We start from the raw sequence: 40,400 nt of genomic DNA on the forward strand, positions 1-40,400 counted from the left end.
TCTTTCTATTATACCTACTTTTCCTACTTTGTCAAGATCTTTTTTCCTCTTTATCGAAATTCTGAAAATATTAAGGAAAGTTCTCTCAGGAGAGCTTTACGTCCTCTAAAGACTTCTCCTCCCATGAGACGGTCTATTAACTCTTGTTTTTCCATACTCTGCTTTGATTTGTAATTCTTTAGAAGTTCGTGAAAGAGATAATAATCGTCCAGCCTGAGTCCTTTTTCTCCTAGGCGATGACTAATCTCACTCACCTCTTCATAGGGTTCTTTGTCAAAACGTCGCTTGTGGCTTTCCTGTTTACGGATGTAATCTAGAATACGATTTCTAAATTTTGTTTTAAAGCAAACATATAGTTGATGGCGCTCGCCCTCTAGTAACTCTGGGTTGCGACTCACCAGCTCATACAGACATAACATGCCTTCCTGGTCCCAGTCCTCTTTCTCCCACAGATGCAAATGATAATCTTTGCGGCACTTATGGACGATGCCCTTCGTTTCTTCGTATAGTTCCTTCAGATTCATAGACCTCTCCTTTCTGCATTTAGTTTAGCAAAATTCACGAGCCCATGGATCTATTTTCTCTATTCTATACTTCTTCCTCCCTCAACGGCACATAAAAAGAGAGGCAAGGCCTCTCTGGAGTTATAATTCTGCAATTTGGTTTAGGTTTACTTCTGCAATCGTATCATTACCAAACATAGAGATAATCATCTTCACTTTATTGTTATCAATTTCAGTAATTTTACCTGTGCAGTCTGCAAAAGCGCCATCAATGATGCGGACAGTCTGACCAACTTCAACGTCAATATCAAACTCTTGAACCGTTTGTCCCATTGAAACCAAAATATCACGGATTTCTTGTTCCAATAGCGGAGTTGGTTTTGATCTGTTACCGTGGGATCCGACGAATCCCGTTACGTTCGGTGTGTTTCGAACGACGAACCATGCTTCATCGGTCATGACCATTTCTACAAGGACATAACCTGGAAAGCGATTCTCTTCAACTTCCTTTTTCTTTCCATTTTTCTCAACTTGCACGGTTTGTGTTGGAATCTCAACGCGTAGAATATTATCCAACATGTTATACGTTTGTGCACGTTGCAATAGATTTTCTTTTACCTTATTTTCATAGCCAGAATAAGTTTGTAGAACAAACCATCCTTTGTCAAAACTATCCATGATATTTCCTTTCATAATAGAAGAAACTAGCAGAAGTTCTCCGCCTTTCTTCTAAAAAATGTTAATAAATCGAATCAAACCTGAAACAATCAACTGGTCAAAAATGTAAATGATGACCACAAAGAAGGCTGTGTATTCCATAATAGAGCGAAAATCTCTCCAGCTTTCCTTGCGAGTTGGCCACGTTGTTTCTTTAAGAAGTTTAAAAATATCCTTAATAAAACCCATCGTTCTCTCCTATCTCGTTTCTCTATGTGTCGTATATTTTCCACAATGTTTACAAAATTTATTTACTTCTAGTCGTGTTGGCTTGGGGTTCCCACTAATTTTGATTGAGTAATTCCTTGAACCACAAACTGCACAAGCTAGGCTTGCTTTTTTTAGTGCCATAACGCCTCCATCTTATCTATTATAACAAGAAACCTAGGCTTTGACAAGCCTCTTAACGAAATAGATTAAGGATTGAGTCCCATATTGTCTGGGCTTTTTCTTTTATTTTAGCTTCTGAAATCGCACGTCCTGCTTCATCTACAAGATTTTGTGCGCGACTACGAATATCTCCTATCGGGTCCTCAGACTGGTTTGTCTCATTTTCAACAACTTGCTTTTTCGTATTTTCTGGTTCAATCCCATTTTGTTTATAAGCATTCTCAACTGTAAAAGTGCTACCTGGAGTGTAAGGCAAAATGGTATTAGCCATACTTCTAAAGACGTGGGCCGCTCCATTTGAGGTCGAACCTGCTAGATAATGGTTCTCATCCGTCGTTGGGAAACCGAGCCAGTGGGTAATTACCACATCTGGAGTATAACCAATCACCCACTGGTCACTAGTATATACTGAATTAAAAGCGGCCTCAGTAGTACCTGTCTTTCCAGCCATAACATAATCTGTTGGCGACGAACTAATTCCTGTACCATTGGTAAATGTTCCTAGCATCATGCTGGTCATTTTATCGGCTACCGACTTATCAATCACTCGTTTTTGGGAATTTTTATAACTCTTGATGACCTGACCACTAGCATTTTCAATACGAGTGATAAAATGCGCTTCAGGCATCAGACCTTCATTAGCAAAGGTTGCATAGGCCTGTGCCATCTGGAGGGGATTCGTCTCTACACCTCCACCGAGAGCGACTCCAAGAACTCGATCAACATTTTCCATATTCAGGCCAAATCTCTCCCCAGCGTCAAAAGCTTTGTCAATACCTAATGCATTTACAGTCGCAACTGCCGGTAAATTGAGTGATTCCGCCAAAGCCTGATACATAGGTACTTCAGGAGAAGTCTTAATCCCTGCATAATTGTCCACTTGATAACTATCGTACTGCATCGTATGATTATCCAATTGCTTGTTTAAGGCCCATCCTGCTTCTACTGCAGGCGTATAAACCACTAAAGGTTTGATAGTTGAGCCTGGACTACGCTTAGACTGAGTGGCATAGTTGAAATTGCGGAAGCCTGGTTTGTCATCGCCAGCTACGCTACCAACAACGCTACGCACCCCACCTGTTTTAGGCTCTAAAGCAACACTACCTGATTCAGCATGTGTTCCGTCTTCTGCCTTTGGAAATAGTGAGGTATTTTCGTAAACAACCTGCATGTTGGCTTGGTAGTTTTGGTCAAGTTCTGTATAGATTCGATAGCCGTTGTTGACAATTTCCTCTTCTGTGAGATTGTACTTGGAAACGGCTTCGTTGACAACTGCATCAAAATAGGACGGGTAACGATAATCCGAAATCTTCCCTTCATACTTATCTTGCAGTTGAGAAGCCATATCTGCTCCAGCTGCTTCGGTCTCTTGATGTTTATCAATATAACCCGCTGCAACCATATTTTGCAAAACAGTATCCCTACGGTTGGTTGAAGTTTCAACAGAATTTAATGGATTATACAATTCTGGTCCCTTGAGCATCCCTGCTAGAGTCGCCGCCTGATCAAGCGTTAGTTGTGAAGCCGATACACCAAAATATTTCTTACTTGCATCTTCAACACCCCACACTCCATTTCCAAAGTAGGCGTTATTGAGGTACATAGTAAGGATTTGCTCCTTGCTGTATTTCTTTGTCAACTCTAAGGCAAGAAAAAACTCCTTGGCTTTCCGTTCAACGGTCTGGTCCTGGGAAAGATAGGCATTTTTCGCCAACTGTTGAGTGATGGTAGACCCCCCTCCATAACGACCTGCTGTAAGGATGGCTAGAAAGAAACGACCGTAGTTTATCCCATCATTTTTATAGAAGGAACGATCCTCTGTCGCGACGACAGCATTCTGCAAATCTTTACTGATATCTGTTAGTTCAATATAGGTTCCCTTTTGACCGGACAGGGCTCCTGCCTCTTTTTCTTCGCGGTCAAAAATCAGAGTTCGCGTTTTCAAGGCATTTTGCAAATCATTGACATTGGTAGACTTGGCTATCGCAAATAGGTAGGTTCCTACTAGCAAACCTGCACTTAACCCTAAAATGATGACAATCTTTGTCAGATGATAGCGACGCCAAAATTTCCGAATTGGGCCAACTTGGGACAATTTTTTTCTATCGCTCCGAGAACGACGCATGCTAGTCGAATCAGATCCCGCTGATTCATTCGTTTCTTTTTTAAAGAGAGAAAGAAACTTCTCAAATAATTTATCTAATTTCATGCGTTTATTTTATCATCTTCACCATGGGAACTCAAGAATTTAGCTACTTCCTATCCAAATAGGGCTTTTTTTGTTACAATATCTGTATGCAATTCACATTTACATTACCCGAATCCCTGCCTCAAATGACGGTCAAACAATTTCTAGAGGAACAACTCCTCATCCCTAGAAAAATTCGTCATTTTTTGAGAACCAAGAAGAACATCTTAATTAACCACGAAGAAGTTCACTGGAACGAGATGGTGAAGCCAGGGGATATTTGCCAATTGACTTTTGACGAGGAAGATTATCCCAAAAAGGAAATCCTTTGGGGAAATCCAGACCTCGTTCAAGAAGTTTATCAAGACCAACATCTTATTGTCGTCAACAAACCTGAGGGTATGAAAACTCACGGTAACCAACCAAACGAAATCGCCCTTCTCAATCATGTCTCTGCCTACGTCGGGCAAACTTGCTATGTCGTTCATCGTCTAGATATGGAAACCAGTGGGCTAGTGCTTTTTGCTAAGAACCCTTTTATCCTGCCCATCCTCAATCGCTTGTTGGAGAAAAAAGAAATCGCTCGCGAGTACTGGGCACTCGTAGAAGGACGAGTAGAGAGTAAGGAACTTGTCTTTCAAGATAAAATCGGGCGTGATCGTCATGATCGCAGAAAAAGAGTAGTTGATGCAAAAAATGGGCAATATGCTGAAACGCATGTAAGCCGATTAAAGCAATTCCCAAACAAAACAGCTCTTGTCCGTTGCAAACTAAAGACCGGTCGAACGCATCAGATTCGTGTTCACCTCTCTCATCACAAGCATCCTATCTTAGGCGACCCTCTCTATAATAGTAAATCAAAAACAAGTCGGCTTATGCTTCATGCCTTTCGCCTTTCTTTTACCCATCCACTCACCTTAGAAAAATTGAGTTTCACTGTTCTATCGGATACTTTTGAAAAAGAATTAAAAAAGAATGGATGACATTATCATCTATTCTTTTATCTATACAAAAAAGCAAGGCTTTCCGGCCTTGCTTTTTTATCGACTCAAGAATTATTTAGCGATTTTTGCAAAATATTCAAGAGTACGAACAAGTTGTGAAGTGTAAGACATTTCGTTGTCATACCATGAAACAACTTTAACCAATTGTTTACCGTCAACGTCAAGAACTTTAGTTTGAGTTGCATCAAACAATGAACCGAATGACATACCTACGATATCAGAAGATACGATTGGATCTTCAGTGTAACCGTATGATTCGTTAGAAGCTGCTTTCATAGCTGCGTTTACTTCATCAACAGTAACGTTCTTATCAAGAACTGCTACCAATTCAGTTACAGAACCTGTTGGAACAGGAACACGTTGAGCAGCTCCGTCCAATTTACCGTTCAATTCAGGGATAACCAAACCGATTGCTTTAGCAGCACCAGTTGAGTTAGGAACGATGTTAGCTGCAGCAGCACGAGCACGGCGAAGGTCACCTTTACGGTGTGGTCCATCAAGAACCATTTGGTCACCAGTGTAACCGTGGATAGTAGTCATCAAACCTTCAACGATACCGAAGTTGTCATGAAGAGCTTTAGCCATTGGAGCCAAACAGTTTGTAGTACATGAAGCACCTGAGATAACTGTTTCAGTACCATCAAGAATATCATGGTTAGTGTTAAATACAACTGTTTTAACATCTGATCCACCAGGAGCAGTGATAACAACTTTCTTAGCACCACCAGCGTGCAAGTGTTTTTCAGCAGCTGCTTTAGTAGCAAAGAAACCAGTTGCTTCAAGAACGATTTCTACACCGTCGTTAGCCCAGTCGATTTGTTCTGGATCACGTTCAGCAGAAACTTTAACGAATTTACCGTTAACTTCAAATCCGCCTTCTTTAACTTCTACAGTACCGTCGAAACGACCTTGAGTTGTATCGTATTTCAACAAGTGTGCAAGCATCACTGGATCTGTAAGGTCGTTGATGCGAGTAACTTCAACACCTTCTACGTTTTGGATACGGCGGAAAGCAAGACGACCGATACGTCCGAAACCGTTAATACCAACTTTAACTACCATTAGTGATTTCCTCCTTATGAAAATCATGAAAATTTTATTGTGAAAAGAGTAACTTGAATCACTACAAATCACCTTTCAACACACCTATTATATAACTATTTGAGTTTAATTGCAAGTATGGGCGTCGATTTTCTCTGTCAGTTTCTTTTTGATAAACTTCTTTCCCTACTCATAGCGTAAGGATTCCACTGGATCCATTTTACTAATCTTACGTGCTGGGAAGTAGGCTGAAATATAGCCAAGAAACAAAGCAAAAATAAGAGTTCCTGAAACGGAGAGAAGATTTAATTCAAAAACTTTAGAGATAGACGGATAGAAATGGTGGACAATAATATTCGCTAGGCTTCCTAGTCCTTGTGCAATGATAAAGGCTATTAGCAAGGCGATCCCTACAATCCAAAGAGCTTCGTAGATAAAGATTCCTTTCACATCTCTATTTTGATAGCCAACCGCCTTCATGATACCAATTTCCTTAGAACGTTGCATGATATTGATGTAAATAATGATCCCTATCATAACTGCTGCCACCACAATCGCTTGTGAAGAAAGCACAATCAGTAATCCCTGAATGACACGAATAAAGGTAATCACAATATCAAGAACGGCCTGTTGAGAAAGAACTGTATACTTCTTATTTTTCTGCAATTCTTCTATTACTGTTTTCGTACGAGAAGGATCTTTAAGTTCCAGAATAAAATAGGATACAGCCTTTGTAAATTCAGCTTCTTTTAAAATAGTTTCCATCTGGTTGGAAGCCATGAAACTATTGCTATCCTCTGCATCATCTTCGTCATTGATGACACGCACAATATGAGTTTGAAAACCTGCCAACTTGCTACCTTCAGCAGCATTTTCTACAATGGTTGCTGAAACTGGCTTGCCAATAACATCACTAGCTGTCAGATTTTCCCCTGTTTGTTCATTCCAATTTTTGAGCAAACTCATCGGAATCGTCAATCCCTGCTCGTTAACATCCGTATAAAGAGTGCCTGCTAACACTTTTTCTTTTTCATTGCTACTAACAGAAATACTTGTATCTTCATACAAACTCACGACTTGAGCATAAGAAGGCATAGATTGGCTAAATTCTACTTCGTGTCCGTCTATGCTAATCTTTGACATGGTCATGCCAAAAGGACTTTCTAGATATTTAATATTTTCTTTCCCAATCGTATCCACGATATAGTTCTTGTCATCTTGGTTCAAAAAACCTCTGCCAGCAACACTAGGATTCAGTGCAATCTGAACTTGGGAAGGGAGCTTCCCCCCGTTGGTATTTTCATCAATCATCGAAATTAAGGCATTTCCTAACCCAAACGAAATCAATACACCTACAAAACCAATCGAGGTCGCTACTGCAATCAGCAAGTTACGCCACTTTCTTTCCAAAAAGTTACTTAAAGAAAGTTTGAATTTGTTTTTAAAGGACAACCCTTTATTTTTTGACTTCTTCAACGACTTCACCATCCTTCATTTTGATAATCACATCTGCATATTCAGTAACCTCTGGGTTATGAGTAACAATCAGTACTGTTTTCCCAGCTTGGGCCAAATTTTTGAACACTTCTAAAACCATCTCTTGAGATTGAGAATCGAGCGATCCAGTTGGTTCATCAGCTACAATCATATCTGGTTGGTTTACCAGAGCACGCGCAATGGCTACACGTTGTTTTTGTCCACCAGAGAGCTGTTTAACATTCTTAGCCATAAAAGGCTCCATCCCTAAATTATGAAGTTGTTCTTGGGCTATTCTTGTCATTTCTTTATCCGATAAATCTTTGACATAGAGAGGCAACTTAACATTATCCAAAACAGATTGATGGGGGATGAGATTGAAGTTTTGAAAGACAAACCCAATGTTGTCTTTGCGAAATTGCGTCAATTCAACCTCTGACAATTCCTTGAGAGACTCTCCTTTAAAGTCTAAAATTCCCTCGTACTCCCTATCTAAACCGCTGATAATATTTAATAGACTGGTTTTTCCACATCCTGACGGACCATAAATCGCAGTGATTTTCCCTTCAGCAATCTGTAGGTTAATATTCCTTAGAGCCTGCTCTTTATTATTCCCATCCAAGACGTAAAATTTTGAAATATTTTTAATGGATAAAATGGACATTACAATCTCCTTTAATCACTTCTGATATCGTGTACCGATACAAACTACAATAAACAATGCTAATATAAATTAATCTAACAGAATCAGATTCAAAAAAATTCCTTCTTTTTTCGAATTTATTGTAACAAAAAAGCGACATTCCCCCAATGACAGAAATGTCACTCCTATAAACTCTTTAACGATATCTTTCTAGATCCTCCGTCCATTCATTGTCTAAACTAACGATTAACTTCTCATTTCCAAACATTCTCGCCATCATTTTTGCTTCTTCATACTTTTGTTTGGCTGTTTCATAATCCATCTGAATATAATATTTCCACTCCACCATCAAGACAATTGGTTGTTTTTGAAAATCTCGTGTTTTCTGTCCTATTTTATTTAAGGTCTCAACTGCTCTCTTAAAATAATGAAACAGCCCCATAATTTCTATACAAGCTAAAGAAGCTAACAAGGAATCTCTAAGCAAGTCCAAACAATCGAACTCTATCTTATCAACCTGAGAACTTAATTTGTCATGAAAACAAAGAATGGTTTCATGCTCAGACTTTTTTATCTCACCCTCGTTTAAACCATCCATTAACTGACAGTTGAAATACAGTCTCAATTTCAACAATTCCTCAGCCCTGTATACATCTCTGGATAGTAAGTCTTGAAAACTGTCCTCAATCACACTACTTCCATATAAGGAATTACTAGTCATTCTCACTGCATCTATAGCTTGAAGACAATCCACTAGCACTTTCTCATCACGTGGCAAATCATCATAAAAACATTCAAAAATCTCATCAAAATATTTTTCCTTTCGTTCCTGCAACTCTTTGTCTCCATAGTCAGGATGATGATGAAGAAAGTATTTTAATTCTTGATAACGCTTCGGTAATTCCTTATAGTCTGGCATCAAGACATACGATGGAATACCTAGCCTATCCGCAATATATTCCAGTGTTTTTATCGTAGGACGAAACTCTCCCTTTTCAATGCGCACCAACTGACGAACGGACAACTCTGACTCATCTCCACAAAAAACTGGACGACTAAGACCCTTCTCCTCTCTAAGGAGTCTTACCTTTTCCCCTAAATCATTCATCTCTTACATTTCTCCCTCGGCTCAACACAAAAACTTTGATAGTCAAACAAATATATACACTTATTATAACATTTTTCAAGAAAATGTACAAAAAAGAGACAGGATAACTCCTGTCTCTAGGCTGATAAACGATTATTTACGACGTCCTGGACGTTCTTTATAACCATAGTAAGCATCTGCCATGATTTCTTCCATGTCAGCTACCATTGGTAAGCGTGGGTTTGCAGGTGAACATTGATCTTCGTAAGCAAGTAAGGCAATCTCATGCAAGCTGTCTTTCCAAGTTTTTTCATCGATACCAAAGCCTTTGAAGTTCATTGTGATTCCAACTGCTTCACCAAGATCGTAAACTGCTTTGGCATAAGCTTCAACCGCTTCTTCTGGTGTTGAGCAAGGAAGACCTAGCATACGAGCGATATCTTGGAATTTTTCATCAGCTTTCCAGTAATTGTACTTAGGCCATGTTGTAGTTTTAGATGGACGAGTTCCATTATAACGGATAACATAAGGAAGTAAAATAGCATTTGTACGTCCGTGAATGGTGTGGTGAACAGCACCAATCTTATGCGCCATTGAGTGACTCATTCCAAGGAAGGCATTTGCAAAGGCCATACCAGCCATTGTAGAGGCATTATGCATCTTTTCACGGGCTTCTGGGTCAGCTGTTTTTACAGATTTTTCCAAGTATTTGAAGACTAACTTGATGGTTTGAAGAGCAATACCATCTGTATAGTCATTGGCAAAGTTAGAAGTATAAGCTTCAGTTGCGTGTGTCAAGACATCCATACCTGTGTCAGCAGCAATAAATGCTGGAACAGATTCTACCAAAGCAGGGTCAACAATTGCAATGGTTGGTGTCAAAGCGTAGTCAGTGATTGGGTATTTCCGGTTGTTTGCCTTGTCAGAGATAACTGCAAACGGTGTTACTTCTGAACCTGTACCAGATGTTGTTGGAATACCGATATATTGTGCTTTCTTACCAAGTGATGGGAATTTGAAGGCACGTTTGCGGATATCCATGAATTTTTGAACGAGGTCACCGAAGTCAACGTCTGGCTGTTCATAGAACATCCACATACCTTTAGCTGCATCCATTGGTGAACCACCACCAAGGGCAATGATAGTGTCTGGTTCAAACGAACGCATTACTTCAACACCACGACGAACTGTTGTGATATCTGGATCTGGTTCAACATCTGAGAAGACTTGAATCGTGACTTTGTTTTTACGAAGATTCAATTGGTCAATCACGCGTTGTACAAAACCGAGTTTTTCAATTGATTTATCGGTAACAATCATGACACGTTCGATACCTTCGCAAGTTTGAAGGTATTGGATTGAGTTACGTTCGAAGTAGATTTTTGAAGGAACTTTAAACCATTGCATATTATTTCTACGTTTTCCTACTTTCTTGATGTTAAGAAGGTTGATAGCGGATACGTTATCACCAACTGAGTTGTGTCCATATGAACCACATCCAAGTGTTAATGATGGAATGAAGGCGTTGTATACATCACCGATACCACCAAAGGTAGATGGAGAGTTCCAGATAATACGCATTGCCTTTATTTCCGTACCGAAACGTTTTGCAAGAGCTTCGTCTTTTGTATGGATAGCAGCTGAGTGTCCTAGACCATTAAATTCAACCATTTGACGAGCTTTTTTAAGTCCATCTTCAGTATCTTCAGCTTTCAAAACTGCAATAACAGGTGATAATTTTTCACGAGTCAATGGTTCTTTAATTCCAACTTCTGTACATTCAGCAGCCAAGATATTTGTACCTTCTGGTACTTTGAATCCTGCTTGCTCAGCAATCCATGCTGCTGGTTTACCAACAATGTTTGGGTTCAATTTTGCACCAGCGCAGTTCTTGCTGTTAGCTTTTGCACCAAAACAGAATTCTTCCAAAAGCGCTTTTTCTTTCTTGTTGACAAAGTAAGTATGGTATGATTTGAATTCTTCTACAAATTCGTCATACACTTCTTTATCAATGATAACCGCTTGTTCTGATGCACAGACCATCCCATTATCAAATGATTTAGACATAACGATGTCATGAGCAGCTTGACGAAGGTCAGCAGATTTTTCTACATAGGCAGGAACGTTTCCGGCACCTACCCCAAGAGCTGGTTTTCCACATGAGTATGCAGCTTTAACCATAGCATTCCCACCAGTTGCGAGGATAGTCGCAACACCTTCGTGGTTCATAAGTGCCCCAGTTGCTTCCATAGATGGCTCTGTAATCCATTGAACACAGTTTTCAGGTGCACCGGCTGCGATGGCTGCATCACGAACGATTTGTGCAGCATGAGCAGAAGATTCTTGAGCTGATGGGTGGAAGGCGAAAACGATTGGGTTACGTGTCTTCAAGGCAATCAATGATTTGAAAATTGCTGTTGAAGTCGGGTTTGTTGTTGGAGTGATACCACAAATAACTCCGACCGGCTCCGCAATCTTCGTCAAACCTGTAATTGGATCATCTTCGATAACTCCAGCTGTTTTAACTCCACGCATATTGTTCACTACGTGTTCACAGGCAAATAGATTTTTTGTCGCCTTATCTTCAAATACGCCACGACCAGTTTCTTCAACTGCATGTTGTGCAAGGATACCGTGCGCGTCAAGTGCTGCAACAGACGCTTTTGCTACGATGTAGTCAACTTGCTCTTGGTTCAACTTGCGCATTTCATCAAGCGCAACCAAGGCTTTTTTCACGAGACCATCGACATGCTTTTCAGCAGCAAGTTGTTTTTCCTCTGGTGTTACTGTTTTTTTATCAGCCATATTATCCTCCATAGCCTTTAAGGATGTTATCCTTTGTTAATTTTTTCACAAGTTTATTATAACTCTTTTTTTATGCTTTGTAAACAGTTTCATAAGTATTTCACAAAGAATTTTTCTAAGTTTGTGATTTTTTTCTCAATATAGCTACGCAAGAGCGTTTCGACTGGATGATTGTGAAATTATGGAGAAAATTTTTTTATTTCACAAAGTTTTTCTAGTTGATAGTTATTTATCGAATCCAAGCACAGAAAGCGTTTTCTTCCCGGCTTTGAAAAATAGCCTCCTAACTTGGAGACTACTGTTTTTGCTGGAAAACGCCTTGTTTAAAGGTTCCTTCATAAACAACTTCTTGCTCTGTCGTCAACTTCCCTTGGCCTTCAGCCTGACCATTTACAAAGTCACCTTCGTATTTCCAACCATCTTTTGATTGGAAAGTCCCTTTTCCATTAAAGGCTCCATTATTGAAATCACCTGTATATTGGTCTCCATTTTCAAAGGTCAGAGTTCCTTGGCCATTCATTTTTCCTCGTACCAGGGTACCATCATAAACAAGGGCACCGCCATCAAGTGTCAGGGCACCCTTTTTAGGTGTATTTAGTAGAAATACTGAAAGGGCACAGAGTGCAATTACGACTACTGCAATGAACTCTAGCCTAGGGCGAGTTAGGTAAACTCTATACTTTTCATAGATTTGTTTAAGCTTTTCCATTGTCACTCTCATTTTCTAATCGATCTAGCCAGCTTTGACATCCACTTGTGATGCGAGCATAGGTTTCCTCAAAATCTCCTGTATACCAAGGATCTGGAACACTTTCAGATGCAAAAGGGTAGATCTTATACTGCAATTCCTGAGGACACATTTGACGCAGATCTGAAACGTTTGAAGCATCCATACCGATAATGTAATCAAACGATTCAAAATCTTCTCTACGAATCTGGAGTGATGTTTTGTCTTTGTCATAAGGAATCTGATACTGCCGGAAAATCCCCTGCGTTCCCTTATGAATCGGATTGCCATGTTCCCAAGATGAAGTCGCACGACTCTCAACCTGGTAATCGCTCGTCATGGATTTCATTACAAACTCTGCCATGGGGCTACGGCAGATGTTTCCTAAGCACACAAATACTATTTTTCTCATCCCTTTTCCTCTTACTTCATAGAAAAACGGGAGTGACAGGTCCCGTTTTATTCTTCGATTGCTCCGCCTTCGTCAACAACTGTTCCTTCTGGTGTCACAGCTTCTTTGAGTGGCAACACTGTCTTGATAGCAGCCAATTCAAAAGTCAAATAAACGCCATCTACATCAAGTACGATTGTTCTCTTCTCAGTGTCTACTTCATCCACTGTTCCGTAAAGGCCGCCAATTGTAATAACTTCATAGCCTTTTTGAAGTTTATTTAAGCTTTCCATACGCTTTTGAGCTTGTTTCTTTTGAGAACGTTGCATAAAGAACATCAAGGCCATCATACCTACAAGCATGATTAAAAAAGTAATATTTGGATTCATTGTTTTCTCCTTTGTCTTTTACATAGGACTACTATATCAAATTTCAGCTACTTTTACAAGGTTGTACCTTGTTTTTATGGTTATAAAAAATCAGAGCTTTCACTCTGATTTCTGCAATTATTTCAAGTTTTGAACGACTTTGACTAGATTTTCTACCGTAAATCCGTACTCTGCCAATACTTTTGGTGCTGGGGCAGATGCTCCAAAGGTATCAATACCGAGAACTGCACCATCAAGACCAACATATTTGTACCAGTTTTGAGTTGCACCCATTTCGACTGCAACACGACGGCGAACTGCATTTGGAAGGATTTCTTCCTTATAAGCTGCGTCTTGTGCGTCAAAGACATCTGTAGATGGCATGCTGACTACGCGGACTTTTGCACCTTGGCTAGCCAATTCTTTGGCAGCTGCGACAGCGAGATTGACCTCAGAACCTGTTGCAATCAAGATCGTATCAAAGTCTGCTGCATTTTCATAGACAACATAGGCACCTTTCGCAACTTTGTTAAAGTCTGTTCCTTCTTCGACAGTCAAGTTTTGACGTGTCAAGACAAGGGCAGTTGGTGTTTTCTCGCTTGTCACTGCAAGGTACCAAGCCGCTTGAGTTTCACGCGCATCTGCTGGGCGGAAAACGTTTAGATTTGGCATGGCACGGAGACCTGCTAAGTGTTCAACTGGTTCGTGAGTTGGACCATCTTCACCAACTGCGATCGAATCGTGGGTAAAAACATAAGTCACAGGAAGTCCTTGCAAGGCTGACAAGCGAACAGCTGCTTTCACATAGTCAGAAAAGACGAAGAAAGTACCACCGTATACACGAAGTCCACCATGAAGGGCCATCCCGTTCAAGATCGTTCCCATTGCAAATTCACGAACACCAAACTGAATGTTACGGTTCAAGCGATTAGCATCGTCTTGAAGTCCATCCGTTTTGATGTAAGTCATGTTTGAGTGAGCGAGGTCAGCTGATCCACCTAGGAAAGTTGGCAACTTGGCAGCGACAACGTTCAAAGCATCTTGACTTGAATTACGAGTTGCTTGAGAGAAACCATTTTCTAAGGCTGGGAAGTCTGCTGGAGTCACTTTAACTGGATCACGTCCGTCGATAATAGCTTCTACTTCTGCAGCCAGTTCTGGATACGCTTCTTTATAGTCAGCAACTAGTTTTGTCCATGCTTCATAGGCTGATGCACCACGGTCTGCAACATTTTCCTTGAAATCAGCATATACTTCAGCTGGGATTTCAAATGGTTCATAGTCCCAACCGAGGGCTTGACGAGTTGCTGCAGTTTCGTCTGCACCAAGAGGAGCACCGTGTACAGCATTGGTTCCTTGTTTGTTTGGAGAACCGTATCCAATAACAGTCTTCACTTCAATCAAAGATGGCTTTCCTGAAGCTTTAGCTGTTTCGATAGCAGCATGGATTGCTTCCAAGTCTGTTCCATCTTCAACCAAGGCTGTATGCCAGCCGTAGGCATTGTAGCGATCACGAACACTTTCTGTAAAGGAATCCTTGGTCTCACCATCCAAGTTGATGTCGTTTGAATCATAAAGAACCACCAACTTGTCAAGTTTTTGCAGGCCTGCGTATGAAGCCGCCTCACTTGAGACACCTTCCATCAAGTCTCCGTCTCCGCAGATAACGTAAGTATAGTGGTCAAAGATATTGAAGCCTTCACGGTTATACTTCGCCGCAAGGAAACGTTCTGCTTGGGCAAAACCAGTGGCAGTAGAAATCCCTTGTCCTAGAGGACCGGTTGTAGCGTCAACCCCTGCAGTGTGGCCAAATTCTGGGTGACCAGGTGTTTTGGAACCCCATTGGCGGAAGCTCTTGATTTCATCCATGCTGACATCTTCAAAACCAGAAAGGTGAAGAAGGGCATAGAGAAGCATAGATCCGTGTCCTGCTGAAAGAATAAAGCGGTCGCGGTTAATCCAATTTGGTTGGGCTGGATTGATACGAAGTTGTTTTGTAAAGAGGCTATAGGCCATTGGAGCAGCCCCCATAACCACCCCTGGGTGACCTGAGTTTGCTTTGTTGATGGCGTCAATACCTAGAAAACGAATTGCATTAACAGATAGATTTGACATAGAATTTCCTTTCTCTTTGAGGTGATTAATGAACCACACATCCTATTTTACTATTATATGAAAAAATGCATAGAATAGCAATAAAACAATTTGCGTTCATCTAACCCGTTTGATTTGTCTATTCCCTCGTCACTTCATAGTACGGAAGCAAGCGAGTATAAGCGTCTTCTAGCTTCTCCAATATCGCTTCTACTGACTGATTTTCAATGAGGGAAACATCTGACTTGACCAACACTTTTCGGACTTCCTGACTTCTCACCTTCTCGCATAAAGTACGACGATTTTCTTCATTAGCCTCCATCTTATGACTTTCCCCATTTGAATAGACCAGATAATAAATTCCTTCTACCGCTGGAAGCTCTAAAACCTTGGCTTGCTTGCCTAAGGTCTGCTCGTCTTTCTTACGCTCGATGAAACTGACTTCCAAAGAAATCCCATAATCAGTAGGTGTTCCATACAAACGAAGAGCCATCATAGGTTCTGTCACTTGTCCGTCTCTCTGAAGATAGGCCCAGAAATGCGGGCGCAAGCGTTGCGCTTGGTTCATCCACTGACTAGTCTGTTGCAGTTGCCATTCTGGATGATTAGCTTGAAAGGTTTTGGCCAGTTCTGTAAAAGACTTCCGAGCCTCTTGGCCTTTTTGCCGCAAGGTCAACATCTTTTCTCTTTCATCACCAGCTTTATCAGGATTGCGGTACTGGACCCCTGCAAATGATAGGTATTCTCTAACTGCTTTCAGCATATCTGAATCTTTCCTTTCCTAGCAAAAAATCAGGATGAACCTGATTTTGCTTTGCTTATTCTGCATCTACGACAACATAGCGATTTGGCTCATCACCCTCAGAGTAACTCGTCACGCCATCCATGCGTGAAATAATACGATGGATAATCTTGCGTTCGCTATTTGACATTGGATCAGTTTGTTGGCTACGCCCTTCTTCTAAAACGCGAGTCGCCAATTTTTGAGCGTAGGTTTGCAAGACTTCTGCACGGTGTTCAACGTAATCATTGACATTGATTGTGATGTAGAAGGTTCTTGAATAGCGATTATAAAGGTAATTTTGCGCTAATAGTTGAAGAGCTTTCAAGACTTTTCCGTGGTAGCCGATAATACGACCTGGTTCGTTAGTGTCAATTTGAAGATTAATGGTACGGCGATTGTAGTCGCTCGAAATCGTCCCTTCAACATCCATATCATCTACAATGGTTTGAACGTAGCTCGCTACTTCAGCTGCCACTTGTTCGATATCATAACTTGGCTCTACTTTTAAGCCCAAGTCTTCCAACGATTGGCTTGCTGCTTCCTGCGTTTCAGTTTCTTTTTCCGGAGCAGATTCCACTTTCTCGGTAGTATTTTCTAATTCCAATTCATTTAAAATTGAAATATGGCCTGTTTCTTCCAAAATTGTGCTGGCATGCTTTTCATTTTTCAGGATTTCAGCCTTGACCTCTTCAGAGACACCTTGACCTTCTTCTTCAATCTTCTTGATGGCTTCCACTACATGCCCCAAATCAACTGTTGCTTCGCTGACGCTCTTTACTGGTTCATTCTTTTCATTGACTTCTTTTGGAACCCCTTTAATAGCCTGCTGATTGGCTTTGATCACTGTCGTTTCACTAATCGCTTCGATATCAACTTGAGCTGGCTTCTTACCAAACAAGCCTAAGAACCCTTTTTTCTCTTTCGAAACAACCTTGATGTGGGCCTTCATTCTTGGAATGTCTAATTCTTTCAATCCTTTTTGGATTGCCTCTTCAACCGTTGAACCTGTAAATAATACCATTACAAGATTCCTCCTTATTTTTTCTTTTTCTGTACTTTTTTCAAGGCTCTTCTCTTCTTACCTTCTAAATCTTTTTCTGCTTGCGCCACTGCTTCTCTTTCAGCAATAATCTTGAAAGGATTGTTCAAGAAATAGGTTTGCAAAACTTGGTAAGCATTGGATACAGCCCAGTACAAGGCAACTCCACTAGGTGCAGAGATGGCAAAGATAAAGATCAGTACCGGCATCCCATACATCATCCCTGTCGTAGCTCCACTTTTTTCAGATAAAGCTTTATTCGATAACCAGCTACTCAAGAAAGTAAAGACTGCTGCCAAAATCGGAAGGACAAAACTTGTATCTACTCCTCCCAAATTAATCCATAAAAAGTGACCTGTTTTCAAAAAGTCTACTCGACTCAAGGCTTGAAAGAGTGCCAAGAGAACCGGCATTTGTATTAAAATCGGCCAGAGAGAGGATGAATGTTTGATTCCTAACTCTTTATAAACCTTGCGCATCTCCTGGTCTAGCTTGGTTCTACTTTCCATATCACGACCCGGATATTGCTCTCGCAAAGCCTTGATGCGTGGTTGAGCCTCTTGCATTTTTCTAGAGGCAACCATCTGTGTCTGAAAGACCGGCAATAAAATCGTCCGGATCAAAATTGTGAAGAGAATAATCCCCACTCCGATACTAATGTCAAAGGACAAAAAGCGGATAATTTCAGCAAAAAAATAGACGAATTTGCTCCAAAAGTCTGTCGAGTCTGCTGTTATATCGCTAGCTGTACCATTTGTTGCACAGGCTGTCATGATAAACAAGGACAAGCCCAACAAACTAGTCAACTGTAGTTTCTTTTTCACTCCCATTTCCTTCCTGGTAAATCTTTGATAACTTTAATACGTGGAGTAGATTTTTCTCCATCTCTGCATATTCCAAGGTTTCCACCCCTTTTCGGGCAATCACGACAAAATCAACATGCTCTACTAAACTCCCTTTTACACTTTGTAGAATGTGCCGGATTCGTCTCTTAATTTGATTTCTGGTAACTGCATTTCCCAGCTTTTTGCTGACGGACAGTCCTACTCGAAAATGGTTTTGCTGGTTTTCCAATTGGTAGACAACAAATTTTCGATTGGCAAAACTTGCTCCGTCCTTGAAAATCGCCTTAAAATCTTTCTCTCTTTTTACACGAAAGCTTTTCTTCAAAACTCAACTCCATCTATTAAATTACTACTATTATACCATATTTTTTGAAAAAGCCAATAACAGCAAGGTTTTAGACATTTTCTACATAAAAAAAGCTGGAAAATCTCTTTCCCAACTTCTTTTTACAATCAAATTTTACGTGTATTTGCTTATTTTTTCAAGCGCTCAACATCGCGTGCAATCACCAATTCTTCATCTGTTGGAATAACCAAGACACGGATTTTCGCTGCGTCAGTTGAGATGTCTCCCGTTACGCCAAAGACGTTCTTTTCTGGATCTACATCACAGCCAAACCAAGAGATACCTGAAATGACATCCTCACGAACCAAAGTCGCATTTTCACCGATACCTGCTGTGAAGATAATCGCATCTGCTCCATTTAGGACTGCAAGGTATTGGCCGATATGTTTTTGGATACGATCAACATACATTTCATAAGCCAAAGTCGCATCATGGTCTCCTGCTTCCATGGCAGCAATCACATCACGCATATCGCTTGACTGACCAGAAACTCCCATAAGCCCTGATTCACGATTGAGAACGCGACTAATATCTTCTGGGGTATTGAAATCCTCTGTATATTGCATGAGATAAGGGATGATAGCAGGGTCAATATCTCCTGTACGAGTTCCCATCATCACACCGCCGAGTGGTGTGAATCCCATGGAAGTATCCACAGACTTCCCACCCTTAACAGCTGTGATAGAAGCCCCGTTACCAATATGGCAGGTAATCAATTTCAAATCTTCTAGAGGACGGCCCAAAAGTTTCGCTGCTTCTCCTGCGACAAACTGGTGGCTTGTCCCGTGGGCACCATATTTACGAACCTTGTTGTCTGTGTAGTATTTAGTTGGTAGGGGGTAGCGATAAGCCTTCTCTGGCATAGTTGTGTGGAATGAGGTATCAAATACAACAACACTGGTAATATCTGGCAGCAATTCCTTAAATGCGCGAATTCCAGCTGCGTTAGCTGGATTGTGAAGAGGAGCCAAGAGTCCCAACTCCTCAACTTTTTCTAACACGTCTCCCTCAACAACTGTTGATTCCTTGAAATATTCACCACCTGCAACGACTCGATGTCCGACACCTGTAATCTCATCGTACCCTTTGATAATGTCAAAACGAATCAAGTCATCCAATAAAATTTTAACGGCTTGTGTGTGGTCTTCAATATCAAGAATTTGTTGTTCCGAACGACCATCAAATTTTACTGTTGAAATTGAATCTTTCAATCCAATACGTTCAATCAAGCCTTTAGCCAAAACTTTCTCTTCTGGCATTTGATAAAGTTGCCATTTCAAGCTTGAGCTTCCTGCATTGATTGCAATTGTTTTTGTCATAAGATGATACCTCTTTTTAAGCGTTTTCATCTATTATAACAAAATCTCTTTTATATTTCAGTACCTTTGCTCCAATTTTGAAAATTTTCTTTAAAGGTCAACAAAACTGACGGATCTTGCAAGCTAGTAAGAGGATAGACAAAGGGTTCTATTTCTTTATCTCTTTTCTTCTGTAAGACAAAAATACTTTTAGCTTGGCTTGCAGTTGAGAAAATAGCCTCTGGCAGAGCGATGATAGCAGCCAGACTCACTTCATCTTTGAGCCACCCTTTTAATAAGTCACTTTGAGGACTTGTCAATAAATCACTAGGAGCTAGAAAAATAGCATAGCCATTTGACTTAAGGTACTTGAGGCCTTGTTCCATCAGCAAATGGTGGGCATAGGTATGCTCTTGACTAGAAGCCACTTGATAGCGAGAAGCGATGGCATCGTCTGGGTAATAGCCAACAGGCAAGTCGCTAATGACCACGTCGCTTTCTTTAAGCATTTGCGGACGAACGGCATCGCCTTGGACAAAACCAGCCTGCAAACCAATCACATCTGCCATACTGGCTGCCAAATCAATCAGCAAGTCATCCGCTTCGATTCCCAAGTAATCTACTTTTTTAGCAAGAGAAGTCAAGAAAGTAGCCCCCAAAGCCCCCATACCAGAGCCTATTTCGAGGATGCTAATTTCCTCTTGTTCAAACAACTCTTCCACAATGAGTACCAAGAGGAGAGCAATGGCATCCGGCGTAAACTGGTGATTGGCCTGTAAAGGTTCCGTTTGCCCTGCCTTCATCAAGAGAAACTGGTAGGTCTTGAGCCACTCTTCCTTGCGAAGGGCTAAGCGTTTAAGGGCTTGATTGTTCTCTTTGACCTGCTCTAGTTCGGTCTCGCCATCTAGGTAGATACTATTTTGCTCTACCAAGGCGTCATAAAAGTTGGTCGCCAAATCACTTTGGATGACTTGGACATTCTCTAGTAAATACGTATAAGCTTGTTCAATTTTTTCAAAATCCATATTCCTATCTTATCAAATTTCCCTCCTTTTTTCCATCTGAAGAGAAAAAATCACTGCTTTAGTCAGCGAGTGATTTTTGGGCTACTGTTAAAAAGAGTTCTGCGTAATTTCCTTGAAACAAGTCTTCAGCGCTATAGAGAATCTGACTGCCAATGTTCAAAAAGCCAAAATGAGCGAGCTTGGTTTCTAGTTCAGGTAATTCAAAGCCGTGATGGTTGGTATCTGTCTTGACAAAATCAGCGATGAGAACCTGTCCATTCTCCCTAAGATGATGGTGAAACATGGCAAGAGTCGCATCTAGATCAGGCATATGATGAAGAACCCGACTGACAACAATCAGGTCAAATTGTTGCTCCAAGGGATTCACCAGTAAATCTTGCTCCAAGAGTTGAAGATTCCTGATTTCTTGCTGATCTGCTTTCAAACGGGCTTGCTCCAGCATTTTCTCTGAGATATCCACAAGGGTAACAGACTTAGCCTGCTTGGCCAGGGGCAAGGCTAATAGACCCGTCCCACCACCAAAGTCCAATATTTCCTTGTCTGATAGAAGAGCAATCTCTTTTTCAACTGCTTGACAGACCAAATTTGCAAGAAAGATATTTTGGGGCGAATCAAATGTTTCTGCTTTGTGATTAAAATCCTGTTTCATGCTTTTAGTTTAGCACAAAGTAGTTGAATTGACTAGGAATTGTCTTTCTTTTCAGGCTTTTCTTCTGATTTTTTCTTCCCTGATTGATTGCTTGAATCAGTCGCTACCTCTTCCTTTTGATCTGTTTTCTTTTCCTTGATTTTCATCGGAGGAAAAAGAAATTCATAGTTGCCCTTATTCATACGAACACTTGTTGCAAAACCTGTTTTCGTATTTTGATATCTGACTTTTCCTAAGTTAAAGACTCGTTCTCCACTTTCTTGCTCAGCCTTATCTTTACTTCGCTTGGCCATGGCAAAAGCTGCCAACTTTTCTTTGTTTAGGGCAAAGTCTTTGTGATGGGCTACTTGCCGATTCAAATAAAACTGCAACAAAAGGCTAAAAATGGCTGCCATGGTAACCGCATATAAGAGAACGCCTGCCTTAACTTTTTGCTTTTTCCACACGATAGATGAACTCCCTTTCTAAGCCCTTTTGAAATTGGAAGCGAAAGCGAACCAATTGATTTTCCTCTATAATCTGTGCTGATTCGAGTCCATAAACCATGGGTTGGTAGCCCCGTCCGCTAGTATCCGTTTTTCGAAAATCATCCGATTTAGACTTTCCTATAGAGACATCCTTACCATCCTGTTTCATGTAGAGGCGATTGCCTTCTACCTTGTCAAACTGTGAACGCTCTAACTCTGCCTCCAGTTGATCCACAAACAAGAGCCACTCCTTTTGCTCGCTTTGCTGCTGGTAACGAACTTCTGAAATGAGGAGCTGACTCATAGCCTGAAAGAGGAGCAAGCCCCCGCTAATGACGATAAGGGCAATCAGGGATTCTAACAGGGTAAAAGCTTTGACCTTATGGCTCTTTAAGGTCGAGCAACTTCTCTGAACCATGGTAGACCTCCAATCCCTTTTCACTAGCAAATACCTGAATCTCAACTCCGTTTATGTTTACTTGATTTTGCCCTGTTTGCAGAGCCATCTTCGCCACACGCAAGACTTCTTCCTTTTGCAAGATTTCTGCCTCTTCTTGTCTATTTTTCTGAATTTGTCCTAAAAGGAGGGTTGCAATGCTGGCAAAAACGGCTAGAGCAACCACCGCTTCCAGTAAAATCACTGCCTTAATTTTTTGTTTCCTTAATGCGTTTAATTTTTCCATTTCCTAGATATAATTGATAGCGAATCGCTCCTTTATTTGTATGAAATTCAACCTTAGCCAGGGACGAATTGCCCCCAGCTCGGTCAAATATAATGCTTTGTCCTGATGGTGCCTGAATTCCTTTAGGAACAGTTAAGTTTTGATTGCCGTTACTGATCGTCTGCCCATCTAAGTTCAAGCTAAATTTTTCCTGACTGCCTACACTGCGTTTTTGGGTTTCCCTATAGAGTTCTTCAAACTCCATAAAGAAAATCTGCTCCTCTACCTCTGCAAAAGTGGACTGGACAGAACCGGACAAGCCCAAGGCAATGATACTCACAAGTCCCAAAACCAAGAGACTCTCCAGCATAGTAAAGGCCTTAATCTGCAACAGTTTGACTTGTTTTTTGTTTTGCATGGTAGTCTTTATAAGCTTTGGCTTGCTCAGCTGTGATACGACCGTCCGCTTGTAATTTGCTGAGGCTGGCGTCATCATTTTTATCTAAACGATAAAGTTCTGCCTGGCTTTCCACGACCTTGACAACAGCAGCTTTTCCTTTGTCATCTACGGCATCCTTTTGCTTGGTCAAATTGGGCACAAAGAGCAAGAGAAGAACACTGATGATAAGCAAAACCACTAACATTTCTACCAAAGTGAAAGCTTTAACCTTGGCTTTTTTTAAATTTGTCATGAGTTTTTTCATTTTAAAAATTTACCTCCATATTTTGATACATGGGCATAAGCATTGCCGCATAAAGTAAAACGATAATCAGGGCCACAAAGATAAAAACCAGTGGCTGTACCAGATTCATGGTACGATTGACTCGGGTAAAAAAGGCTTCCCAAGTCTTCTCAGCATAGATTTCCAACTCACTCCCCAGCTTGGACTTGACTTCCCCATACTCAATGACGAGACTCAACTCCTTTTTAAAGAAAGGATAGGCTCCTATAGTCTGAGAAAATTCGCGGCCATTTTGCAGGGCTTGAGCCAGATCTTGACCAATTTCTTTAAAGAGCTGGGAACCTTGTTCCTGCATGATCTGAAAAATCTGCATCAGCTCCATTCCCTGCGAAATCATATTGCCCCATTCACGCGCGTAATAGGCCGTCAGATAAGTCTGGACAAAGATTCCTAGAAAGGGAACCCGTGCCAACATCGAGAAGACCCGCATCTTGGAACTTCTTTTGTAGAAAGTGAGGGCTAAAAACAAAGATAGAGAGCAAACCAACACTAGTCCCAGAAATATTTGTGGCAGATTACCGATGATTTGGGTGGCGATATTGCTACTGTCCAGTTGGGGTAGCAAGTAGTTTCTCAACCCTAGCATGATTAGCAGGAGAAATCCAAGCAAAATCAGGGGATAGGTCGCCACTTCGATTAACTTTTTCTTGACCTTGGCCAAATTATCCAGATATTCTTCTATCTTTCCCAAACTCAGGTGAAGATTTCCATGCACTTCAGCTAGAGATAATTGGGTCACAATAGCACTTGAAGAACCCAAGCTGTCCATCATTTCCGAGAAAGATTTCCCCTGCGACAAACCTTGGTGCATCTGGGCCACATAGTCCTTTTCCAGCAAGGCACTTCTGCCCAAGAAAGAAATAATTTCCACCAAATGAAAACCACTGGAGAAGAGGTTGTTAAACAAGGTGATGATTTTCTTCTGCTTAGCTGTAGCTAATTTTTTCCGTTTCAGCCTGAAGACTTGTGATATGTCCATCTTTAAGAAGCTGGTCAATCTGCGCATTCCACCTGGTTGGCTGGTGTTCTTGATAGTCTTTGTTTGCAAAGTCAACGATTCCTCCTCCCCCAATTAATCTCTGGTAGCAGACTCCTTGCAGAACAACTGCTAATTCCTCCTCCGTCACACCCAACTCCAGAAGGCGTTCATAAACTCCTCGGATACTCTTGGCATGAATGGTTGAAAAGACTGTCGCCCCTGTCAAACTGGCTCTGACCACTGCACGCGCTGTCTCACTATCCCGAATTTCACCAATAATCAAGAGGTCAGGACGATGCCGGAGAGATAGTTTGATGAGATTTTCATAGGTCAAGCCAATCGCCTCATTCAATTGCAACTGGAGCATGTCTTCCTGCTTGATCTCGACAGGATCTTCAATGGACATGACCTGCTGCCCCTTAAAAAGAGACTTAGCTAATTCGTGCATCAGAGTCGTCTTACCACTGCCGACTGGACCTGCAAAGAGATAGAGTCCCCGTTGCCTGTACTGCTTGCCCAGTTCGTTCATATCCTGAAACCAGAAATGCAAATCCTGCTCCTCATCGTGTAACAAACGAATGACCAAACTCTCATGCCCCCGATAATCTCCCACGGTAGACAAACGCAGAGAAGACACCTTCTCCCCATGCTGATAATCGCAAGAGCCCAGCTGACTACGCCTCTTCTCTCCTACATTCATACCCGCTACAAACTTAAAATGACTAATCACAGCAGCTAAAACATCAAACTCATAGGAGTCAACTAGACACCGCTCGTCTCCAATCCGCATGTGAAGCTCATAGCACTTTTCCTTGGGGATAAAATAGATATCCTGAGCCTTCTTTTCTTTCGCAGTCGCAATAATTTTCTGTGCAATTTCTTGTACCATACCGCCCTCCTTATCTAACTATTCGCAAAAAAATAAAAAAAGCAACTTAAAAAGTTACTTTTTATCTCCATTTCATACGGCAAGAACGGTGTTTTTCTTGGCCTGTTTGTTTTTCGTAGCCTGGACGTAGCTTTTCATCGGGGATGACTTGCTCATCCTGTAAAAGTGCCAAAGAATGGTACTGCTGCAAATACTCATCGCACTCATCACACCAGCGTTTATCAGTAGGATCCCAAAAAATAGTCATCAAATCACTCCGACTCTTATAAAGAGGATTCTTCTTTTCCAGCTCAAACCAGCATGATTTATAATATTTTAGAGCATCATAATACTTATCAAAAGATTGACTCATGATGACATCTTCTTCCCAACCTTCTATGAACCACCACGGTTCAAAATCCCCATACATTTCTATAACACGATACATTCTTACTACTTCCTTTGTACCGTATATTATATCTAATTTTTTAATACAAGAAAAGGATTTTGCTTATTTCCCCCATTAGAAACTTCTTTAAGAAGCCTGTTATTTTCATCTGATAATAAAAATAGGAGTCCTTTATTGACCCCTATTTTTATCTTCTTAGGCTTGATAACGTTTCACACCATCTAGGTAGGTTGCTACCAATTCCAAATCTTTATCTAGTACGATAAAGTCGGCATCGTAACCTTCACGGATTTGACCACAGACATCATCGATGTGAACAGATTTTGCTGGGTTGAGGCTGGCCATCATGACTGCTTCATGCGGATTCGCAATTCCCCATTCGACCACATTCTTCAAACCATCTTTGAGTTTAAGGATAGAACCTGCCAAATTACCTGTCGATTTGAGGCGAGCAGTTCCATTAGCAACAACTACTGGGAATTCTCCCAACATGTAATCTCCATCTTCCAAGCCACCAGCTGTCATACAGTCTGTGATAAGGGCGATATTTTCAGTTCCTTTTTGCTTGAGCAAAATATCACAGGCCTTTGGATCTACGTGGTGACCATCACAAATCAATTCAGCGTAAGTATGTGGCAACTCATACATGGCTCCCACCATACCGAGCTCACGGTGAGTCAACCCACGCATTCCATTGTAGGCATGTACCCAAACACTCGCTCCAGCATCGACTGCTTTTTTAGCTTCATCAAAAGTCGCATTGGAGTGTCCAAGAGCAACAGTCACTCCTTCACCCGTAATTGTACGAACAAAGTCTTCTACACCTTCACGTTCTGGCGCAAGGGCAATTTTATTGAGCAGGCCATTTGCTGCTTTTTGCCAAGCACGAAACTCATCCATACGAGGATCTTTCATGTAAGCAGGGTTTTGAGCTCCTTTGTATTTCTCTGTGAAATAAGGGCCTTCAAAATAGATCCCACGAATCTTGGCTCCACTTGCTTCCTGGTAACGAGCACCGATATTTTCAGTTACCGCAAGCAACTGCTCGTAAGAGGAAGTCAACGTCGTTGGCAAGAAGCTGGTAACACCTGTGCTAAGCAATCCTTCACTCATGGTATGAAGGGTTCCTTCGATATTATTATCCATGACATCGACACCGCCAAATCCATGAATATGGGTATCCACAAGTCCTGGGGCAATGCTATAACCGGTATAGTCAATCACCTCAGCTCCTTCAGGAATCTGTTCTACATGCTTGCCAAACTTGCCATCCACAAGTTCCAAGTAACCGCCACGACGAACTCCGTGTGGGTAGAAAAACTGATCCGCTTTAATATAATTAGGCATAATGATAACCTCCTTGATAGATTGATTCTAGAATTTATTATGTCAATTACATTATAAACCTTTCTTTTTCATTTGTAAATGGTATAGACCTATTTTCTAGAGATATTTTAAAAGAGCTGGATTTCTCCAACTCTTTAATCTTATTTTGATTTTACAGGTAGTTCTTGAGCAGCCTTGACAGCAGCTGCAATCGTTTCTGCGTAAAGTTTAGCACCTTCTTCAATCATGTTGCTATCATTCCCAAAGTGGACTTGGTCGGTTCCAGCCCAGATTTCAGGGTGCTTCTTAGCAACCTTATTCCAGTCAGCGATGCTCACGTAAGGATTCTTTTCAGCTAATTCCCGTGCATAAGCCGCATACTGCTCCACTGATGTGTAAGTGTCCTTACTCTTATCTCCCTCATAAGGTGTCACCAATATCAGATGGTGTCCTTTCGGTAGATTGTTCACGATGCTGTCCAAATCATTCTTATAGCCTTCAGGATTGTTGACCCCCGTTGCAATGACAACTGTTTTTAAAAGCGCCTTGTTCTGGCTATTATTGAGCATGATGTCATTGGCTTGCTTGGTCGTCCGACTAACCTGAGCATTGATATTTGCATCAGGAAGTGCCTCTTTTAAGGCTGTATTGGCACGTAAAGTCACTGAATCCCCAATCAGACTCGTTCCATCAGAAATTCCTAGACGACTGACTTCAGCTTGTTCAGCAAGAGTCTTTGTTTGTCCTATATTGGTCTGAGCTTGCTTGAAACCATTGACCATCAAGTCTGTCTCAAAAGCTCCAACCTGAGGAGCCATAGCTACGATAATCAAGGTAAGTAAGGAAAGGACGCCCACAACACTAGCACTAATGGGTCTGATATGATGCAGTTTAGTGATTTTTCTAACCAAAGCATTGGTCTTACCAGCAATCAATGGCTCAATAATATAGAAGGATAAGATAGCGAAGAAATAGGAAAAGATAACGGTTAAAATAACAGCGGGCAGATTGCTCATCAACTGAGAAAAGATAATATAGAAAGGCCAGTGGAAGAGGTAAACCGCGTAACTGGTATCCGCTAAAAATGTGATGATCCGAGGTTCTTGTATCTCAGGCGTTTTCTCATGCAAGACACGCGCAGCAAGAATCATGGTCACGGCCGCTAAACTTGCCAGTAAGAAACCAAATAGATAAGCGAACAGGTAGGTAAACTTGACAAAGAAGGTCAAGAGTACTAATACCAAGAGGCCTGCAGCAAACACCAGTAGATTCTGACGAAGATCCCACGTCCGATCAAACTGCTTAACTAAATCGCTCGTCTGACGAACACCTACAACCGTCGCCAAAATGCTTCCTAAAAAGAAGGGATAGACATGGGTCAGACTTGAAAAGTAGACAGATGAATAGGAACTCGCCATTAGACTACCAATAAACATGGAGAAAAAGCTAATGATAAAAGCTCCCGCAGAAAGGAGAAAGACCATCCCTCTCAATTGACTACTAGATTTTGAACGTTTCGATAAGAACCAAACCGCTAAGCCCCAAAGAATATAGTAGTGAACCTCAACAGCTAGACTCCAGTTATGAACAAAGAGATGCGGAATGAACTGGGATTCGTAACTTCCCCCTGTTAACATCTCATAGAAGTTGGTCATGAAACCAAAAACTCCAGCAATCTGGCCACCAATTCCAGCAACATAGTCTTGGCGAACTAGGAGGGTAAAGGGCATGGTCACCAAAACCATCAGAACCACAGGTGGTACGATGCGGTAAAACCGTCTCTTAAAAAAGCCTAGTAAATCAATCTGGCGTTTTTTTCCAAATTCTTCTAAAAGGAGGGCAGTGATCAAAAATCCTGAAAAAGTGAAAAAGACATCTACCCCAAAGAAGCCTCCAGGAAAGATTGTTTGAAAGAAGTGGTACAAAAGCACCAAAAGTAAACCTGTAATCCTAATCAAGGAAAACCATTTAATACGCATACGAGTTTATTCCCCACTCAATTAGATCGTAAAAACATCTAATTTTATTCCATAATACACCTTATTTTATCAAAAAAAGAAGAAAAATCCTAAGAGAAAACTTAGGATTTCAGTATTCTATTTTTACACTTTAGAAATTGCGTCCTGACTTGTTGTAGCCATATTTTTCTACAAAATACTCACGAAATTCCAAGAGATTGTCATCCATGATGGCTTGGCGGACCTGCTTCATCAGGTTGAGCAAGAAGTAAAGGTTGTGATAGCTAGTCAAGCGGATGCCAAAGGTTTCGTCAGCCTTGAGCAAGTGACGAAGGTAGGCGCGTGTGTAGTTCTTGCATGTATAGCAATCACACTCAGGATCCAGTGGCGTAAAGTCTTCAGCGAATTGGGCATTTTTGACAACCAAACGACCTTGGCTGGTCATACAAGTTCCGTTACGAGCGATACGAGTCGGCAAGACACAGTCAAACATATCCACACCACGAATAACCCCATCAATCAAGCTATCTGGCGCTCCCACTCCCATCAAATAGCGAGGTTTGTTTTCAGGAAGGAGTTGGGTTGTGAAGTCCAAGACTGCATTCATCTCTTCGTGGGTTTCTCCCACTGCTAAACCACCGATAGAGTAGCCAGGAAAGTCCATGCTGACAAGGTCGTGAGCCGACTGACGACGAAGGTCTTCAAATCCTGCACCCTGTACAATCCCAAACAAACCTTGATTCTGTGGACGACGGTGAGCCTTTAAGCCACGCTCAGCCCAACGGCTGGTACGCTCGATAGATTTCTTAACGTAGTCGTAAGGTTGATAAAACTGAGGACATTCATCAAAAGACATCATGATGTCTGAGCCCAGATTGTTCTGAATGGAGATGGCCTTTTCTGGCGATAGGAACATCTTGGAACCATTGAGATGGTTTTTAAAGGTTACTCCTTCTTCGGTGATATTCCGGCTATCTGCTAGGGAATAAACCTGGAAACCGCCACTATCCGTCAAGATTGGCTGGTCCCAGTTCATGAACTTGTGGAGACCACCTGCGCGTGCAATGAGTTCATCTCCAGGACGAAGCCAGAGATGATAGGTATTGGACAGGATAATTCCTGATCCCATCTCCTTCAACTCCTCTGGCGACTGGGTTTTTACAGTAGCTTGGGTCCCAACCGGCATAAACATAGGTGTCGGGAAGGTGCCGTGAGGGGTGATGATTTCTCCCAGACGAGCTCCCGTGTGTTTTTCTTTCTTAATCAAACGGTATTTGATTGGTGAATCTGACATTTTCTACCTCCGAAGCTGGGAAAGACAGTCCCAGTTCATACTTTGTGCCCAAAGGCATACTGTATGATTTTATCAAAAAAACCAGGAACTGTCACGAACTATGGTATAATGAAAGAATGAAATACCCAAAAATTGATTTAAAAACCATTCGTCTGCAGACTAGGCAATTTCAGGCTGAAAATCCCCGCCTCCTTCTGGTCTATCTCCTTCCTAGTATGCTGGTCATCTTGTCAGGCTTTCTCAACCCCTTGGCTCGTCTCCAAGAACGTGTTTTAGAGCAATCCTTTTTCAGCATGCTGGCACAAGTGCTCCAAGCCTATCTCTTCCCGTTAGTGGTTTCTTTTATGAGCACGATTTTTTTAGCAGGTGCTGCTTTTGCGACACTCCGACTCCTCAAGGATCCTGATACGGAACTTTCAGTAAAATCAAGCCTGGCCCTCTTTGCTGAAGAGCGCTTCTCGCAAACCTTCCTAACTCTGCTCCTCAAACGTTTCTACCTCTTTTTATGGAGCATTCCAAACTTAGTAGGCGTTTATTTCCTCTTTTATAGCAATCTCTTGGCTCGTAGATTTGTTGCCCTACATCCAGAATTTCCAAAACTAGACCTCTCATCCGTTGAAACGGAGCAATTCCTTCTGACCTTTGGACTCTACTTTTTCGCGAGCCTCATCTTGATGATTGTAGGAAATGCCCTCTATATCCCGCAACATTATGCCTACTCGCAGGTAGAATTCCTCCTCTGCGATACTCTAGATTTAGGACAGGCTAAACCCCGTCAAATCCTGAAAACCAGCCGTTTCTTGATGAAGGGTTACAAATTTCAACGCTTTGTCCTCGACCTACAACTACTCCCTTGGTACTTCCTCAATTGGATCACTTTTGGAATTGCTAGCTTTTCACTCCTTCCCTATATCCAAAACAATCACATCTTCTTTTACAGAGCCCTACTAGCCCGTAAACGTCGAAATGGATAAGAGCATACAAAAACCAGCGTCGTTCAGGAAGCTGGTTTTCTTATTTCAAAAATAACATACTCAGCAGAGTCAAAATAGCGGGCCCACCTTGCTTCATTAGAATCTTCTTGTCTGCTGTCAGAAAACCGTAGGTCGCTGCACCAAGCACAAATAAAACAAAGATGGTCACAATTTCCAAACTTTGTGAGAAATAAATCCCGTACAAGAGAAAGACCCCTATCAAAGCATTATAAATTCCTTGATTTTTAAATAATGAACTCACTGAAGGACGAGCCAGTTCTTCCTTATCCACATTAAACACGCGACTAGTAGTATCTGATTGCGTAGCTACACTTTCCAGATAAAAAATGTAAAAATGCTCCAAAGCAACGATAGTTGCTAAAATAATTGTAAAAATAGACATATTCTTCTCCTTAAAATTCTATTTTTTCTAACCCTGACACTAGTTTAGTCAGTAAAGTCGTCAGCTCTTGCTGCTCAGCAACTGACAGTATGTTCTCCATCTGCTCCTTCACTTTCAAGTGATGTTGGGATGGACTGACCAAGAGTTGATTCTTAGCTTCTTGGGTTAATTCAACTAAGACTTCTCGCTGATTGGCCGGATTACGCTTGCGACTGACATAGTTCTCTGACTCTAAAACTTTAAAATGTCGGGTCAAGGCTGCCTGGTCGATTTGCAACTTCTCCTGAACGGCAATCTGGTTGCAGGGTGACTGCTGCAGTAAAAACTGCAAGATTTGATAGCGGGTCAAACTAATTCCCAATTGTTTTTCAAAGAGTTGAGTGATCATCTGATCTGTTAAATGGAGCTGGTACAGTAAGTCGTTAATTTTTTTCATTTCTACCTCCTTGCGTACACTTGATTTATCAACTATTGACTTATCAAGTATATTACAGAAAGATTAAAAACGCAACCATTTTGCTTACTCACGAAAAATAGCCTCTTGGTTTCAATCCCAAAAGGCTATTATTTCTATATTCTAGATAAAATCCAGCACTAACCTACCAAATCTGCTCGAAGGATTTCTCCCTCTTTATCAATGACAACTTCGATGACATGGCCTGCAAAAATTTCCTCGCTATCATCATAGTAGAGGGTCAATTCCCCGTCTTCGTTGATCGATAGTTCACTCAAGGAAAGAGAGTTGGTAAAATACTCTTCTGTTAACTCCACATCATTTTCATCTGAATCTATCCAATCTTGAGCTGTTTCCCACAGTTCTTTGACAATATAGTCTTTAATCCGAGTATCTTGAACTTGGAAAGTTCCCATAAATTTCTTTAGATCATCAAAAGAACTTGGAGGGAGACTTTCATCTGCACTCGCAGCAAAAATAGCATGAATCTTACCACCCTCGTAAGTGATAAATCCTTCAAACCAAGAATAGGCTCTGTTTAAGGTGAATTCGCCAATATCGTCTTGAATGATGACCGGTTTTTGATAGGTTTCAATCAAGGTCTCTAACCTAGAGTCTGAGGATTGGTCATCTAGGTATTCCAGCAAGTGGTAGCAGTTATTAGCTACTTCTGACATATATGGCTCTAACTCCATGAAGGGGCGTTTTTGACATTTGATATGATGAATTTTGTAGGGTTCAAAACTAAAGCCCCATCTCTTTTCTTCAAATTCCTCAGGAGTCAATACCCATTCCAAACGTCCCTCACGTTCAGAGAATTCCTGAGTTGCAACATTGACACTAGCTTTAAAATGAACGGACGGCATTTTACAACCATCTTTTAAAGAAGCGGCCCCAGTTACATTTTGGAGGGTAAAAATCAAGAATTCGACAATTTCACCACAAAATTCCTCTTCAAAATCATCTCTTGTTTTCTCAAATGGAGTTTTTAATCGATTTGTCATTCACTTCATCCTTTCTCTCTATGCTTAAAAGCGTTAGTATAGTTTTGTATCCGCTTACATTTTAACATGTTTTAGATTTTATTTCACTTATCAATACTATTTTACACAAAAAGAAGCTACACTTTTAAATGTATAGCTTCTTATTATTCTTAATTCATTGATACGTGAACGTGGTCATAGTGATTTTCGGTCACACTACCACGGTCTGGCATTGGATTCCAAGTGTAGGCAGGTCCATATTTACTATCATATGGAGCATAGAAACGTTGCTTCCAGATAATATAGTTGATACCACGGCTAGCCATATTTTGAACCGCGTATTCAGCGATTTGATCACCAAGTGCTGAACTCACTGGGACCATAAAGTCGATGGCCAATCCTTTACCATGGTCTCCACTGTCACCAGGACGGTAGCCGCTAAAGGATGTAATTCCAAACAAATTGGCAATTTCTTCTTTGAAGGCTGCAGTTTGTGGTTGAAGACCAGCATTCTCAGACTTAGCTACAGCAAGTCCTGCATAGTCAGGAGCCGCTGGAGCCGAATAAGTTCTTGAAGGAGTTTGACTTTGCTCTGCTTGATAAGTCGAAGTTGCTGTTGACGCTTCTGTTTCTTCTGTTGCACTTGTTCCTCTTGTATCAGCAGGCGTTTCAGTTGCTGGAGCAGCTGCTACTGGTGCTTCTGCTGGAGTTACTGCAGCCGTTTCTTCGGCAGCTGGAGTCGCCACTTGTGGAGCTTCTTCAACTGGACTAGTTGTTCCAGTTGTTTCTGCTGCTACAGGTGTTTCTGTAGATGGTGTCTCTTCAGCAACTGTCGCTGTCTCAGAAACTTCTGAATTTGACGCTACTTCTGTCGGTTTTTCGGTCTCTGTTGCAGTTGGACCTTCCTCAATTGGTTGAGAAAGGTCTTCTACTTGAACCGTTTGTTCATCGACGGTTACTTGGTTGGTCGTCAAATCAGCTGTCGCAGTCGTCACTTCTTCACTAGCATCTGCTTGAGGAGCTTGGATTTCAACTTCCGTTACCTCTTCTTCCTCATTGACAGTTGTGGTGAGGACAGTATCTGGGAAAATCAAGTCCATATTGGTGATTTTGTTCAAATTTGCAAGAACTGTGACATCTACACCCAAGGCTTCTGCAATGGTGCTCAAGGTATCACCATACTGTACTGTATAGCTTGTTTTGTTGTCCGTTTTAGTCAAATCGTTTTGGATTTGCTCAACACTACGTGCAGTCCAAAGGACTTCTTCTGCTTGAGTTGCCAATACTGGGGCAAATGACAAGGCTACTGTTGAGGCAAAAATAATTCTTTTCTTCATTCGTTCATATTCCTTTCAAATGAGTACCTGTCTATCATAACACAAAAAAAGCTGAAAAAAAGCCCTCTCGGGCCTATTTAATAGAACTGTCTATTCCTTGTAACAAACTCGATTACTTGAAATAGTTTGTTAGGTCTCTGTCACACAACTGACACAATCTTCTCGTTACTTACTCTCAAAAATATGAGGAATATCTGCTAGTGTTCGAATCATGTGATTGCCTTCAAAAGAAGACTCTAAAAAGTTGATGCTTTGAATACCGCTATTCTTGGCAAATTCCACATCTAAAGTCCGGTCCCCTATATAATAGGTCTTCTCAGGATCCAGCCGATACTTGTCTAACAAATAGGTAGCCGCTTCTGGACTAGGCTTGCGCTCAAAGCCACTCTGACTGGTTAAAATCTCTGTAAAATAGGATTCCAATCCCAGATCCTTTAGAATAGTAAAAGCATTGTCCCCTTTATGAGTGTAAACAAAGTTCCGAATCCCTACTTGGTCTGCCCAATTCAACACCTCACGCGCACATGGCATCAAAACTACCTGAGCATTCTTCTCAGCCAGGCTCTGGGCACGTACCTGATTGAGCACTTCCGCATCCAGATTTCTATCTTCTGCCACCTGCACAAGCAAATCCTGCACAGAAAACTTGAGGATAAACTCTCTCACTTTCTCCTTATCATAAGGAATAGAAAACTGACCAAAAGTCTCCTCAATCCCTGACAAAATCGCTTCGTAAGAATCCAATAAAGTCCCGTCTAAATCCCAAATAAAAGCTGTTTTTTGCATCTTCTATCCTTTCAACATCATATAACGCTGGTAACGGTAACGTAGAAATAACCAACGGAAACCATTATCCAAAAGAGTCCCTGCCCAAATACCAGGCAAGCCCCAACCAAGAACAATCCCCATCAGATATCCTGTTCCAATGCGAATACACCACATTCCTATACTTGTCGCATAAAAGGGGAGGCGAGCATTTCCCAAGCCCTGCCAAACTGCCGTATAAATAACTGTCCCTGTCGCCATGGGAGTCCCTAGTAGTGAGAACAGTGCCACCAAAACGCTAGCTTCAACCGCTACAGGATCGGTCGTATAGAGATGAGTCAGTGGTACCCCTAAGGCATAGATACTGAAAGTTAAGGGCAGCATGAGAAGTAGAGAAAGCCAAAAGGTTTGTTTGCTCAAATTATCTACTTTTTTCCAATTATCCTCTCCAACTGCTCGAGCCACCAGCATGACCGTTGCCGTAGCGACGCCAAAGGCAGGCATATAGTTAAACTGGGTCAAAACCTCCCCGATTGCATTTCCCGCTACTGCCTCCGTCCCAAAAGAAACAACCAAGGCAATGATCACTACATCTCCAGCCCGCATCATGAGACGTTCTCCTGCCGCTGGCAAAGCCAAAGTCAATAGTTCCTTATCTAAACCAAAAGTCGGTTTCTCAAAAGGCAGCTTTAATTGCGACCACAAAATCACAAGACCGACTAAGCGAGACAAGATAGTCCCCCAAGCAACACCCGCTATGCCCATATCAAGGACAAAAATAGCTAGACTTGAAAAAAGAATATTCAAGGCATTGGATAAAAGACTAACATAGAGAGGTAGACGCGGATTATGCGTTGCACGAATCAAGGCACCTAGACTGGTCATCAAGCCCAAGAGAACAATCGATCCGCCTACCAAAGATAGGTAGAGTCCACCACTCTCGGCCACATCCTGCTCAGTTCCCAAGAGTCCTATCATCTCTTGCCCAGCAAAGAGCGATAAGGCGCCTAAAAGTGCACTCAGCAATAGGGTTATCTTGAGAGCCTCTGTCACGTGATAAGCCAACTTGGACTGATCTTTCTGCCCCAAACTTTTTGAAATAACGCTGGAAATAGCAGCTCCTAGAGCAATGAAAATCGCCTGGTAAATGGTGATAATATTGCCAGCCACTGAAACACCTGAAATGGCGATTAAGCCCAAGTGAGCGACCAAGTAACTGTCCACCATTCCCATGAGCATCTGCAAAAAGTTTTCACCCATAGCTGGCAATGCAATATTAAGAATGTCTTTATTTTTCTTAAACAATCTCTCCTCCTGATGAAAAGAAACTCAGTTGGTTTCCCAACCGAGTTTACGCCCTCTGTCTTAAAGTCCTAGATAAGCCTCCACCGCTGCTTGCATGTCAGCAGCTGCCACTGTTGTTTTATGACGAACTGGAGCTATTTCAAGGCCATCAACCGCTGGTGGCACTGCCACTCCTGAGATTTCATGTAATTGAGCCAAGGCTTCAAAGTCTGTCAAACCTGCTTTTCCTGTTACCGCTTCTACTGCAACCACTGGGAACTTGTATGGACTAGCTGTTGAAGCAATCACTGTCTTAGTCGCATCGCCAGTAGCCGCTTGGTATTTTCTATAAACTGCTGAGGCAACCGCTGTGTGTGGGTCCTCGATGTAAGCATCTGTTTGATAAACACGCTTGATTTCTGCTCCGGTTTCTTCCTCAGTCGCATACTCAGCAGCAAAAAGGTCCAAGATAGCAGAATCAAAATTAGTCAACTCATATTGTCCTTGCGTGTTCAAGGCATTCATAAGTTCAGCTGTCTTTTCAGCATTATTTCCCAATAGATGGAAAATCAAGCGCTCCAAGTTTGAAGATACTAGGATATCCATGGATGGGCTAGTTGTGACCTTAAACTCACGTTTCTTGTCGTAAACACGAGTTTTAAAGAAGTCAGTTAAAACATTATTGTCATTTGAAGCACAGATTAATTTGCCAACTGGCAGACCAATTTGCTTGGCATAAAAGGCTGCCAAGATATTTCCAAAGTTTCCTGTTGGTACTGTGAAGTTGACCTTTTCACCAGCCACAATCTCACCAGTCTTGACCAACTGAGCGTAGGCATAAACATAATAAACAATTTGTGGCACCAAACGACCAATGTTCATAGAGTTAGCTGATGAAAATTGCAGTTTATTGGCAGCCAACTTTTCACGAAGAGCTACATCGTTAAACATATGTTTCACGTTTGTTTGCGCATCGTCAAAGTTACCATCAATAGCAATAACATGAGTATTGTCGCCAGTCTGAGTAGTCATTTGCAACTCTTGTACCTTGCTGACACCATCCTTTGGATAAAAGACGATAATCTCAGTTCCAGGCACATCCGCAAACCCTGCCATAGCAGCTTTTCCAGTATCACCAGATGTCGCTGTCAAAATGACGATTTTGTTCTCCAAACCATGCTTTTTAGCGGCCATCGTCATAAAGTATGGCAAGATAGACAAGGCCATATCTTTGAAGGCAATGGTTGAACCATGGAACAATTCCAAGTTGTATTGCCCATCCAGTTTCACCAATGGCGCAATAGCTGGAGTATCAAACTTGCTATCGTAGGCATTGTTGATACAGTAGTCCAACTCCTCAGCCGTAAAATCATCTAAAAAGGCTGATAAAACTAACTTAGCCACTTCTTGGTAAGAAGCATCTTTTAATGTGTCAAAGTCCAAATCCACCTTTGGATAAGTAAGTGGAGTAAACAGACCACCATCCGTCGCCAAACCTTGCAAAATAGCTTGGCTGGCAGTTACTGTATTATTCGCATCACGCGTTGATTGATAAACTAATGTCATGAATCTCTATCCTTTATCTATAGTCTCTTCCATTATATCACGATTTTTCAGAAAATTCTCCCTTTATAAGAGAAATTATAATCCCAATTCTTTCTTCAAAGGCTGTAAGTAGGTCATTTCATGCTTATTTCTCATCTTCAGACCTTCCTCCGCTAGCTGGAGTAAGTCTCTTGAAAAATCGACAATAGCCGCTTCTTCTGCAGCTGTAAGCTTTTTCTTAGAAAATTGTCGCCTTAAAAACTTATAATTACGCCCAAACACTTTAAAGAAAGGTGTTGCTTCTAAGTAAGATTCCAGTTTGTCTAAATGAACCAACAAGCCCAAGTGAAAGGCAGCAGAAGCAAAGGTCCTATAATCCATCAACATCTGATAGCGGGGATAAGCCACTGGACAATTCTCATTTTTATCCCAGTTGGGATGAATGCCGCAGCCAACAATAGCATGATTAGCTTCACCCAACTTATTCTGAATTGTAGCCATATAGAAGTTAAAGCGTTCTTCTACCTCTTGGATACATTCAGCCTTTCCGAATGCAAACTCAATTGTCGTATAAGCAACCTCAAACAAGATCGTATCTTGGCTGACTGGATCAAACAACTGAATTGGATTCCCAAAATCATCCACTTTTTCGATAGTAAAGCCCAGTACTGATGGTAAATACCGAAAGAGATCCTTAACAACTTCACCATCTGTAGCCTTACCCTCTAAATTTACAATAGGATATTCTAACTCAATCCCAATAAATAAATTTGGGTTCTCTTTTATATTCTTTAAGTAACGTTTCTTTAGTAATTCAACAGACCGAGACATCAAATACCAACACTTTCATAATCAAAATAAATTGTGAATAAATAATATTATACCAAAAATCTAAGCAAAAAAGATTAGAATGGCACTCAAAATAAGGCTCTATAATATTTGTAGTGGGTAAATCCCCTATAGATATTATGGAGCCTATTTTTGTGTGATAAATTGTAAAATATAGTGCAACAAAAAACTCATAGCGTTTCATTGGTGTAAACTGTAAGTAACCACACAAACTATCATCCGAAATTACTTTCTTCGCTACGATAGAATCGTTCGCTGTCAGGTGAAAATCATTACGATGGATATGTTTAGTCCTTACTATGACTTAGCTAAACAGCTTCGCTTTCGAATTTCTAGGCTCAGGCTCATCGAGGAGAATCTAAAGCAGGTTCATCCTCTTTTTCAGACGGTCTTTAAAACCTTCCTCAAGGACAAAGAGAAAATCCTCAACGCTCTTCAGTTACCCTATTCTAATGCAAAATTAGAAGCGACTAATAATCTCATCAAACTTATCAAGCGAAATGCCATTAGTTTTAGGAACTTTGAAAAGTTCAAAAACGGATTTTCATCGCTCTTAACATCAAAAAAGAAAGGACGAAATTCGTCCTTTCTCGATCTTAGCTGACTTCAACCCACTACAGTTGACAAAGAGCCGTAATTTTTAGTAACTCAAGCAAATACAGATAATCAGATAAAAGAAAAGACAAGGCCTAGAAACCTTGTCATTATTACTATACCGGCGGCCGGGGTCGAACCGGCACGTCCTTGCGGACACTGGATTTTGAGTCCAGCGCGTCTGCCAATTCCGCCACGCCGGCAAATAGTAACTGGGGTAGCTGGATTCGAACCAACGCATGAGGGAGTCAAAGTCCCTTGCCTTACCGCTTGGCTATACCCCAATAATATAAAATAGGCGAGTGATGGGGATCGAACCCACGCATGCCAGAGCCACAATCTGGTGTGTTAACCACTTCACCACACCCGCCATAATTTTATTAACACGGGCAGTAGGAATTGAACCCACACTGAAGGTTTTGGAGACCTTAGTTCTACCTTTAAACTATGCCCGTAACTAAAGCAATGGAAGGGGAGGGATTCGAACCCCCGAACCCGAAGGAGCGGATTTACAGTCCGCCGCGTTTAGCCTCTTCGCTACCCTTCCAAGTTATAAATAAAATATGGCGCGAGACGGAATCGAACCGCCGACACATGGAGCTTCAATCCATTGCTCTACCAACTGAGCTACCGAGCCAAATTGCGGGAGCAGGATTTGAACCTACGACCTTCGGGTTATGAGCCCGACGAGCTACCGAGCTGCTCCATCCCGCGTTAATATAAAAGGAGGATGTGGGATTCGAACCCACGCACGCTTTTACACGCCTGACGGTTTTCAAGACCGTTCCCTTCAGCCGGACTTGGGTAATCCTCCAACAAATAGTCCGTACGGGATTCGAACCCGTGTTACCGCCGTGAAAAGGCGGTGTCTTAACCCCTTGACCAACGGACCATATCCATAGATGGGCACGAGTGGACTCGAACCACCGACCTCACGCTTATCAGGCGTGCGCTCTAACCACCTGAGCTACGCGCCCAAGTTAAAAAACTTGGTATTTGAACAAAGTTCAAAGCGGGTGACGAGAATCGAACTCGCGACAACAGCTTGGAAGGCTGTAGTTTTACCACTAAACTACACCCGCTAAA

Annotated in this window: 42 protein-coding genes, 11 tRNA genes and 1 pseudogene; 3 read left to right on the plus strand and 51 right to left on the minus strand. The window is 41.5% G+C overall.

Annotated elements, in window-relative coordinates; all coding sequences use genetic code 11:
* Positions 1 to 50 precede the first annotated feature (50 nt).
* The 5 genes from HMPREF1149_RS10265 to pbp2a form a co-directional block, all read right to left on the minus strand.
* Positions 51 to 524 carry a transcriptional regulator gene (locus tag HMPREF1149_RS10265; RefSeq protein ID WP_001049387.1) on the minus strand — a complete coding sequence of 158 codons (474 nt, stop codon included), beginning with the start codon at positions 522 to 524 and terminating at the stop codon, positions 51 to 53.
* 120 nt (positions 525 to 644) lie between these two features.
* Positions 645 to 1,181, minus strand: coding sequence for a transcription termination/antitermination protein NusG (nusG, locus tag HMPREF1149_RS10270; protein WP_000376730.1), 537 nt, complete (start codon positions 1,179 to 1,181; stop codon positions 645 to 647).
* 51 nt (positions 1,182 to 1,232) lie between these two features.
* Complete coding sequence (gene secE, locus HMPREF1149_RS10275) at positions 1,233 to 1,409, minus strand: preprotein translocase subunit SecE (RefSeq protein ID WP_000505776.1); 177 nt, start codon at positions 1,407 to 1,409, stop codon at positions 1,233 to 1,235.
* 9 nt (positions 1,410 to 1,418) lie between these two features.
* Positions 1,419 to 1,571, minus strand: coding sequence for a 50S ribosomal protein L33 (rpmG, locus tag HMPREF1149_RS10280; RefSeq protein ID WP_001809375.1), 153 nt, complete (start codon positions 1,569 to 1,571; stop codon positions 1,419 to 1,421).
* A 52-nt stretch (positions 1,572 to 1,623) separates the two neighbouring features.
* Positions 1,624 to 3,819, minus strand: coding sequence for a penicillin-binding protein PBP2A (gene pbp2a, locus HMPREF1149_RS10285; RefSeq protein ID WP_000762600.1), 2,196 nt, complete (start codon positions 3,817 to 3,819; stop codon positions 1,624 to 1,626).
* Positions 3,820 to 3,905: 86 nt separating this feature from the next.
* On the opposite strand from pbp2a, the gene HMPREF1149_RS10290 reads away from it, so the two are divergent.
* Positions 3,906 to 4,781 carry an RluA family pseudouridine synthase gene (locus HMPREF1149_RS10290; RefSeq protein ID WP_001160824.1) on the plus strand — a complete coding sequence of 292 codons (876 nt, stop codon included), beginning with the start codon at positions 3,906 to 3,908 and terminating at the stop codon, positions 4,779 to 4,781.
* Positions 4,782 to 4,853: 72 nt separating this feature from the next.
* On the opposite strand, the gene gap is transcribed toward HMPREF1149_RS10290, so the two are convergent.
* From gap to tgt, 27 genes are all read right to left on the minus strand, one after another.
* A complete protein-coding gene (gene gap / locus HMPREF1149_RS10295; protein ID WP_000260673.1) occupies positions 4,854 to 5,864 on the minus strand; it encodes a type I glyceraldehyde-3-phosphate dehydrogenase in 1,011 nt (336 codons plus the stop codon).
* Positions 5,865 to 6,029: 165 nt separating this feature from the next.
* Complete coding sequence (locus HMPREF1149_RS0102240) at positions 6,030 to 7,331, minus strand: ABC transporter permease (RefSeq protein WP_195327950.1); 1,302 nt, start codon at positions 7,329 to 7,331, stop codon at positions 6,030 to 6,032.
* Positions 7,300 to 7,983 carry an ABC transporter ATP-binding protein gene (locus HMPREF1149_RS10300; protein ID WP_009067988.1) on the minus strand — a complete coding sequence of 228 codons (684 nt, stop codon included), beginning with the start codon at positions 7,981 to 7,983 and terminating at the stop codon, positions 7,300 to 7,302. The genes HMPREF1149_RS0102240 and HMPREF1149_RS10300 overlap by 32 nt, the downstream gene beginning before the upstream one ends.
* Before the next feature lie 175 nt (positions 7,984 to 8,158).
* A complete protein-coding gene (locus tag HMPREF1149_RS10305) occupies positions 8,159 to 9,070 on the minus strand; it encodes a helix-turn-helix domain-containing protein (RefSeq protein ID WP_000998721.1) in 912 nt (303 codons plus the stop codon).
* Between the two features lie 132 nt (positions 9,071 to 9,202).
* Positions 9,203 to 11,854: a bifunctional acetaldehyde-CoA/alcohol dehydrogenase gene (gene adhE / locus HMPREF1149_RS10310; protein ID WP_000763989.1), complete on the minus strand. Its 2,652-nt coding sequence runs from the start codon at positions 11,852 to 11,854 to the stop codon at positions 9,203 to 9,205.
* A 295-nt stretch (positions 11,855 to 12,149) separates the two neighbouring features.
* Positions 12,150 to 12,563, minus strand: coding sequence for an MORN repeat-containing protein (locus HMPREF1149_RS10315; RefSeq protein ID WP_000413196.1), 414 nt, complete (start codon positions 12,561 to 12,563; stop codon positions 12,150 to 12,152).
* Positions 12,550 to 12,993: a low molecular weight protein-tyrosine-phosphatase gene (locus tag HMPREF1149_RS10320; protein ID WP_009067970.1), complete on the minus strand. Its 444-nt coding sequence runs from the start codon at positions 12,991 to 12,993 to the stop codon at positions 12,550 to 12,552. Before HMPREF1149_RS10320 ends, HMPREF1149_RS10315 begins: the two co-directional genes overlap by 14 nt.
* A gap of 47 nt (positions 12,994 to 13,040) precedes the next feature.
* The gene (gene yajC / locus HMPREF1149_RS10325) at positions 13,041 to 13,361 is read right to left on the minus strand and encodes a preprotein translocase subunit YajC (protein WP_001069055.1); all 321 of its coding nucleotides are present in this window, start codon (positions 13,359 to 13,361) and stop codon (positions 13,041 to 13,043) included.
* 117 nt (positions 13,362 to 13,478) lie between these two features.
* Positions 13,479 to 15,455, minus strand: a complete 1,977-nt coding sequence (gene tkt, locus HMPREF1149_RS10330) for a transketolase (protein ID WP_000067894.1) — start codon at positions 15,453 to 15,455, stop codon at positions 13,479 to 13,481.
* A gap of 118 nt (positions 15,456 to 15,573) precedes the next feature.
* Positions 15,574 to 16,197, minus strand: coding sequence for a hypothetical protein (locus HMPREF1149_RS10335; protein ID WP_000910062.1), 624 nt, complete (start codon positions 16,195 to 16,197; stop codon positions 15,574 to 15,576).
* A 55-nt stretch (positions 16,198 to 16,252) separates the two neighbouring features.
* The gene (gene jag / locus HMPREF1149_RS10340) at positions 16,253 to 17,239 is read right to left on the minus strand and encodes an RNA-binding cell elongation regulator Jag/EloR (RefSeq protein ID WP_000242583.1); all 987 of its coding nucleotides are present in this window, start codon (positions 17,237 to 17,239) and stop codon (positions 16,253 to 16,255) included.
* A 14-nt stretch (positions 17,240 to 17,253) separates the two neighbouring features.
* A complete protein-coding gene (locus HMPREF1149_RS10345; protein WP_000728096.1) occupies positions 17,254 to 18,081 on the minus strand; it encodes a membrane protein insertase YidC in 828 nt (275 codons plus the stop codon).
* A complete protein-coding gene (rnpA, locus tag HMPREF1149_RS10350; protein ID WP_000748117.1) occupies positions 18,056 to 18,427 on the minus strand; it encodes a ribonuclease P protein component in 372 nt (123 codons plus the stop codon). The genes HMPREF1149_RS10345 and rnpA overlap by 26 nt, the downstream gene beginning before the upstream one ends.
* A gap of 149 nt (positions 18,428 to 18,576) precedes the next feature.
* Positions 18,577 to 19,767: an acetate kinase gene (locus HMPREF1149_RS10355; protein WP_000167791.1), complete on the minus strand. Its 1,191-nt coding sequence runs from the start codon at positions 19,765 to 19,767 to the stop codon at positions 18,577 to 18,579.
* 50 nt (positions 19,768 to 19,817) lie between these two features.
* Positions 19,818 to 20,771: a class I SAM-dependent methyltransferase gene (locus HMPREF1149_RS10360; RefSeq protein WP_000345110.1), complete on the minus strand. Its 954-nt coding sequence runs from the start codon at positions 20,769 to 20,771 to the stop codon at positions 19,818 to 19,820.
* Between the two features lie 58 nt (positions 20,772 to 20,829).
* Positions 20,830 to 21,420, minus strand: coding sequence for a class I SAM-dependent methyltransferase (locus tag HMPREF1149_RS10365; RefSeq protein WP_000806586.1), 591 nt, complete (start codon positions 21,418 to 21,420; stop codon positions 20,830 to 20,832).
* Positions 21,421 to 21,452: 32 nt separating this feature from the next.
* Complete coding sequence (gene comGG / locus HMPREF1149_RS10370; RefSeq protein WP_000265643.1) at positions 21,453 to 21,866, minus strand: competence type IV pilus minor pilin ComGG; 414 nt, start codon at positions 21,864 to 21,866, stop codon at positions 21,453 to 21,455.
* Positions 21,844 to 22,305 carry a competence type IV pilus minor pilin ComGF gene (gene comGF, locus HMPREF1149_RS10375; RefSeq protein WP_000250706.1) on the minus strand — a complete coding sequence of 154 codons (462 nt, stop codon included), beginning with the start codon at positions 22,303 to 22,305 and terminating at the stop codon, positions 21,844 to 21,846. The genes comGG and comGF overlap by 23 nt, the downstream gene beginning before the upstream one ends.
* Positions 22,268 to 22,570: a competence type IV pilus minor pilin ComGE gene (comGE, locus tag HMPREF1149_RS10380; RefSeq protein WP_000413374.1), complete on the minus strand. Its 303-nt coding sequence runs from the start codon at positions 22,568 to 22,570 to the stop codon at positions 22,268 to 22,270. The genes comGF and comGE overlap by 38 nt, the downstream gene beginning before the upstream one ends.
* A complete protein-coding gene (gene comGD / locus HMPREF1149_RS10385; protein ID WP_001180054.1) occupies positions 22,533 to 22,967 on the minus strand; it encodes a competence type IV pilus minor pilin ComGD in 435 nt (144 codons plus the stop codon). The genes comGE and comGD overlap by 38 nt, the downstream gene beginning before the upstream one ends.
* Positions 22,930 to 23,253 (minus strand): competence type IV pilus major pilin ComGC, encoded by a 324-nt coding sequence (gene comGC, locus HMPREF1149_RS10390; RefSeq protein ID WP_000735798.1) that lies wholly within the window; start codon positions 23,251 to 23,253, stop codon positions 22,930 to 22,932. Before comGC ends, comGD begins: the two co-directional genes overlap by 38 nt.
* Before the next feature lies 1 nt (position 23,254).
* The gene (comGB, locus tag HMPREF1149_RS10395; RefSeq protein ID WP_000355369.1) at positions 23,255 to 24,271 is read right to left on the minus strand and encodes a competence type IV pilus assembly protein ComGB; all 1,017 of its coding nucleotides are present in this window, start codon (positions 24,269 to 24,271) and stop codon (positions 23,255 to 23,257) included.
* Entirely contained in the window at positions 24,219 to 25,160 is a 942-nt protein-coding gene (gene comGA / locus HMPREF1149_RS10400) for a competence type IV pilus ATPase ComGA (protein ID WP_000249578.1), read from the minus strand. The genes comGB and comGA overlap by 53 nt, the downstream gene beginning before the upstream one ends.
* Before the next feature lie 61 nt (positions 25,161 to 25,221).
* A complete protein-coding gene (locus HMPREF1149_RS10405; RefSeq protein WP_000286400.1) occupies positions 25,222 to 25,587 on the minus strand; it encodes a DUF1033 family protein in 366 nt (121 codons plus the stop codon).
* Between the two features lie 156 nt (positions 25,588 to 25,743).
* Positions 25,744 to 26,895, minus strand: coding sequence for an N-acetylglucosamine-6-phosphate deacetylase (gene nagA, locus HMPREF1149_RS10410; RefSeq protein ID WP_001134442.1), 1,152 nt, complete (start codon positions 26,893 to 26,895; stop codon positions 25,744 to 25,746).
* 140 nt (positions 26,896 to 27,035) lie between these two features.
* Positions 27,036 to 28,853, minus strand: a complete 1,818-nt coding sequence (locus HMPREF1149_RS10415; protein WP_001220879.1) for an acyltransferase family protein — start codon at positions 28,851 to 28,853, stop codon at positions 27,036 to 27,038.
* 130 nt (positions 28,854 to 28,983) lie between these two features.
* Positions 28,984 to 30,126 (minus strand): tRNA guanosine(34) transglycosylase Tgt, encoded by a 1,143-nt coding sequence (gene tgt, locus HMPREF1149_RS10420; protein ID WP_001285250.1) that lies wholly within the window; start codon positions 30,124 to 30,126, stop codon positions 28,984 to 28,986.
* Positions 30,127 to 30,242: 116 nt separating this feature from the next.
* Here tgt and HMPREF1149_RS10425 point away from each other — a divergent pair, with 116 nt between their 5' ends.
* On the plus strand, positions 30,243 to 31,100 hold the full coding sequence (locus HMPREF1149_RS10425; protein ID WP_000876921.1) for a DUF975 family protein: 858 nt from the start codon (positions 30,243 to 30,245) through the stop codon (positions 31,098 to 31,100).
* Positions 31,101 to 31,140: 40 nt separating this feature from the next.
* Here the strand turns inward: HMPREF1149_RS10425 and HMPREF1149_RS10430 are convergent, their stop codons facing one another.
* The 8 genes from HMPREF1149_RS10430 to HMPREF1149_RS10465 all read right to left on the minus strand — a co-directional run bounded on the left by HMPREF1149_RS10430 (position 31,141) and on the right by HMPREF1149_RS10465 (position 38,702).
* Positions 31,141 to 31,503, minus strand: coding sequence for a DUF1304 domain-containing protein (locus tag HMPREF1149_RS10430; RefSeq protein ID WP_000021886.1), 363 nt, complete (start codon positions 31,501 to 31,503; stop codon positions 31,141 to 31,143).
* A gap of 10 nt (positions 31,504 to 31,513) precedes the next feature.
* Complete coding sequence (locus tag HMPREF1149_RS10435; protein WP_000723485.1) at positions 31,514 to 31,939, minus strand: MarR family winged helix-turn-helix transcriptional regulator; 426 nt, start codon at positions 31,937 to 31,939, stop codon at positions 31,514 to 31,516.
* 158 nt (positions 31,940 to 32,097) lie between these two features.
* Complete coding sequence (locus tag HMPREF1149_RS10440) at positions 32,098 to 32,961, minus strand: DUF2262 domain-containing protein (RefSeq protein ID WP_000184914.1); 864 nt, start codon at positions 32,959 to 32,961, stop codon at positions 32,098 to 32,100.
* A gap of 149 nt (positions 32,962 to 33,110) precedes the next feature.
* A complete protein-coding gene (locus HMPREF1149_RS10445; protein WP_000745989.1) occupies positions 33,111 to 34,277 on the minus strand; it encodes a LysM peptidoglycan-binding domain-containing protein in 1,167 nt (388 codons plus the stop codon).
* 165 nt (positions 34,278 to 34,442) lie between these two features.
* Positions 34,443 to 35,063, minus strand: a complete 621-nt coding sequence (locus HMPREF1149_RS10450; RefSeq protein WP_001172843.1) for an HAD family hydrolase — start codon at positions 35,061 to 35,063, stop codon at positions 34,443 to 34,445.
* A gap of 3 nt (positions 35,064 to 35,066) precedes the next feature.
* Complete coding sequence (locus HMPREF1149_RS10455; protein WP_000473984.1) at positions 35,067 to 36,347, minus strand: MATE family efflux transporter; 1,281 nt, start codon at positions 36,345 to 36,347, stop codon at positions 35,067 to 35,069.
* A gap of 60 nt (positions 36,348 to 36,407) precedes the next feature.
* Positions 36,408 to 37,892, minus strand: coding sequence for a threonine synthase (thrC, locus tag HMPREF1149_RS10460; protein ID WP_000177130.1), 1,485 nt, complete (start codon positions 37,890 to 37,892; stop codon positions 36,408 to 36,410).
* Between the two features lie 75 nt (positions 37,893 to 37,967).
* The gene (locus HMPREF1149_RS10465; RefSeq protein ID WP_000091654.1) at positions 37,968 to 38,702 is read right to left on the minus strand and encodes a hypothetical protein; all 735 of its coding nucleotides are present in this window, start codon (positions 38,700 to 38,702) and stop codon (positions 37,968 to 37,970) included.
* A gap of 223 nt (positions 38,703 to 38,925) precedes the next feature.
* Between HMPREF1149_RS10465 and HMPREF1149_RS10470 the strand changes: the two are divergent.
* Positions 38,926 to 39,320: pseudogene (locus HMPREF1149_RS10470) on the plus strand (transposase); the annotation flags it as partial.
* Positions 39,321 to 39,433: 113 nt separating this feature from the next.
* On the opposite strand, the gene HMPREF1149_RS10475 reads toward HMPREF1149_RS10470, so the two are convergent.
* From HMPREF1149_RS10475 to HMPREF1149_RS10525, 11 genes are all read right to left on the minus strand, one after another.
* Positions 39,434 to 39,517: transfer RNA gene (locus tag HMPREF1149_RS10475), tRNA-Leu, on the minus strand.
* Positions 39,518 to 39,526: 9 nt separating this feature from the next.
* Positions 39,527 to 39,598, minus strand: a tRNA-Gln gene (locus HMPREF1149_RS10480).
* Between the two features lie 13 nt (positions 39,599 to 39,611).
* Positions 39,612 to 39,684, minus strand: a tRNA-His gene (locus tag HMPREF1149_RS10485).
* A gap of 14 nt (positions 39,685 to 39,698) precedes the next feature.
* Positions 39,699 to 39,769: transfer RNA gene (locus HMPREF1149_RS10490), tRNA-Trp, on the minus strand.
* Between the two features lie 11 nt (positions 39,770 to 39,780).
* Positions 39,781 to 39,861, minus strand: a tRNA-Tyr gene (locus tag HMPREF1149_RS10495).
* Positions 39,862 to 39,878: 17 nt separating this feature from the next.
* Positions 39,879 to 39,951: transfer RNA gene (locus HMPREF1149_RS10500), tRNA-Phe, on the minus strand.
* 3 nt (positions 39,952 to 39,954) lie between these two features.
* A tRNA-Met gene (locus HMPREF1149_RS10505) sits at positions 39,955 to 40,028 on the minus strand.
* Between the two features lie 10 nt (positions 40,029 to 40,038).
* Positions 40,039 to 40,128 (minus strand) — tRNA-Ser (locus HMPREF1149_RS10510).
* A 6-nt stretch (positions 40,129 to 40,134) separates the two neighbouring features.
* Positions 40,135 to 40,206 (minus strand) — tRNA-Glu (locus tag HMPREF1149_RS10515).
* Between the two features lie 11 nt (positions 40,207 to 40,217).
* Positions 40,218 to 40,291: transfer RNA gene (locus HMPREF1149_RS10520), tRNA-Ile, on the minus strand.
* Positions 40,292 to 40,325: 34 nt separating this feature from the next.
* Positions 40,326 to 40,396, minus strand: a tRNA-Gly gene (locus HMPREF1149_RS10525).
* Positions 40,397 to 40,400: the final 4 nt, after the last annotated feature.

This window comes from Streptococcus sp. BS35b, from assembly GCF_000286475.1.
Taxonomy (GTDB): Bacteria; Bacillota; Bacilli; order Lactobacillales; family Streptococcaceae; genus Streptococcus; species Streptococcus oralis_W.

Excerpts from the sequence above, each read along its gene's own strand:
- comGB (WP_000355369.1), bottom strand. The coding sequence starts at position 24,271 with ATGGACATATCACAAGTCTTCAGGCTGAAACGGAAAAAATTAGCTACA.
- HMPREF1149_RS10430 (WP_000021886.1), bottom strand. The coding sequence starts at position 31,503 with ATGTCTATTTTTACAATTATTTTAGCAACTATCGTTGCTTTGGAGCAT.
- yajC (WP_001069055.1), bottom strand. The coding sequence starts at position 13,361 with ATGAATCCAAATATTACTTTTTTAATCATGCTTGTAGGTATGATGGCC.
- HMPREF1149_RS10355 (WP_000167791.1), bottom strand. The coding sequence starts at position 19,767 with ATGACAAAAACAATTGCAATCAATGCAGGAAGCTCAAGCTTGAAATGG.
- HMPREF1149_RS10305 (WP_000998721.1), bottom strand. The coding sequence starts at position 9,070 with ATGAATGATTTAGGGGAAAAGGTAAGACTCCTTAGAGAGGAGAAGGGT.
- HMPREF1149_RS10265 (WP_001049387.1), bottom strand. The coding sequence starts at position 524 with ATGAATCTGAAGGAACTATACGAAGAAACGAAGGGCATCGTCCATAAG.
- HMPREF1149_RS10445 (WP_000745989.1), bottom strand. The coding sequence starts at position 34,277 with ATGAAGAAAAGAATTATTTTTGCCTCAACAGTAGCCTTGTCATTTGCC.
- HMPREF1149_RS10405 (WP_000286400.1), bottom strand. The coding sequence starts at position 25,587 with ATGTATCGTGTTATAGAAATGTATGGGGATTTTGAACCGTGGTGGTTC.
- HMPREF1149_RS10365 (WP_000806586.1), bottom strand. The coding sequence starts at position 21,420 with ATGAAACAGGATTTTAATCACAAAGCAGAAACATTTGATTCGCCCCAA.
- tgt (WP_001285250.1), bottom strand. The coding sequence starts at position 30,126 with ATGTCAGATTCACCAATCAAATACCGTTTGATTAAGAAAGAAAAACAC.
- comGF (WP_000250706.1), bottom strand. The coding sequence starts at position 22,305 with ATGGTTCAGAGAAGTTGCTCGACCTTAAAGAGCCATAAGGTCAAAGCT.
- pbp2a (WP_000762600.1), bottom strand. The coding sequence starts at position 3,819 with ATGAAATTAGATAAATTATTTGAGAAGTTTCTTTCTCTCTTTAAAAAA.
- HMPREF1149_RS10415 (WP_001220879.1), bottom strand. The coding sequence starts at position 28,853 with ATGCGTATTAAATGGTTTTCCTTGATTAGGATTACAGGTTTACTTTTG.
- HMPREF1149_RS10320 (WP_009067970.1), bottom strand. The coding sequence starts at position 12,993 with ATGAGAAAAATAGTATTTGTGTGCTTAGGAAACATCTGCCGTAGCCCC.
- HMPREF1149_RS10440 (WP_000184914.1), bottom strand. The coding sequence starts at position 32,961 with ATGACAAATCGATTAAAAACTCCATTTGAGAAAACAAGAGATGATTTT.
- nagA (WP_001134442.1), bottom strand. The coding sequence starts at position 26,895 with ATGCCTAATTATATTAAAGCGGATCAGTTTTTCTACCCACACGGAGTT.
- gap (WP_000260673.1), bottom strand. The coding sequence starts at position 5,864 with ATGGTAGTTAAAGTTGGTATTAACGGTTTCGGACGTATCGGTCGTCTT.
- HMPREF1149_RS10335 (WP_000910062.1), bottom strand. The coding sequence starts at position 16,197 with ATGCTGAAAGCAGTTAGAGAATACCTATCATTTGCAGGGGTCCAGTAC.
- secE (WP_000505776.1), bottom strand. The coding sequence starts at position 1,409 with ATGGGTTTTATTAAGGATATTTTTAAACTTCTTAAAGAAACAACGTGG.
- comGC (WP_000735798.1), bottom strand. The coding sequence starts at position 23,253 with ATGAAAAAACTCATGACAAATTTAAAAAAAGCCAAGGTTAAAGCTTTC.
- HMPREF1149_RS0102240 (WP_195327950.1), bottom strand. The coding sequence starts at position 7,331 with ATGGTGAAGTCGTTGAAGAAGTCAAAAAATAAAGGGTTGTCCTTTAAA.
- tkt (WP_000067894.1), bottom strand. The coding sequence starts at position 15,455 with ATGTCAAATCTATCTGTTAATGCAATTCGTTTTCTAGGTATTGACGCC.
- HMPREF1149_RS10450 (WP_001172843.1), bottom strand. The coding sequence starts at position 35,063 with ATGCAAAAAACAGCTTTTATTTGGGATTTAGACGGGACTTTATTGGAT.
- HMPREF1149_RS10300 (WP_009067988.1), bottom strand. The coding sequence starts at position 7,983 with ATGTCCATTTTATCCATTAAAAATATTTCAAAATTTTACGTCTTGGAT.
- HMPREF1149_RS10425 (WP_000876921.1), top strand. The coding sequence starts at position 30,243 with ATGAAATACCCAAAAATTGATTTAAAAACCATTCGTCTGCAGACTAGG.
- comGE (WP_000413374.1), bottom strand. The coding sequence starts at position 22,570 with ATGGAAAAATTAAACGCATTAAGGAAACAAAAAATTAAGGCAGTGATT.
- HMPREF1149_RS10290 (WP_001160824.1), top strand. The coding sequence starts at position 3,906 with ATGCAATTCACATTTACATTACCCGAATCCCTGCCTCAAATGACGGTC.
- comGA (WP_000249578.1), bottom strand. The coding sequence starts at position 25,160 with ATGGTACAAGAAATTGCACAGAAAATTATTGCGACTGCGAAAGAAAAG.
- thrC (WP_000177130.1), bottom strand. The coding sequence starts at position 37,892 with ATGACATTAGTTTATCAATCAACGCGTGATGCGAATAATACAGTAACT.
- HMPREF1149_RS10315 (WP_000413196.1), bottom strand. The coding sequence starts at position 12,563 with ATGGAAAAGCTTAAACAAATCTATGAAAAGTATAGAGTTTACCTAACT.
- jag (WP_000242583.1), bottom strand. The coding sequence starts at position 17,239 with ATGGTATTATTTACAGGTTCAACGGTTGAAGAGGCAATCCAAAAAGGA.
- nusG (WP_000376730.1), bottom strand. The coding sequence starts at position 1,181 with ATGGATAGTTTTGACAAAGGATGGTTTGTTCTACAAACTTATTCTGGC.
- HMPREF1149_RS10465 (WP_000091654.1), bottom strand. The coding sequence starts at position 38,702 with ATGTCTCGGTCTGTTGAATTACTAAAGAAACGTTACTTAAAGAATATA.
- comGD (WP_001180054.1), bottom strand. The coding sequence starts at position 22,967 with ATGCAAAACAAAAAACAAGTCAAACTGTTGCAGATTAAGGCCTTTACT.
- HMPREF1149_RS10435 (WP_000723485.1), bottom strand. The coding sequence starts at position 31,939 with ATGAAAAAAATTAACGACTTACTGTACCAGCTCCATTTAACAGATCAG.
- adhE (WP_000763989.1), bottom strand. The coding sequence starts at position 11,854 with ATGGCTGATAAAAAAACAGTAACACCAGAGGAAAAACAACTTGCTGCT.
- HMPREF1149_RS10360 (WP_000345110.1), bottom strand. The coding sequence starts at position 20,771 with ATGGATTTTGAAAAAATTGAACAAGCTTATACGTATTTACTAGAGAAT.
- rpmG (WP_001809375.1), bottom strand. The coding sequence starts at position 1,571 with ATGGCACTAAAAAAAGCAAGCCTAGCTTGTGCAGTTTGTGGTTCAAGG.